This is a genomic window from Rhodanobacter thiooxydans (assembly GCF_021545845.1).
Classification (GTDB): domain Bacteria; phylum Pseudomonadota; class Gammaproteobacteria; order Xanthomonadales; family Rhodanobacteraceae; genus Rhodanobacter.
Genome location: NZ_CP088923.1, coordinates 798,094 through 854,317, shown reverse-complemented (window position 1 = coordinate 854,317; position 56,224 = coordinate 798,094). Strand labels below are relative to the sequence as shown.

51 protein-coding genes (2 of these 51 running past the window's edge) are annotated in these 56,224 nt (G+C 68.9%); 32 read left to right on the top strand and 19 right to left on the bottom strand.

Annotated features, from left to right (window positions below; all coding sequences use genetic code 11):
• From LRK53_RS03620 to LRK53_RS03600, 5 genes are all read left to right on the top strand, one after another.
• Window positions 1-474 carry the 3' portion of an ABC transporter permease gene (locus LRK53_RS03620; protein ID WP_027494069.1) on the top strand. It extends 297 nt beyond the left edge of the window, so the window shows 474 of its 771 coding nt (coding positions 298-771); its start codon lies off the left edge, out of view; its stop codon occupies window positions 472-474.
• Window positions 474-1,829 carry a GldG family protein gene (locus tag LRK53_RS03615; protein ID WP_027494068.1) on the top strand — a complete coding sequence of 452 codons (1,356 nt, stop codon included), beginning with the start codon at window positions 474-476 and terminating at the stop codon, window positions 1,827-1,829. The genes LRK53_RS03620 and LRK53_RS03615 overlap by 1 nt, the downstream gene beginning before the upstream one ends.
• Window positions 1,830-1,832: 3 nt before the next feature.
• On the top strand, window positions 1,833-2,324 hold the full coding sequence (locus tag LRK53_RS03610) for a hypothetical protein (protein WP_027494067.1): 492 nt from the start codon (window positions 1,833-1,835) through the stop codon (window positions 2,322-2,324).
• Window positions 2,325-2,340: 16 nt separating this feature from the next.
• On the top strand, window positions 2,341-3,168 hold the full coding sequence (gene mutM / locus LRK53_RS03605; protein ID WP_027494066.1) for a bifunctional DNA-formamidopyrimidine glycosylase/DNA-(apurinic or apyrimidinic site) lyase: 828 nt from the start codon (window positions 2,341-2,343) through the stop codon (window positions 3,166-3,168).
• A 250-nt stretch (window positions 3,169-3,418) separates the two neighbouring features.
• A complete protein-coding gene (locus tag LRK53_RS03600; protein ID WP_027494065.1) occupies window positions 3,419-4,018 on the top strand; it encodes a nitroreductase family protein in 600 nt (199 codons plus the stop codon).
• Between the two features lie 110 nt (window positions 4,019-4,128).
• Here the strand turns inward: LRK53_RS03600 and LRK53_RS03595 are convergent, their stop codons facing one another.
• From LRK53_RS03595 to LRK53_RS03585, 3 genes are all read right to left on the bottom strand, one after another.
• Complete coding sequence (locus LRK53_RS03595) at window positions 4,129-4,896, bottom strand: hypothetical protein (RefSeq protein WP_027494064.1); 768 nt, start codon at window positions 4,894-4,896, stop codon at window positions 4,129-4,131.
• A gap of 22 nt (window positions 4,897-4,918) precedes the next feature.
• Window positions 4,919-5,551, bottom strand: coding sequence for a thymidine kinase (locus LRK53_RS03590; RefSeq protein ID WP_027494063.1), 633 nt, complete (start codon window positions 5,549-5,551; stop codon window positions 4,919-4,921).
• Window positions 5,552-5,676: 125 nt separating this feature from the next.
• On the bottom strand, window positions 5,677-6,987 hold the full coding sequence (locus LRK53_RS03585) for an NAD(P)/FAD-dependent oxidoreductase (RefSeq protein ID WP_027494062.1): 1,311 nt from the start codon (window positions 6,985-6,987) through the stop codon (window positions 5,677-5,679).
• A 103-nt stretch (window positions 6,988-7,090) separates the two neighbouring features.
• On the opposite strand from LRK53_RS03585, the gene LRK53_RS03580 reads away from it, so the two are divergent.
• Window positions 7,091-9,073, top strand: a complete 1,983-nt coding sequence (locus LRK53_RS03580) for a UvrD-helicase domain-containing protein (protein WP_235642505.1) — start codon at window positions 7,091-7,093, stop codon at window positions 9,071-9,073.
• A 132-nt stretch (window positions 9,074-9,205) separates the two neighbouring features.
• Here LRK53_RS03580 and LRK53_RS03575 read toward each other — a convergent pair whose 3' ends face one another.
• The gene (locus LRK53_RS03575; RefSeq protein WP_027494060.1) at window positions 9,206-10,237 is read right to left on the bottom strand and encodes an AI-2E family transporter; all 1,032 of its coding nucleotides are present in this window, start codon (window positions 10,235-10,237) and stop codon (window positions 9,206-9,208) included.
• Window positions 10,238-10,365: 128 nt separating this feature from the next.
• Between LRK53_RS03575 and LRK53_RS03570 the strand changes: the two genes are divergently transcribed.
• The 7 genes from LRK53_RS03570 (at window position 10,366) to LRK53_RS03540 (ending at window position 18,652) form a co-directional block, all read left to right on the top strand.
• Complete coding sequence (locus tag LRK53_RS03570; RefSeq protein WP_027494059.1) at window positions 10,366-11,265, top strand: 5'-nucleotidase, lipoprotein e(P4) family; 900 nt, start codon at window positions 10,366-10,368, stop codon at window positions 11,263-11,265.
• Window positions 11,266-11,560: 295 nt separating this feature from the next.
• Window positions 11,561-12,469 (top strand): hypothetical protein, encoded by a 909-nt coding sequence (locus tag LRK53_RS03565; protein ID WP_027494058.1) that lies wholly within the window; start codon window positions 11,561-11,563, stop codon window positions 12,467-12,469.
• Window positions 12,470-12,500: 31 nt separating this feature from the next.
• The gene (gene plsB / locus LRK53_RS03560; RefSeq protein ID WP_027494057.1) at window positions 12,501-15,167 is read left to right on the top strand and encodes a glycerol-3-phosphate 1-O-acyltransferase PlsB; all 2,667 of its coding nucleotides are present in this window, start codon (window positions 12,501-12,503) and stop codon (window positions 15,165-15,167) included.
• A gap of 31 nt (window positions 15,168-15,198) precedes the next feature.
• Window positions 15,199-16,554 (top strand): metal-dependent hydrolase family protein, encoded by a 1,356-nt coding sequence (locus tag LRK53_RS03555; protein WP_027494056.1) that lies wholly within the window; start codon window positions 15,199-15,201, stop codon window positions 16,552-16,554.
• Window positions 16,555-16,672: 118 nt separating this feature from the next.
• Window positions 16,673-17,440, top strand: coding sequence for a bifunctional demethylmenaquinone methyltransferase/2-methoxy-6-polyprenyl-1,4-benzoquinol methylase UbiE (gene ubiE, locus LRK53_RS03550; protein ID WP_027494055.1), 768 nt, complete (start codon window positions 16,673-16,675; stop codon window positions 17,438-17,440).
• A 323-nt stretch (window positions 17,441-17,763) separates the two neighbouring features.
• Window positions 17,764-18,030, top strand: coding sequence for a DUF2249 domain-containing protein (locus LRK53_RS03545; protein WP_008438470.1), 267 nt, complete (start codon window positions 17,764-17,766; stop codon window positions 18,028-18,030).
• Between the two features lie 7 nt (window positions 18,031-18,037).
• The gene (locus LRK53_RS03540) at window positions 18,038-18,652 is read left to right on the top strand and encodes an FmdE family protein (protein ID WP_027494054.1); all 615 of its coding nucleotides are present in this window, start codon (window positions 18,038-18,040) and stop codon (window positions 18,650-18,652) included.
• A 222-nt stretch (window positions 18,653-18,874) separates the two neighbouring features.
• Here the strand turns inward: LRK53_RS03540 and LRK53_RS03535 are convergent, their stop codons facing one another.
• Window positions 18,875-19,807: a DMT family transporter gene (locus tag LRK53_RS03535; RefSeq protein WP_027494053.1), complete on the bottom strand. Its 933-nt coding sequence runs from the start codon at window positions 19,805-19,807 to the stop codon at window positions 18,875-18,877.
• Window positions 19,808-19,947: 140 nt separating this feature from the next.
• Between LRK53_RS03535 and LRK53_RS03530 the strand changes: the two genes are divergently transcribed.
• The 5 genes from LRK53_RS03530 to LRK53_RS03510 all read left to right on the top strand — a co-directional run bounded on the left by LRK53_RS03530 (window position 19,948) and on the right by LRK53_RS03510 (window position 25,063).
• Window positions 19,948-20,442, top strand: coding sequence for an Lrp/AsnC family transcriptional regulator (locus LRK53_RS03530; protein WP_027494052.1), 495 nt, complete (start codon window positions 19,948-19,950; stop codon window positions 20,440-20,442).
• 26 nt (window positions 20,443-20,468) lie between these two features.
• Complete coding sequence (gene acpA, locus LRK53_RS03525) at window positions 20,469-22,163, top strand: acid phosphatase (RefSeq protein ID WP_235642504.1); 1,695 nt, start codon at window positions 20,469-20,471, stop codon at window positions 22,161-22,163.
• Between the two features lie 154 nt (window positions 22,164-22,317).
• Window positions 22,318-23,271, top strand: coding sequence for a prolyl aminopeptidase (gene pip, locus LRK53_RS03520; RefSeq protein WP_027494051.1), 954 nt, complete (start codon window positions 22,318-22,320; stop codon window positions 23,269-23,271).
• Window positions 23,272-23,297: 26 nt separating this feature from the next.
• A complete protein-coding gene (locus tag LRK53_RS03515; RefSeq protein ID WP_235642503.1) occupies window positions 23,298-24,590 on the top strand; it encodes an SDR family oxidoreductase in 1,293 nt (430 codons plus the stop codon).
• On the top strand, window positions 24,587-25,063 hold the full coding sequence (locus tag LRK53_RS03510) for a DUF2269 family protein (RefSeq protein WP_027494049.1): 477 nt from the start codon (window positions 24,587-24,589) through the stop codon (window positions 25,061-25,063). The genes LRK53_RS03515 and LRK53_RS03510 overlap by 4 nt, the downstream gene beginning before the upstream one ends.
• A 58-nt stretch (window positions 25,064-25,121) precedes the next feature.
• Here LRK53_RS03510 and LRK53_RS03505 read toward each other — a convergent pair whose 3' ends face one another.
• Window positions 25,122-27,302, bottom strand: a complete 2,181-nt coding sequence (locus LRK53_RS03505; protein ID WP_027494048.1) for a putative bifunctional diguanylate cyclase/phosphodiesterase — start codon at window positions 27,300-27,302, stop codon at window positions 25,122-25,124.
• A 151-nt stretch (window positions 27,303-27,453) separates the two neighbouring features.
• Between LRK53_RS03505 and LRK53_RS03500 the strand changes: the two genes are divergently transcribed.
• The 3 genes from LRK53_RS03500 to LRK53_RS03490 all read left to right on the top strand — a co-directional run bounded on the left by LRK53_RS03500 (window position 27,454) and on the right by LRK53_RS03490 (window position 31,177).
• On the top strand, window positions 27,454-29,307 hold the full coding sequence (locus tag LRK53_RS03500; protein WP_027494047.1) for a M1 family metallopeptidase: 1,854 nt from the start codon (window positions 27,454-27,456) through the stop codon (window positions 29,305-29,307).
• A gap of 185 nt (window positions 29,308-29,492) precedes the next feature.
• Complete coding sequence (locus LRK53_RS03495; protein WP_027491322.1) at window positions 29,493-30,437, top strand: alpha/beta fold hydrolase; 945 nt, start codon at window positions 29,493-29,495, stop codon at window positions 30,435-30,437.
• Window positions 30,438-30,589: 152 nt separating this feature from the next.
• A complete protein-coding gene (locus LRK53_RS03490) occupies window positions 30,590-31,177 on the top strand; it encodes a sterol desaturase family protein (RefSeq protein WP_027491323.1) in 588 nt (195 codons plus the stop codon).
• 18 nt (window positions 31,178-31,195) lie between these two features.
• Here the strand turns inward: LRK53_RS03490 and LRK53_RS03485 are convergent, their stop codons facing one another.
• The 4 genes from LRK53_RS03485 to ttcA form a co-directional block, all read right to left on the bottom strand.
• On the bottom strand, window positions 31,196-31,966 hold the full coding sequence (locus LRK53_RS03485) for a M48 family metallopeptidase (protein ID WP_027491324.1): 771 nt from the start codon (window positions 31,964-31,966) through the stop codon (window positions 31,196-31,198).
• Window positions 31,967-32,081: 115 nt separating this feature from the next.
• Window positions 32,082-32,999, bottom strand: a complete 918-nt coding sequence (locus LRK53_RS03480) for a recombination-associated protein RdgC (RefSeq protein WP_027491325.1) — start codon at window positions 32,997-32,999, stop codon at window positions 32,082-32,084.
• 199 nt (window positions 33,000-33,198) lie between these two features.
• Window positions 33,199-34,401: an amino acid aminotransferase gene (locus tag LRK53_RS03475; protein WP_027491326.1), complete on the bottom strand. Its 1,203-nt coding sequence runs from the start codon at window positions 34,399-34,401 to the stop codon at window positions 33,199-33,201.
• A gap of 5 nt (window positions 34,402-34,406) precedes the next feature.
• Window positions 34,407-35,279, bottom strand: coding sequence for a tRNA 2-thiocytidine(32) synthetase TtcA (gene ttcA / locus LRK53_RS03470; RefSeq protein WP_027491327.1), 873 nt, complete (start codon window positions 35,277-35,279; stop codon window positions 34,407-34,409).
• Between the two features lie 109 nt (window positions 35,280-35,388).
• Between ttcA and LRK53_RS03465 the strand changes: the two genes are divergently transcribed.
• Both LRK53_RS03465 and LRK53_RS03460 read left to right on the top strand, forming a co-directional pair.
• Window positions 35,389-35,595 carry a YdcH family protein gene (locus LRK53_RS03465; protein ID WP_027491328.1) on the top strand — a complete coding sequence of 69 codons (207 nt, stop codon included), beginning with the start codon at window positions 35,389-35,391 and terminating at the stop codon, window positions 35,593-35,595.
• Window positions 35,596-35,609: 14 nt separating this feature from the next.
• Window positions 35,610-36,209 (top strand): GNAT family N-acetyltransferase, encoded by a 600-nt coding sequence (locus LRK53_RS03460; RefSeq protein ID WP_027491329.1) that lies wholly within the window; start codon window positions 35,610-35,612, stop codon window positions 36,207-36,209.
• A gap of 117 nt (window positions 36,210-36,326) precedes the next feature.
• Here the strand turns inward: LRK53_RS03460 and pssA are convergent, their stop codons facing one another.
• The 7 genes from pssA to LRK53_RS03425 form a co-directional block, all read right to left on the bottom strand.
• Window positions 36,327-37,718, bottom strand: coding sequence for a CDP-diacylglycerol--serine O-phosphatidyltransferase (gene pssA, locus LRK53_RS03455; protein WP_027491330.1), 1,392 nt, complete (start codon window positions 37,716-37,718; stop codon window positions 36,327-36,329).
• Window positions 37,719-37,770: 52 nt separating this feature from the next.
• On the bottom strand, window positions 37,771-38,787 hold the full coding sequence (locus tag LRK53_RS03450) for an HlyD family secretion protein (protein ID WP_027491331.1): 1,017 nt from the start codon (window positions 38,785-38,787) through the stop codon (window positions 37,771-37,773).
• A gap of 10 nt (window positions 38,788-38,797) precedes the next feature.
• On the bottom strand, window positions 38,798-38,998 hold the full coding sequence (locus LRK53_RS03445; RefSeq protein ID WP_027491332.1) for a DUF1656 domain-containing protein: 201 nt from the start codon (window positions 38,996-38,998) through the stop codon (window positions 38,798-38,800).
• Window positions 38,988-41,117 carry an FUSC family protein gene (locus LRK53_RS03440; RefSeq protein WP_235642501.1) on the bottom strand — a complete coding sequence of 710 codons (2,130 nt, stop codon included), beginning with the start codon at window positions 41,115-41,117 and terminating at the stop codon, window positions 38,988-38,990. The genes LRK53_RS03445 and LRK53_RS03440 overlap by 11 nt, the downstream gene beginning before the upstream one ends.
• Window positions 41,118-41,120: 3 nt before the next feature.
• Complete coding sequence (locus LRK53_RS03435) at window positions 41,121-41,615, bottom strand: MarR family transcriptional regulator (RefSeq protein ID WP_027491334.1); 495 nt, start codon at window positions 41,613-41,615, stop codon at window positions 41,121-41,123.
• Window positions 41,616-41,768: 153 nt separating this feature from the next.
• A complete protein-coding gene (locus LRK53_RS03430; protein WP_027491335.1) occupies window positions 41,769-42,167 on the bottom strand; it encodes a DUF4156 domain-containing protein in 399 nt (132 codons plus the stop codon).
• A gap of 142 nt (window positions 42,168-42,309) precedes the next feature.
• Entirely contained in the window at window positions 42,310-45,171 is a 2,862-nt protein-coding gene (locus LRK53_RS03425; RefSeq protein WP_235642500.1) for a M16 family metallopeptidase, read from the bottom strand.
• A gap of 262 nt (window positions 45,172-45,433) precedes the next feature.
• Here LRK53_RS03425 and LRK53_RS03420 point away from each other — a divergent pair, with 262 nt between their 5' ends.
• The 7 genes from LRK53_RS03420 (at window position 45,434) to LRK53_RS03390 (ending at window position 50,597) form a co-directional block, all read left to right on the top strand.
• Window positions 45,434-45,637: a hypothetical protein gene (locus LRK53_RS03420; protein WP_027491337.1), complete on the top strand. Its 204-nt coding sequence runs from the start codon at window positions 45,434-45,436 to the stop codon at window positions 45,635-45,637.
• A 40-nt stretch (window positions 45,638-45,677) separates the two neighbouring features.
• Window positions 45,678-46,163 (top strand): tRNA (cytidine(34)-2'-O)-methyltransferase, encoded by a 486-nt coding sequence (locus LRK53_RS03415; protein WP_027491338.1) that lies wholly within the window; start codon window positions 45,678-45,680, stop codon window positions 46,161-46,163.
• A 121-nt stretch (window positions 46,164-46,284) separates the two neighbouring features.
• Window positions 46,285-46,935, top strand: coding sequence for a ubiquinone biosynthesis accessory factor UbiJ (locus LRK53_RS03410; protein WP_027491339.1), 651 nt, complete (start codon window positions 46,285-46,287; stop codon window positions 46,933-46,935).
• Entirely contained in the window at window positions 46,932-48,581 is a 1,650-nt protein-coding gene (ubiB, locus tag LRK53_RS03405) for a ubiquinone biosynthesis regulatory protein kinase UbiB (protein ID WP_037088790.1), read from the top strand. The genes LRK53_RS03410 and ubiB overlap by 4 nt, the downstream gene beginning before the upstream one ends.
• A gap of 127 nt (window positions 48,582-48,708) precedes the next feature.
• Complete coding sequence (locus LRK53_RS03400; RefSeq protein WP_027491341.1) at window positions 48,709-49,416, top strand: pseudouridine synthase; 708 nt, start codon at window positions 48,709-48,711, stop codon at window positions 49,414-49,416.
• 165 nt (window positions 49,417-49,581) lie between these two features.
• A complete protein-coding gene (gene arfB / locus LRK53_RS03395) occupies window positions 49,582-50,004 on the top strand; it encodes an alternative ribosome rescue aminoacyl-tRNA hydrolase ArfB (protein WP_027491342.1) in 423 nt (140 codons plus the stop codon).
• On the top strand, window positions 50,001-50,597 hold the full coding sequence (locus LRK53_RS03390) for a 1-acyl-sn-glycerol-3-phosphate acyltransferase (RefSeq protein WP_027491343.1): 597 nt from the start codon (window positions 50,001-50,003) through the stop codon (window positions 50,595-50,597). The genes arfB and LRK53_RS03390 overlap by 4 nt, the downstream gene beginning before the upstream one ends.
• Before the next feature lie 63 nt (window positions 50,598-50,660).
• On the opposite strand, the gene LRK53_RS03385 is transcribed toward LRK53_RS03390, so the two are convergent.
• A complete protein-coding gene (locus tag LRK53_RS03385) occupies window positions 50,661-51,695 on the bottom strand; it encodes a LysR family transcriptional regulator (RefSeq protein ID WP_027491344.1) in 1,035 nt (344 codons plus the stop codon).
• Window positions 51,696-51,818: 123 nt separating this feature from the next.
• Between LRK53_RS03385 and aceB the strand changes: the two genes are divergently transcribed.
• The gene (gene aceB / locus LRK53_RS03380; protein WP_235642499.1) at window positions 51,819-53,411 is read left to right on the top strand and encodes a malate synthase A; all 1,593 of its coding nucleotides are present in this window, start codon (window positions 51,819-51,821) and stop codon (window positions 53,409-53,411) included.
• Between the two features lie 212 nt (window positions 53,412-53,623).
• Window positions 53,624-54,922: an isocitrate lyase gene (gene aceA, locus LRK53_RS03375; RefSeq protein WP_027491346.1), complete on the top strand. Its 1,299-nt coding sequence runs from the start codon at window positions 53,624-53,626 to the stop codon at window positions 54,920-54,922.
• A 279-nt stretch (window positions 54,923-55,201) separates the two neighbouring features.
• On the opposite strand, the gene LRK53_RS03370 is transcribed toward aceA, so the two are convergent.
• Window positions 55,202-56,224, bottom strand: partial view of a YifB family Mg chelatase-like AAA ATPase gene (locus tag LRK53_RS03370; protein ID WP_027491347.1) — the 3' portion only. Its footprint extends 471 nt past the window's final position; the window shows 1,023 of its 1,494 coding nt (coding positions 472-1,494); its start codon lies off the right edge, out of view; its stop codon occupies window positions 55,202-55,204.

Sequence of the window (56,224 nt, the reverse complement as noted above, 5' to 3'; positions counted from 1 at the left end):
CTGCCGCTGCTGTTCGCCGCGGGCGTGCCGGCCTGGCGCATCGTGCTGGGCAAGTACCTCGCAGTGCTGGCCTGGCTGCTGCTGTGGCTGGTACTGACCCTGGCGATGCCGCTGGCGCTGATGCACGCCACCCACTTCGACTGGGGCAAGCTGGCCGCCGCCACGCTGGGCCTGGCGCTGATGCTGGCGGCGCTGGCCGCGGTCGGCGTGGCCTGTTCGAGTTTCGCCTCGCATCCGGCGCTGGCCGCCGCCGCCGCGCTGGTGATCGCGCTGGCGCTGTGGAGCGTGAACCTGGGCGCGCAGATGGCCGGCGTCAACGGCGGCGCGATCAACTGGCTGGCAATGAGCACGCACCTGCAGCCGTTGCTGCGCGGGCTGGTCTCGAGCACCGACATCGCCTGGTTCGCGCTGCTGATCGTGCTGGCGCTGGCGCTGGCCACGCGCCGGCTCGACGCCGAACGGGAGCGCGGCTGATGCACCATCTATTCAGACGTCTGGACGGCTGGCTGTTCGCGCTGCTGCTGGTGCTTGCCGTCGCGGCGGTCGGCTACCTCAGCACGCGCTACGCGCATCAGGCCGACTGGACCGCGAACGGTCGCACCAGCCTGTCGCCGGAAAGCCGCGCGGTGCTGGCCCGCCTCGACGGCCCGGTGGAGATCACCAGCTACGCCAACCCGCAGGGCAACCTGCGCCAGACCGTGGCCGGCTTCCTGCAGCGCTACCAGACGGTAAAACCCGACCTCACGCTGCGCTTCGTCGATCCGCAGCTGGACCCGGCGAAGATGCGCGAGCTGGGCATCACCGTCGACGGCGCGCTGATCCTGCACTACAAGGATCGCGAGCAGCGGCTGGACGAGCTGTCCGAGCGCAGCCTCACCAACGCGCTGGAACGGCTGCTGCGCGGCAGCGACCGCATCGTGGCCTTCGTCACCGGCGACGGCGAACGGCGCGCCGACGGCCAGGCCAACGCCGACCTCGGCACTTTCATCACGCAGCTGGAAGCGCGCGGCATGCGCGCGGTGCCGCTGAACTTCGCCCAGGTCAGTGCGGTGCCCGAGCACACCGACCTAGTGGTGCTGGCCAGCCCAAGCCTGGCGCTGCCGCCGGGCGCGGTGCAGGCGCTGGTCGCCTACGTGCAGAACGGCGGCAACCTGCTGTGGCTGAGCGAGCCGACGAACGATGATCTCGGCCTCGCTCCGCTGGCCGCCGCGCTCGGCGTCCGTGTGCTGCCGGGCGTGCTGGTCGACGGTTCCGGCGCCGCGCTGGGCCTGCACGACCCGCGCCTGATCGCGCTGGGCAGCTACCCGCCGCAAGCGATCACGCGCGGCTTCACCCTGACCACGCTGTTCCCGCAGGCCTCCGCGCTGGCGCAGCTGGCGCAGGGCGACTGGGCGGTCAAACCATTCCTGCGCTCCGGCGCGCAGAGCTGGACCGAGTTCCAGCCGATCGACAACGCCAAGCCCTCGGACATCCGCTACGACGCCGACGCCGGCGAACTGAAGGGCCCGCTGGACTTCGGCTTCGCGCTGAGCCGGTTGTCGCCCAGCCCGGGCAAGAGCGAGCAGCGCGCGGTGGTGATCGGCGACGGCGACTTCCTCTCCAACAGCTTCCTCGGCAATGGCGGCAACCGCGCGCTGGGCGAGCGCGTGTTCGACTGGCTGCTCGGCGACGACAAGCTGATCCAGATGCCGCCGCGCGGCGCGCCAGATCGCCTGCTGAAGATCTCGCAAGCCGAACTGAACGCGCTCAGCATCGGCTTCCTGGTCGTGCTGCCGCTGTTGCTGCTGCTCGCCGGCGGCCTGATCGCATGGCGCCGGCGGCGGCGCTGAGCGATGAAGCGCGCCACCCGCCAGCGCCTGTGGCTGTTGCTCGCCGTGTTTGCGCTGCTGCTGCTCGCCGGCTGGCAGTGGCAGCGTGACGCACGCACCGCCACCGGCAACCTCACCGCGCTCGATCCCACCGCCATCACGCACATGGCGCTCACCCTGCCCGGCGCACCCGCCGAACACTACGAGAAGCGCGACGGCCACTGGTGGCGCGTTGACGGCACGCCCGCGCGGGCCGTCGATGCCCGGCTCAACGATCTCGCCGACACTGCCGCCGCGCCCGTGCTGAGCTGGCGCCCAGCCAGCGACTTCGAGCCGGCGAAGATCGGGCTGGCGCCGCCGCGCGCCGTGTTGCAACTGGACGGCCAAATGCTGGAATTCGGCGAGGCGTCAGTCACCGGCCCGCAGCACTACGTGCAGGTGGGTCAGCGCGTTGCGCTGGTATCGTCGCGCTACATGCCGCGCTCGCCGGCGACGGCGACCACCGAACTGCATTGAATCGCGGGATCACACCTTGCCCGAACTGCCCGAAGTCGAAACCACCCGCCGCGGCATCGCGCCGTATGTGGTCGGCCGCCGCGTCACTGGCGTGACCCTGCGCCGGCCCGACCTGCGCTGGCCGATTCCGCCGGAGATCACTGCACTGCTGCCCGGCCAGCGCATCGACGCAGTGGAGCGCCGCGCGAAGTATCTGCTGCTGCAAACGCAAGCCGGCAGTGCGCTGCTGCACCTGGGCATGACCGGCGTGCTGCGCGTGCTGCCGCCGGACGCGCCGGTGGGCAAGCACGACCATGTCGACATCGCGCTGGAGCGCACGAGCGCGCAGGCGCCGCGCATCCTGCGCTTCACCGACCCGCGCCGCTTCGGCTGCCTGCTGTGGCAGCCGCCCGGCACCATCCACGAGCTGCTCGCCGGGCTTGGCCCCGAGCCGCTCACCGACGCCTTCGACGGCGACCTGCTGTGGCGGCGCTCGCGTGGCCGCACGGCGGCGGTGAAACTGTTCCTGATGGACAACGCCGTGGTCGTCGGCGTGGGCAACATCTACGCCAGCGAGGCGCTGTTCCGCGCCGGCATCGACCCGCGCAAGCCGGCCGGCAGCGTCTCGCGGGTGCGCTACGCACGGCTGGCCGCCGAGGTGAAACGCCTGCTGGCCTGGGCCATCGAACGCGGCGGCACCACCCTGCGCGACTTCCTCGCCCCCGACGGCGCGCCCGGCTACTTCTTCCGGGAGTTGATGGTCTACGGCCGCACGGGCGAACCGTGCCGTACCTGCGCCACGCCGATCAGGCAGGTCACGCTGGGGCAACGCTCGACGTTCTGGTGCCCCCGCTGCCAGCGGTGACGCGCGCGGCGCCCCGTTCATTCATCGTTCCCCTGCGGAAACGGACTAGCCACAAATCGCCAGCTACCCAGGCCGCGCGACGAACCTAACATAGCGGTCGTGGATCGCGATGTTGCGCGGACGGGCAGCAAACCGGAAACCCGGTCCGGCCCGGCAACGCAAAGCGGCTGAAAGCCGACTTTTTCCCGAAAGCCCGCTTGTTGCGCGCCGCGATTCCCATGCATCGAACCCACATGCCCGAGGAATCACCATGAACAGCCCCCTGATCGAAAAGCTCAAGCAGCGCCGCACCCAGTACGCGCTGGGCAGGAACGTATCGCTGGACAAGGAAGCCCTCACCAGCCTGATCAAGGAAGCGATCCGGCACACGCCTTCGCCGTTCAACTCGCAAAGTTCGCGCGCGGTGATCCTGTTCGGCAAGCAGAGCGAGCAGTTCTGGGAACTGACCAAGCAGGAGCTGAGCAAGATCGTGCCGCCCGAGGCGTTCGCCAACACCGTCGCCAAGCTGGACGGCTTCGCTGCAGGCATCGGCACCGTGCTGTTCTACGAGGACCAGTCGGTGGTGAAGGGCATGCAGGATCAGTTCGCGTTGTACGCGGACAACTTCCCGATCTGGTCCGAGCAGAGCAGCGGCATGGCCCAGTTCGCCGTGTGGCTGGCGCTGACCGAGGCCGGCGCGGGCGCCAGCCTGCAACATTACAACCCGGTGACGGACGAGGCGGCCCGCAAGGAATGGAACGTGCCGGCGTCGTGGAAGCTGCGCGCGCAGATGCCGTTCGGTTCGAACGAAGGCGGCTTCGGCGAGAAGGCCTTCATGGACGACGCGCAGCGCTTCATCATCAAGAGCTGAGCCGGTACCCCACGCGCACGCTCGAAGGGGGCGACACCCGTGTCGCCCCCTTCGTCGTCATGGCGGCCGGCTCTTTCCGGCAAGCACGGCGGCGCTGCCGTCGCGGGCCTTCATTCCGCCCAGCGGAACTCAACGTGAGTGTTGTTGAACTCGGGGTCGTCGAGGCTGCCGCCCGGCTGCGCCACCAGGCCGCCGGGGATGCCGTCGACGTCGAGTTGCTGGCCGGCGCTGAAGTGCGCGCCCAGCGACAGCAGTTCCACCAGCTTCTCGCACAGCACGCCGGCGCGGTCGAGGTCGCGTTCGGGCACGTGGCGCAGGCTGAGGTCGGGGCGGCCGAACTTGCGCATGCCGCGGGTGTGCACCCAGGAGCGGTCGCCGCCCTCGTCGCTGCGCAGAATCAGCACGTGGTTGCGCGGCGGCGCGCCGTCCTTGATCAGGTAGTGGCGACGCCAGTGCTCGGCGTCGAACAGGGTGAGGATCTGCGGGTCGAGGATCGCGCTGCCGCCCACGTCGAGCATGCCGGCCAGCACGCCCAGCGTGTCGCGCAGGTAGTCGAGGCTGGCGCCGTCCTTGAGCACGCCGCGCACCACCAGCACCTCGGGCGCGATGCGCGCTTGCTCGTACGCCTCGGGCGTATCCTCCCTGATCAGCCGGCCCAGCGCGCCGTGCAGCGGATAGCCCTCCCACTGGCGCAGCACCGCGTTCTGGAAGCGCTGGATCTCCACGCCCGCGGGCAAGCCGGGACTGCCGTAGCGCGGCGACGGGATCTGCAGCTCCGGCGCGAACTTGCCGAACACGTAGAACTGCAGCACCACCTCGTTTTCGCCGGGCTGCCAGTACGGCCGCGGCCAGCTGACGTGGGGAGTGGCTTCGCTCATGCGGATTCCTTGATGGCTCGGTTCATTCGCGCTCACCCAGCGGCAGCACGGTCTGCTGCAGCTCGATGCGGCCGGTGCCCTCGCTGATCTTCTTGAACTCGGCGCGGCTCACCGAGACATAGCGTTCGTTGCCGCCGATCTCAACCTGCGGCCCGTCGGTGACGGCACGCCCATGCTCGTCCACACGCACCACCATGGTCGCCTTGCGCCCGGTGTGGCAGATCGTCTTGATCTCCTGCAGCTCGTCGGCCCAGGCCAGCAGGTAGCGGCTGCCCTCGAACAGCTCGCCGCGGAAGTCGGTGCGCAGGCCGTAGGCCAGCACCGGGATGCCGAGCCGATCGACCACGTCGCTGAGCTGCCACACCTGCGCCTTGCCGAGGAACTGCGCCTCGTCGACGAACACGCAGTGCAGCGGGCCGTGCGCGGCGATGTCGGCCTCCACCAGCGTCAGCAGGTCCTCGTCGCCAGGGAAGCGCCGCGCGGCCGCCTTCAGGCCGATGCGCGAGGCCACCACGCCATCACCGAAGCGGTCATCCAGCGCCGGGGTGAGGATCAGCGTGCGCATGCCGCGCTCGTGGTAGTTGTACGCGCTCTGCAGCAGCGTGGTGGTCTTGCCGGCGTTCATTGCCGAGTAATAGAAGTAGAGCTTGGCCATTGGGAGCCGGGAATAGGGAGTAGGGAATAGGGAATGGCAAGAGCTGCGCCGTGGCCCAGCTGTGCTCCCCAGTTTCTCACGGACGTCCGCCCGCGAGAGCGGCGGCTTTTCCTATTCCCTACTCCCTATTCCCGGCCCACAGGCGCGCGAGCCTGGGCCAGCCGATAACGGCGTTCGGCGCGGCTGCGGCGCCAGTCGTGCAGGCACAGGATCGCGTAGACCAGCTTGAACAGCTGCAGCCGCCACAGCACCTTCGGCGTGTCGAACAGGTCGCCGGCTAGCATCGAGATCACCGCCTGCTCCAGCTGCCAGGTGTTGCGCGGCGAGCGCAGCATCTGCCGCATCACCGGCCCGTTGAAGCGGTGGATGAAGAACGCGAAGCGTGCCATGCCCTTGCGCTGGCGCCGCTCCAGCCGGCGCAGCAGGGCCCGCTCGCACCGCGGTTCGCGCAAGGCCGCATCGACCAGCTCGGCGACCCGCTCCGCGCCATCCATCGCCAGGTACACGCCGGAGGAAAACACCGGATCGAGGAAGGCGAATGCATCGCCCACCAGCACCCAGCCCGGGCCGCCCATGCGGGTCGCGTCGTAGGAATAGTTGCCGGTGACATGCACCTCGTTGCCGATCAGCCCGGCGCGCTCGACACGCTGCCACAGCGCCGGGTTGAGTCTCAGTGTATCGAGCAGGAACTCCACCGTGCGGCCCTTGCGCTGCTTCAGGTAATCCGGCCGGCACACCGCGCCCACGCTCATCACCTCGTCGGGCAGCGGGATCATCCACATCCAGCCATGCGCGAAGCGGTAGATGCTGACGTTGCCGGCATCTTCGCCGTCGCGCCGGTCGGCGCCGCGGAAGTGGCCGAAGATTGCCGCACTCTGGTGCCGGGCGCTCTTGCGCCGCAGCTTCATCTTCGTCGCCAGCAGCGCATCGCGGCCGCTGGCGTCCACCACGTAGCGCGCCCGGATCGCGTAGTCGCGGCCGTCGTCGGTGCGCACCTCCAGCCGGCTCTCACGCGGGCCGCGCTGCTCCACCCGCAGCACCTCGTGCCCTTCGCGCGCGTCGGCGCCGCAGCCGCGCGCATGCTGGTACAGCATCCGGTCCAAATCCTGCCGCCACACCTGGTACGCATGTGGCGGGCTGTGTCCGATCGCACGGGCGAACGCGTAGACGTTGTAGCCGCACGCGTCGTCCGTCTCGAAATCCGCGCCGCGCTTGAACACGCCCAGCTCGCGCACCTTGCCCAGCACGCCCAGCCGCTCGAACACCGGCAGGTTCATCGGCAGCAGCGATTCGCCGATGTGGAAGCGCGGGTGGCGCGCCTTCTCCAGCGCAATCACCTTGTAGCCGCGGCGCGCCAGCAGGGTGGCGGCGGTACTGCCGCCGGGGCCGCCGCCGATCACCGCCACGTCGCACTGCTCGACTTCCAGTTCCGCCATGCCATTCCCCGGACTGTGCGCGCACCCGATTATGGCCGAAGCTGGCAGGTGCGCCAGCGGCGCTCTGCTACCATCGACCGCCGCCTCACGCCTCGCCCGATCCATGCTCAATCCGCAACAACTGGCCGCCGTCGAACACTGCGATACCCCGCTGCTGGTGCTGGCAGGCGCGGGTTCCGGCAAGACCAGCGTGATCACGCAGAAGATTGCCTACCTGATCCAGCGTCGCAAGCTGGCCGCCTCGAAAATCGCCGCGATCACCTTCACCAACAAGGCCGCGCGCGAGATGCGCGAGCGCGTGGCGAAGCTGATCAGCAGCGAGGATGCCGCCGCGCTCACGGTGAGCACGTTCCATGCGCTGGGGCTGAAGTTCCTGCAGATCGAGCACGCGCGCGCAGGCCTGCGCCGCGGCTTCTCGGTGCTGGACGCGGACGACAGCGAGGGCATCGTGAAGGAGTTGGCGCCGAAGGGCGCCAAGCCCGACGTGCTGTTCGGCCTGCGCAACCTGCTCAGCCGTGCGAAGAACGGCGGGCTGTCGCCGGAAGAGGCGCTGGCCGCCGCGCGCAGCCCGCGCGAGCTGGAGGCGGCGACGATCTACGAGCTGTACCAGGCGCGCCTGGCCACGTTCAACGCGGTGGATTTCGACGATCTGATCCGGCTGCCGCTGCGCATCCTTGAAAGCGACGACGAATGCCGCGACGCCTGGCGCGAGCGCCTGCGCTACCTGCTGGTGGACGAGTACCAGGACACCAACGACGCGCAGTACCGCCTGCTCAAGGTGCTGGCCGGCGAACGCGGCCACATCACCTGCGTGGGCGACGACGACCAGTCGATCTACGCCTGGCGCGGCGCCAACCCGGAGAACATCGACCAGCTCGGCCGCGACTGGCCGAACCTGCGCGTGATCAAGCTGGAACAGAACTATCGCTGCGGCCGGCGCATCCTGCGCGCAGCGAACGCGCTGATCGCGCACAACCCGCACAGCCACGAGAAGAAGCTGTGGAGCGAGCACCCGGAAGGCGCGCCGATCCGCGTGCTGGAGTGCAAGGAAGCCGAGCACGAGGCCGAGAAGATCGCCTCGATCGCCACCACCCTGGCCGAGAAGCACAAGGCGCGCTGGGACGACATGGCGATCCTCTACCGCGGCAACTTCCAGGCGCGGGTTCTTGAAAAAGCTTTACGTCTGGCGCGCATTCCGTACCACCTCACCGGCGCCTTGAGCTTCCTCGACCGCGCCGAGGTGAAGGACCTGCTGTGCTACCTGCGCCTGCTGACCAACCCCAGCGACGACGCCGCGTTCCTGCGCGTGGTCAACGTGCCGAAGCGCGAGATCGGCGCGACCACGCTGGAGAAGCTGGGCCAGCTCGCGCAGTCGCGCCACTCGTCGCTGCTCGACGCCACCCGCAGCGACGGTGTGCTGCGCCAGCTCACCCCGCGCCCGGCCGCGGCGCTGGCTTCGTTCGCGAACCTGCTGGACGAACTACGCAGCGCCTCGCTGCACCAGAGCGCGGCCGACCTGGTCGAACTGATCCTGAAACGCACGGGTTACGCGGCGCAGATCGCCGCCGGCACCACCGACGCGACGGTGCGCGAACGCAAGCTGGGCAACCTGAAGGAACTGGCCGACTGGTTCCGCGCGATGCAGAAGGGCGGCAACAGCGCCGGCGACCTCGCCGCGCAGCTCGCCCTGCTCAGCCACGCCGACCGCGACGAACCCGGCAACGCGGTGCGCATGATGACCCTGCACGCGGCGAAGGGGCTGGAGTTCCGCTTCGTCTTCATCGCCGGCTGCGAGGACGGCACGCTGCCGCACGAGGGCGCGCTGGACGAAGGTCGCGTCGACGAGGAGCGCCGGCTGATGTACGTCGGCATCACCCGCGCCAAGGAACTGCTGACGCTGTCGTGGTCGGCCAAGACCAAACGCTACGGCGAGGTCCACAACAACCAGCCCAGCCGCTTCCTGCACGAGTTGCCGCAGGCCGACCTGCACTGGCAGGGCAAGGACCCGGAAGCGGACAAGGAAGTGACCCGCGAGACCGCCGAGTCGCACATGGCGCGGATCAAGGCGATGCTGGCCGGCGGCTGATTGGCGCGGGATCCGGGAGACATCGCCCGCAAGCGGACACCTGCCGCCGATGCGCGCTTTTGTAGGAGCGCACCCTGTGCGCGATGCTCTGATGTCGAACGGAGCCAAGAGCATCGCGCACAGGATGCGCTCCTACAGCAGGCCCTCGGCTTCCAGCTCGCTCTTCAGGTACGCATAGTAGATCGGCGCGGCGATCACCCCGGGCAGGCCGAACGCAGCCTCCATCAGCAGCATGGCCACCAGCAGCTCCCACGCGCGGGCACGGATCTGGGTGCCGACGATGCGCGCGTTGAGGAAGTACTCCAGCTTGTGGATCAGCACCAGGAAGACCAGTGCGGCGATGCCCACGCCCAGCGACACCGACAGCCCGACCACGGTGATCGCGGTGTTGGAGATCAGGTTGCCGAGCACCGGCAGCAGGCCAACCACGAAGGTCACCACCACCAGCGTCTTGGCCAGCGGCACGTGGATGCCCATCAGCGGCAGCAGGGCGAGCAGGAAGACCGCGGTGAACAAGGTGTTGATCAGCGAGATCTTGATCTGCGCGAACACGATGTTGTGGAACGCCTCGGCCAGTCGCTGGCAGCGCAGGCTCAGCGTCGCCGCCAGCGGGCCCATCTGGTGCGCCGGACGGGTGCGGCTCAACGCCACGATCGCGCCCAGCACCAGGCCGATCAGGATGTGCAGCAGCACGCGCACCACGCCCTTGCCCGCCAGCTGCAACGTGGCCGCGTGCTTGTGCGCCAGCTCGATCGCGCCCACGCGCAGGTCGTCGACGCTGTCCGGCAGGTTGTTCACCAGGATCGGCGGCAGCTGCTGGCGCGCCTTTTCCACCAGCGGCATCAGCTGCTGCTGCCACAGCAACTGCGGGTTGCCGATCTCGCGCTGGAACACGCTGATCGCGCCAAGGATCAGCAGGATCAACAGGCCCACCACCACCGCGCCGAGCAGCGCGACCACCACCACCCGCGCGCGGTCGCCGGGAATGCGCCGGCCCAGCAGCGGCACCATCGTCTGCACCAGCTCGAACACCAGCAGGCCGGCCAGCAGCGCCGGCAACAGGTGGATCTCCACGATCAGCAACAGCGCCGTGGCCGCCAGCAGGTAACTTGCGTAGCGGACGACCGTCGAAGGCGGGCGCAGGGCGGGCAAGCTGGAGTCCATGCGAAATGAAACCGTGGGAAGCGGGAGCGCCAGTCTGTCAGCAGCCCGCCGTGGCTGCCAGCCCTGCCATGGGGCTGTCGTAAACTGCGTTCATTGTTTCGCTTCGATTATTTCCAGGGAACGCCTTCATGCCGTTGCGTCTTTCCACGTCGCTGCTCGCGCTGGCCCTGCTGGCCGGCTGCGCCAGCGCTCCCCGCCATCCTGCGGCCGTGGCGACGCCCGCTGCGCCGGCCCCGGCGGCAACCACGGTCAGCGTCGCCGCCAACGACAACCTCAACGCGGTGGCGTGGAGCCAGACCGCGATCGAACACGACCTGATCTACCTGCAAACCTACCGCGACGCCCAGACGCGCCTGCTCGCCGCCATGAAGGACCGCCAGTGGGACGCGCTGGCCAAGGACGACCGCGTGGCGCCGGCCGGCGGCCTCAGGCCGGCGGTGGTGCTGGACATCGACGAGACCGTGTTGGACAACTCGCCGTACCAGGCGCGCCTGGTGCGCAGCGGCGGCGAATACAACGAGGCGGACTGGGCCGAATGGTGCAAGCAGGAAAGCGCGGGAGCGCTTCCCGGCGTGGTCGAGTTCACCCGGTTCGCCGCCAAACACGGCATCGCCGTGCTCTACGTGTCCAACCGCGCCAAGGACCTGGACCAGGTCACCCTGGCCAACCTGCGCAAGGCCGGCCTGCCGGTCTCCGGCCCGGAGGCGTTCCTCGGCCTGGGCACCTTCGTCGAAGGCTGCGAGCAGGTCGGCACCGAGAAGGGCTGCCGGCGCCAGCTGATCAGCCGCAAGTACCGCGTGCTGATGCAGTTCGGCGACCAGATCGGCGACTTCGTAACGGTGCTGGCGAACAATGCCGCCGGTCGCCAGCGGGCGATGGCGCCGTATATGGGCTGGATCGGCTCGCGCTGGTTCGTGTTGCCGAATGCGACCTACGGTTCGTGGGAGCCAGCGCTGTTCAACAACGACTGGTCCGCGCCGCTGGAGCAGCGGCGTCGGCAGAAGATCGACGCGCTACGCTACGAGTAGAGAAAACATCTTTCAGAAACAGCGGATTATGAGGTAATGCAAAAGCATTGCCTCAACTTTAACGAGCGGGTAATATTTGACCCGCCAACACCTGCTGACCAAGATCTTTGCAGGCAAGGCCATTTCCCTTCCGGCTCCGCCGGATTTCCCCGCGAGGCCAACGCCCGCGGGGTTTTCTTTTCCGGCCCCGCGAAAACTCGCGCCGCGCCCTTGTTTCGCGACCGCCGTGGCCCTTACCCTGCGCGCTCACCCGCCCCGTGGCGCCTGCTCCGCCACCATCCACCGCGAGACGCCAATGCGACTTCGCCATGCGATGCCGATGCTGCTTGCCGCGCTGCTGCTGGGCGCCTGCCACGGCAGGGACGAGGCGGCACAAGCCGGCGGCAGCACGCCGCAGGCGGCGCTGCAGGCCTCGATCGACCTGCTCAAGGCCGGCGACTTCGACCGGTTGTGGAAGCACGCGCTGCCGCCGGCCGACTATGCCAACCTGCGCGCCGACTGGCGCCTGCAGCAGCGCGATGCGCAGCCGACCAGCGCCGAGGACCGCGCCCGCCTCGACCAGTCCATGCGCAAGCTCACCGGCCCGGACGCCGAGAACCAGCTGTACGCCGAGCTGCAACCGAAGCTGGCCGCGATGGAGCTGCAGTACCACGACCAGCTGCCGGTACTGATCAGCATGGGCGAGGCCACGCTGAAAAGCGCCATCGCGCAGAGCCGCACGCTCAGCGACGCGCAGAAAACCCAGCTCGACGGCGCGCTCGACGCGCTGCTGCCGTGGGCGCAGCAGACGCCGTGGTTCGACCAGGCCCGGGCGAAGCAGGCGGTCGGCGTGGCCGTGGCGACGGCGCGCCAGCTGGACCTGAAGGACCCCGACCAGCTGCACGCGATGGATTTTGACGCCAGCATGGCCAAGTACGCCGTCGCCTGGAGCGGCCTCAAGCGGTTGCTGGTGATCTACGGCCTGTCGGTGGACGACACGCTCGACTCCGTGCGGCTCACCCCGCTCACCAACACGGCCGGCCGCGCGGTGGTCAGGGTCGACTACACCCTGCTCGGCAAGCCGCTGTCGGCCGAAACGGCGCTGGTGCAGGAGAACAGCCGCTGGTACAGCGAGGACCTGTTGCACAATGCGCGCCGCTCGCACCGCCAGCTGCAGCAACAGGCGGCACCAGCCACCGCCGCCAGCGCCGTTGCGAAAGACTGAACGACGCAGCCGTTAGAATGGACGGATGCAAATGACTACCGCCGCGGACTCCCCCGCCCGCCCTCGCGCCCCCTGGTGGTTCAACCTGGCCGGCCAGCTGCTGCAGCCATGGGTGCGCATCCGCCGCGACCCGGCCGAGCCTGCCGCCCTGCTGCAGGCCGGCGTGCCGGTCTGCTATGTGATCGAGCGCGATGGTTTTTCCGACGCGCTGATCCTGCAGCGCGCCTGCCGCGAGGCCGGCCTGCCCAACCCGATGCAGCCACTGGCCGGGACCCGCCGGCGGCGCTCGGTGTTCGCGCTGGCGCGGCGCGACGGCAGCCTGCTCGGCCGCAACCGCAAGCGCAATCCGAACGAGGCGCTGCGGCAGCTGGTCCACTCGCTGGAGGGTCTGCCCGAAAGCGACATCCAGATCATGCCGGTATCCATCTATGTGGGCCGCGCGCCCAGCCGCGACAGTGGCTGGTTCCGCGTGCTGTTCTCGGAAAACTGGGTGATGGTGGGCCGCTTCCGCCGCATGCTGGCGCTGCTGCTGAACGGACGCGACACGGTGGTGCATTTCTCCACGCCGGTGTCGCTGCGCCAGACCCTGGAAGAATCGGGCGGGATCACCCCCGAGCGCTTCGCCCGCAAGGTCTCGCGGGTGCTGCGCACCCACTTCCACCGCATCCGCGCCGCGGTGATCGGGCCGGACCTGTCGCACAAGCGCACGGTGGTCGACGCGGTGCTGAACGCCGAGCCGGTGCGTGCGGCGATCGCCGCCACCGCGGCGAAGGAGAAGATCAGCCACGCCAAGGCCTGGCGCAAGGCGCATCAGCTGGTGCTGGAGATTGCCGCCGACTACTCGCACCCGGTGGTGCGCTCGGCCTCGTTCCTGCTGTCCAACTTCTGGAACAAGCTGTACGACGGCATCGCCATGCACCACTTCGACAAGGCGCGCGCCGCCGCGCCCGGCCACGAGGTGATCTACGTGCCCTGCCACCGCAGCCACGCCGACTACCTGCTGATGAGCTACCAGCTGCACGTGTCCGGCGTGGTAGTGCCGCACATCGCGGCAGGCGTGAACCTCGACCTGCCGTTGATCGGACCGATCCTGCGCCGCGGCGGCGCGTTCTTCCTGCGCCGCAGCTTCCGCGGCAACGCGCTGTACTCGGTGGTGTTCAACGAATACGTGGCGCAACTGATCGACCGCGGCGTGCCGATGGAATACTTCATCGAAGGCGGCCGCTCGCGCACCGGGCGGCTGCTGGCGCCGCGCGCCGGCATGCTGGCGATGACCATCCGCGCGTTCCTGCGCGCGCCGCGCCGGCCGGTGCTGTTCCAGCCGGTCTACATCGGCTACGAGAAGCTGATGGAGGGCAAGAGCTACATCGGCGAGCTCAGCGGCCAGCCGAAGGAGAAGGAGTCGCTGCTCGGCCTGCTCAAGGGACTCAAGGTGCTGCGCCAGCGCTACGGCCACGTGGCGCTGAATTTCGGCGAACCGATCGAGCTGACCCCACTGCTGGACGCGGCCAGCGACCATTGGCGCAGCGCCGGCACCGATCCCGAGGCGAAGCCGGAATGGCTGGGCGCGGTGACCGACCGCCTCGCCAAGCAGATCCAGGTCAACATCAACCGCGCCGCCGACGTCAACCCGATCAACCTGCTGGCGCTGGCCCTGCTGGCCACGCCGAAGCACGCGATGGCCGAGAGCGACCTGCTGACCCAGCTCGACCTGGGCAAGGCGATGCTGGAGGAACTGCCGTACTCGGACCGCATCACGCTGACCCCGATGAACCCGGCGGCGATCATCGCCTACGGCGAGCAGATGGGCTGGATCCAGCGCGTGCAGCACCCGCTCGGCGACGTGCTCACCGCCACCGGCGAGCGCGCGGTGCTGCTCAGCTACTTCCGCAACAACGTGCTGCACCTCACCGCCACCGCCGCGTGGGTGGCGTGCTGCTTCCTCAACAACCGGCGCATGTCGCGCTCCTCGATCCTGCGGCTGGGCCGGATCATCTACCCGTTCATCCAGGGCGAGCTGTTCCTGCCGTGGGACGAGGACGGCTTCGTCGCACAGTTGCAGGCCACCATCGACTTCTTCGTGCGCCGCGGCCTGCTCGAAGCGGTCGCCGACGGCCGCGTGCTGGAACGCAGCCCCGGCCAGGACGACGGCGCGTTCCAGCTCAGGGTGATCGCGCGCAGCCTGATCCAGGCCTTCGAACGCTACTACATCACCATCGCCGCGCTGGTCAAGAACGGTCCGCACACGCTGACCGGCGCCGAGCTGGAGAACGCCTGCTCGCTCACCGCGCAGCGACTGTCCCTGCTCAACGAGCTGACCGCGCCGGAGTTCTTCGACAAGGCGTTGTTCCGCGGCTTCATCCAGAAGCTGCGCGAGCGGCGCATCGTGTGGACCGACGACGCCGGCAAGCTCGACTACGACGCCTCGCTGGAAGGCATGGTGCGCGACGCGCGGGTGATCCTTTCGCGCGAGGTGCGCCACTCGATCCTGAAGATCACCCCCGGCGGCGACAAGGAGCCGGCGGCGGGCGATCCGGCCGTCGCCCCCGACGCACTGCCCGCCGACGCCGCGGCGACGGACCTGCATCGACGCCACGTCGACACCGAACAGCACGAGCACGAGCGGCGCAGCGGCAGCGATCGCCGCCTGCCCGACGCCACCGAGCCGCCGCCCACGCACCGCGATGCCGCCGAGTAGGATGGCCGCACTGCCACCAGGGGATCCACCGATGTCCATGCCTCGCCTGCTGCTCGCCGTCGCCGTCTCGTGCCTTCCGCTCGCGGCCGGCGCCGATGCGCCGGCCCGCGACGATGCCGGCAGCCAGCGGATCAACCTGATCGAATGCGCGCGCCTGCTCGATCCCGCCGCCGGCAGGATGCTGGGCCAGACCACCCTGGTCGTCGAGGATGGCCGGATCAAGGAGATCCACCCCGGCGCCATCGACATCGAACCGTACCGCAAGGCGGCCAGCAGCTTGAGCGTCGCCCGGCTGCCGGACGCCACCTGCATGCCGGGACTGATCGACTCGCATACGCACCTGACCATGCAGTTCAGCAGGGACTCCTACAGCGACAAGTTCCGCCTCAATCCGGCCGACCACGCGATCCGCGGCACCGTCTACGCGAAGCGCACCCTGCTGGCCGGCTTCACCACGGTGCGCAACCTCGGCGACGACGACAATGCGTCATTCGCATTGCGCAATGCGATCAACGCCGGCCTGGTACCCGGCCCGCACGTCTTCAGCGCCGGCAAGCCCGTCGGCAGCACCGGCGGCCACGCCGATCCGAGCAACGGCTTCCGCTGGGACCTGCAGGGCGATCCCGGCCCGAAGGACGGCATCATCGACTCGCCCGCCGAGGCGTGGAAAGCCGTGCGCCAGCACTACAAGGACGGCGCCGACCTGATCAAGATCATGCCCTCCGGCGGCGTGCTGGACGAAAGCTCCAGCTCCGGCAACCCGCAGATGACGCTGGAGGAGATCAAGGCCGTGGTCGCCGCCGCGCACGACGACGGCTTCACCGTGGCTGCCCACGCGCATGGCGCCGAGGCAATCCGCCGCGCCGTGCTCGGCGGGGTCGACTCGGTCGAGCACGGCACCTTCATGGACGCGCCGGACATGAAGTTGATGAAGGAACACGGCACCTGGTACGTGCCCACCATCGTCGCCGGCCAGTACGTGATGGAGAAGGCGAAGCAGGGCTGGTATCCGCCGCAGGTCGCGCGCAAGGCGGAGGAAGTCGGCCCGCTGATCCTGGCCACCGCCGGCAAGGCGTACAAGGCCGGCGTGAAGATCGCCTTCGGCACCGACGCCGGCGTCTATCCGCACGGCGACAACGCCAGGGAATTCGTCTACATGGTGCAGGCCGGCATGCCGCCGATGTTCGTGCTGCAAGCCGCCACCACCCACGCCGCCGAACTGCTGCACAAGTCCGACCAGCTCGGCCGCATCGCGGTGGGCCGCGGCGCCGACGTGATCGCCGTACCGGGCAATCCGCTGGACGACATCAGCGTCATGCAGCACGTCAGCTTCGTGATGAAGGACGGCGTGGTCTACAAGCAGGACGGCAGGCCGACGGTCCAATGAGATAGCTGCGCTGGTTGCGTTTGCGCCCCCCTGAAAGAGTGTTGGGGGGCGCCCTTGCTGCATGCCCGGCTCTCCCGAATCCCGAATTCCGAATCCCGTCTCCAGTAACATCGCCCCGATGAACAATCAGCCCAATACCCCGCCCGAATCCACCACCCACTTCGGCTTCCGCGACGTGCCGGTCGGCGACAAGCAGAAGCTGGTCGGCCAGGTGTTCACCTCGGTCGCGAAGAGCTACGACCTGATGAACGACCTGATGTCGTTCGGCATTCACCGGCTGTGGAAACGCCATTTCGTCGCGGTCAGCGGCGTGCGCCGCGGCGACCGCGTACTGGACCTGGCCGGCGGCACCGGCGACATCGCCGCGCTGCTCAAGCCGGTGGTGGGCGACGAGGGCGAGGTGGTCGTCGGCGATATCAACGCGGCGATGCTCGGCGTGGGCCGCGACCGCCTTACCGACCGCGGCCTGGTCGCCGGCCTGCGCTGGGCCCAGCTCAACGCCGAACGGCTGCCGTTCCCCGACAACTCCTTCGATGCGGTGACCATGGCCTTCGGCCTGCGCAACGTCACCGACAAGGACCGGGCGCTCGCCGATATCTGCCGCGTGCTGAAGCCCGGTGGCCGCGCGCTGGTGCTGGAGTTCTCGCGCGTACAGAGCGAGCTGTTCGGCAAGCTGTACGACTTCCACTCGTTCAAGGTGCTGCCGAAGCTGGGCCAGCTGTTCGCCGGCGATGCCGACAGCTACCGGTACCTGGCCGAGTCGATCCGCAAGCATCCCGATCAGGAAACCCTGAAAGGCATGATGGAGCGCGCCGGCTTCGGCCGCGTCGAGGTGCGCAACCTCACCAACGGCATCGTGGCGATCCATCGCGCGTACAAGTTCTGAGAGGTTGTGATTTTTTCAACCTCTCAGGTCGGCCAGGGCGAGGGCATGGCGAGGGCATGGATGCCCGAGTTGAGGCAACGCAGGGAGCGGTTGCCCGATGCCCGAGTTGAGGCGACGCAGGAGCGGTTGCCCGATGGCCGAACATGAAACAGTCACGCCAGTGACTGTTTCATGGGAGCAAGTCCGGGCGCGTACCGGACTCGCGACTGAAGCAAACCACGGGAAGTGGTTTTCTTCACGAGCCCTGGGCGTCTGATCCAGATCAGTGGCCGCCGGCAGGGCGCGGCGTATGTTGGGTGCTCCCTTACTGCGAGCACCCACCCATGTCCATCGACGCCGTTGCCGAACAGAACGTCCACCTCTTCGACGCCCGTGGCGTGGCGCGGCGCTTCCGCCACTCGGCGATCTTCGGCGCGATCGGCGCCCTGCGCTCGGGCGAGACGATGCGCTTCGTCAACGACCACGACCCGATCCCGCTGATCGCCCAGCTGCGCGAGCGCCTGGGCGACAACCTCACCGTGACTTATCGCCAGCGCGACGCCGACGCCGTGGTGATCGACTTCGGCATCACCGGCCTGCCGACCGAGTGAGCGGCGCATGAACTACCCCGCGTTCTACGAACAGGCGCCGCGCATCCGCATGCGCGACCCGTTGGCGGCCTTCCTCGGCGCCGCCGATGACGGCCTGCTGGAATATGCCTACGTCGATGCCGTGCGACTGGCCGGCCATTCCTGCCCCACCGTGGCCGGTGCCTGGCTGATGGCGCGCACCGCGCTGCGCGCGCTGTATCCGGACGAAACGGCCGAGCGCGGCGGCGTTGCGGTGCATATGCCAGCCGCCGAGGGCGACGGCGTCACCGGCGTCATCGCGCAGGTGCTGACTCTGGTCACCGGCGCCGCCGCGGGCAACGGCTTCCACGGCATTGGCGGCCGTTTCGTGCGGCAGTCGCTGCTGGGCTACGCGACCACCCCGGGCGCCGCCGCGGTGCAGTTCAGGCGCCGCGACAACGGCGCCACCGTGGCGGTGGAGCTGGACCTGTCCACCGTGCCGGCGGCCCCGAACCTGCGCGAGCTGATGGTTGGCGCACTGCAGCCCGGTGCCGGCGCGGAGCAGCGCGCTGCCTTCGCGCAGGCTTGGCAGGGCCGCGTGCAGCGCCTGCTGCTGGAACACGCGGACGACCCGCAGGTGCTGCGCCTGACCCGGCTGAACTGATCGGCCGCGCTCAGAGCTTGTGAAGAAAACCACATTCTGTGGTTTTCTTCGATCGCGAGTCCGGTACACGCCCAGACTCGCTCACATGAAACAGTCACTGGCGTGACTGTTTCATGTTCGGCCATCGGGCAACCGCTCCCTGCGTTGCCTCAACTCGGGCATCCATGCCCTCGCCATGCCCTCGCCCTGGCCGACCTGAGAGGTTGAAAAAATCACAACCTCTCAGGCCTGTTCGCAGGTCCGCGCGCACGCCGGTGCCGCTGCAGCCACCGGTGGCGCCGGGCGACGGCGCGCATTGGCCAGCACCACGCCGCCGATGGTCACCGCGCCACCGACCAGGATCAGCGCGTTCGGCACCTCGTGCAGCCACAGCCAGCCGATCAGCAGTGCGATCGGCGGCGACAGGTAGATGAAGCTGCTGACCCGCGACGCCGAGGCGCGGTTCACTGCCATGTTCCACGCCAGATAGCCGACGAAGGTCGGCGCGATGCCCAGCCACAGCAGTGCGCCGATGTGCGCCCACGATGCTACCCGCAGCGCCTGCGGCAGGTGCCAGCCGAACGGCAGCGCGGCGAGCGTGCCGGCGAAGAACGCGAACGCGGTGACGCCCAGCATGCTGTTGCGTGCGAACAGCGCTTTCTGGCCGACGAAGAAGATCGCCGAGACAGCCACGCAAACCAGCACCAACAAGGCATGCGGATCCATCTCCACGCGCTGCCCGCTGGCCAGCACCACCAGCACCGTGCCGAGCAGCGCCACCGCCAGGCCGATCCAGGTGCGCAGCGTCAGCCGTTCGCGCAGCCACAGCGCCGACACCGCCGCGGTCGCGGCCGGCACCAGCGAGATCAGGATCGAGGCGGTGCCGCTGGCGATCCGTGTCTCGGCGTAGTTCAGGCACAGGTGGTAGACGGTGAGGCCGAGCACGCCAAGCAGGGCCAGCAGCGGCCAGTCGCGCCGCGCCGGCAACGGCACGCGCTTCACCCACAGCAGCGCAGCAAAGCACAGCGAGCCGATCAGCAAGCGCGCGAACGCCACCTCGCCCGGGGTGAACGCGGGCAAAGCATAGGCGATCGCGGCGTACGCCGACGACCAGGTCAACAGGGCAATCGCGATGGCGGTCAGGGCGCGGCCATCGAGACGTTCAACGGTATCCATGGGGACGGATTCCTGGGTGGGGGAAGTGCGCATCCTAGTCTTGGCGCTCGGGTCGGGGAATAATGCGCCGAATCGCTTTCCCGCTATTTCGCCAGCGATCGGCATCATTTTTTCGGGGTCCCGCCTTGGAATCGAAAGTCATCGAAGCGAAGCCGGAACTAGACGGCAAGGACTGGCAACTGCTGGAGGCGCTGCAGCAGGACGCGCGCCTGGGCTACGCCGAACTGGGCCGCAAGGTGCGCCTCTCCGCGCCGGCGGTGGCCGAGCGGGTGAAGCGGCTGGAGGAGGCCAGGGTGATCAGCGGCTACCGCGCCAGCGTCGATCCCAAGCGGCTCGGCTACGGCATCAGCGCGATGATCCGCCTGCGCTGCGACGGCGCCGCCTGCGCGCGCATCGGCGCGCTGGTGGAGGACATTCCCGAAGTGCTCGAATGCCGCCGCCTGGCCGGCGAGGATTCGGCCCTGCTGCACGTGGTGGCCATGTCGATCGGCCACCTCGAAGCCGTGCTCGACCGCCTGCTGAAGACCGGCGCCAGCACCAGCACCACCACCCTGATCGTGCTGCAGACGCCGCACGAACACCGCCCGCTGACCCGCGCGATGTGGAATGCGGCACGGGCCATGTCCGACGACTGATCCGCACCCCGCCAGCGACCGACCCCATGACCGACCCGACCAAGCCGACCGACGACAGGCGCCCACTTTCGCCCGACGAGGCGCCCGTCGACCCCGAACGCCGCCGCCTGCTCGGCGGCATCGCGCTGGCCGGCGCGGCATTCGCCGTCGGCGGCTGCACGCCGTTCGGCGGGCGCACGCCGGCGCCGACCGCCGCCGAGGCGGCACTCGATGTGCAGCTGCGCCGGCACATCCGCCACGTGGTGGTGCTGTACGCCGAGAACCGCAGCTTCAACAACCTGTTCGCGGGCTTCCCCGGCCTGGCCCGGCCGCTGCAGGCACTCGACTCGCCGGCCTACCGCCAGCGCGACCGCGACGGCCGCCTGCTCGATACGCTGCCGCCGATCTGGGGCGGCATGGTGCCGCGCGCGCAGACTGTCGATGGCCGCCATTACCAGATCGGCGAACACGCGCTCGGCAGCCTGCCGAACCGCCCGTTCGCCCTGGCCACGCCGGACGGTGCGCCGCTGCCGCAGAGCGTAATCACCCGCGACCTGGTGCACCGCTTCTACGAGAACCAGCTGCAGATCAACGGCGGCCGCAACGACGGCTTCGTCGCCTGGGGCAACACCGGCGCGATGACCATGGGCCACTACGCCGATGGCGCGGCCCACCTGCGGCTATGGCGGCTGGCCCGCCAGTACACCCTGTGCGACAACTTCTTCATGGGCACCTTCGGCGGCTCGTTCCTCAACCACCAGTACCTCGCCGCGGCACAGCCGCCCTACTACCCGCACGCCGACCGCAGCCCGGCGAAGTTCCAGATCGCCACGCTGGAAGACGGCCCCACCGGCATCCGTCCGAAGCTGGCCGAGGACTCGCCGGCCAACGCGATGCAGGGTCGCGCGAAATTCGCTACGGGCGACGCGCTCACCCCCGACTTCTGGGCAGTCAACACCCTGGGGCCGGCCTACGCGCCGGCGTTCGGCCACGACAAGCGCGACCCGCGTTTCGCCGACGCGGACAGCCCGAACACCCTGCCCGCGCAAAGCCACCTCACCATCGGCGACGCGCTGTCCGCGGCCGGGGTCGACTGGGCCTGGTACGCCGGCGGCTGGCAACTGGCGCTGGACGGCCATGGCGACGGCGACCACCAGGCGTTTCCGGAAGTGCCCAACTTCCAGCCGCACCACCAGCCGTTCAATTACTTCCGCCAGTTCGCGCCGGGCACGGCGGCGCGTGCGCAGCACCTGCGCGACGCCGGCAGCGGCAGCGAAGCGGCCAGCAACCACTTCATCGCCGCAGCCGCCGCCGGCACGCTGCCGCCGGTGGCGTTCTACAAGCCGCAGGGCGATCTCAACATGCATGCCGGCTACGCCAGCGTGGACGCCGGCGACCGCCACCTGGCGCAGGTGGTCGAGGCGCTGCAGGCCAGCCCGCTGTGGCCGAACATGCTGGTGCTGATCACCGTCGACGAGAATGGCGGCTGGTGGGACCACGTGCCGCCGCCGAAGGGCGACCGCTGGGGGCCGGGCTCGCGCATTCCCACGCTGGTGGTGTCACCGTTCGCGAAGCAGGGTTTCGTCGACCACGCCGTCTACGACACCGGCTCGATCCTGCGCTTCATCACCCGCCGCTTCGGCCTCAGGAAACTGCCCGGCCTCACGCTACGCGAGGAAGCGATGATCGCCGCCGGCGGCCCGCCGCCGGGCGACCTCACCGCCGCCCTGCAATTCGCCTGACACAACGAGCTCCCTCCCCTGCAAAGCAGGGGAGGGTTGGGGAGGGGTGCTCTTGCTCTTGAGTCAAAAGCTCCACCCCTCCAGCCTCCCCTGCGACCGAAGGAAGTCCCTTTGGGGCACGCAAGGGGGAGGAAAATCCACAAGAGGCCCCGCCATGCGCGAGATGTACCCCGAGATCGAGCCGTACCGCAGCCAGCGCATCGCCGTCGATGCGATCCACCGCCTGCACGTGGAGGAATGCGGCAACCCCGCCGGCCTGCCGGTGGTGTTCCTACACGGCGGCCCGGGCGCGGGGTTATCGGCCTACCACCGGCGCTTCTTCAACCCGGCGTACTACCGCATCGTGCTGTTCGACCAGCGCGGCGCCGGGCAATCCGCGCCGTTCGCCGAACTCACCGACAACACTACCTGGCACCTGGTCGCCGACATCGAGGCGATCCGCGAGCAGCTGGAGATCGAGCGCTGGGTGGTGTTCGGCGGCTCGTGGGGCTCGACGCTCGCGCTGGCCTACGCACAGGCGCACGCCGAGCGCGTGCTGGGGCTGGTGCTGCGCGGCATCTTCCTGGGCCGGCCGCAGGAGCTGCGCTGGTTCAACGAACTCGACGGTGGCGCCGCGCAGATCTTCCCCGAGCGCTGGGCGCACTTCCTCGATTTCATCCCCGAGGCCGAGCGCGGCTCGATGCTGGACGCCTACTGGAGCCGCCTCACCAGCGACGACGAAGCCACCCGGCTCGCCGCGGCGCGGGCGTGGAGCGCGTGGGAGGGCGGCAGCACCACGTTGCTGCACGACCCCGATGCCGGCGGCGACTTCGAGGACCCGCACAAGGCGGTCAGCCTGGCCGTGATGGAAGCGCACTACTTCCGCCACAATATCTTCCTCGAACCCGACCAGCTGCTGCGCGACATCGGGCGCATCCGCCACCTCCCCGCCGCCATCGTGCACGGCCGCTACGACATCATCTGCCCGATGAAGAGCGCCTACGACCTCAGCCAGGCCTGGCCCGAAGCGCAGCTGCACGTCGTGCTGGCCGGCCACAGCGCCACCGACCCGGCGATCGTCGACCAGCTGGTGCAGGCCACCGACCGCCTGGCGGACCGCTATTGCTGAAGCCATCCGCAGCCAGGGAGGGAAGCATGCGCGTACTGGTCACCGGCGCCTACGGTTTCATCGGCGCACACATCGTCGCGGCGCTCACTGCGGGCGGCCATGAAGTCGTCTGCGCGGTGCGCGGTGCGCGCGTCGACACACGCTTTCCCGGACTGCGCGCGATCGCCTGCGACATGGCGCGTGACCTGCGCTGCGAGGACTGGCTGCCGCGGCTGGACGGCATCGATACGGTGGTGAACTGCGTGGGCATCCTGCGCGAGCGCGGTGCCGACACCTACGCCGCCGTGCACGAGCAGGCACCACTGGCGCTGTTCCAGGCCTGCGTGCGGCGCGGCGTGCGCCGGGCGATCCAGATCTCCGCGCTGGGTGACCCTGCCGACGGCGACTTCGTCGCCTCCAAGCACCGCGGTGACGCGGCACTCGCCGCGCTGAAACTGGATTGGCTGGTGCTGCGCCCCTCGCTGGTCTACAGCGCGCGCGGCTCCTACGGCGGCAGCTCGCTGCTGCGCGCGCTGGCGGCCCTGCCCGGCGCGCTGCCGCTGCCGGCGGGTGGCACCCAGCGCGTGCAACCCATCGCGGCGGAGGACGTCGGCGTCGCCGTGGTCGCCGCACTGGCGCGCCCCGATGTCGCGCACCGCATCATCGAGTTGGTCGGCCCCGAGGCGATGCCCCTGCGCGACTACCTGCTGGCGTGGCGCCGCTGGCTGGGTTTCGGCCGCGTGCGCATCCTGTCCGTGCCACTGCCGCTGGCGCGCGGCGTCGCCGCGCTGGGCGAATGGCTGGGCCACGGCCCGCTGGGCCGGACCATGCTGCGCATGCTCGAACGCGGCAACGTGGGCGCCGCCGACGCCGTGACGCGCCTGCGCGACACGCTGGGCCTGTCGCCACGGTCGCTGCAACGCGCGCTCAACGAGGCGCCCAGCCAGGTGCAGGATCGCTGGCACGCGCGGCTGTACTGCTGGCTGCCGCTGCTGCGCGTGCTGCTGGCCCTGCTGTGGCTGGGCTCCGGCGTGGTGGGCTGGACGACCTCCGCGCACGAGATGCAGGCGTTGGCCGCCGGCAGCCCGCTGGGCGGCGAGGCGGCGCTATGGCTGACGCGCCTGACCGCCAGCGTCGACCTCTCGCTGGGCGCGCTGTGCCTGCTGCGCTGGCGGCCGCGGCCGGTGCTGGGCGCGATGCTGGCGATGCTGCTGGGCTACACGCTGGGTGTCGGCCTGCTGTGGCCTGCGCAGTGGCTGGCGCCATTCGGCGGCCTGCTGAAGAACCTGCCGCTGATCGCGGCACTGGCGATCCTGCTGGCCACGGACGAGCGCCGATGAACACCTATGTTCTGCTGAAGACCCTGCACATCCTCTCCTCCACCGTGCTGTTCGGCACCGGGCTCGGCACCGCCTTCTTCATGTGGTTCACCCATCGCAGCGGCCAGCTCGCCGCCATCACGGTGGCGGCAAGGCTGACGGTGCGTGCGGACTTCCTGTTCACCACACCGGCGGTGATCGCGCAGCCGGTCACCGGCGTGCTGCTGATGCGCGAGCTGGGTTTCGGCTTCGCCACGCCCTGGTTGCAGGCGGCCATCGCGCTGTACCTGCTGGCCGGTGCCTGCTGGCTGCCGGTGGTGTGGCTGCAGTGGCGGACGCACCAACTCGCCGATGCCGCGCTGCGCGACGGCACGGCGCTGCCGCCGGCCTACCATCGCTGCATGCGCGCCTGGTTCGCGCTGGGCTGGCCCGCGTTCCTCGCGGTGATCGCCACCTTCTGGCTGATGGTGGCCAAGCCACCGCTATGGGGCTGAGCCTCATCCGCCACGACTCCCGGATGCGACGGCGGCGGCACGCCTTCCCGTGCGCGCGTCAAGGCACCAGCGCCTGCCGGTGGGCGGCGGCCCAGCGGCGGAAGCCGGCGTCGTCGAGCGGGCGGCTGATCAGGTAGCCCTGCAGCCCGTCGCAGCCCATCTGTTCCAGCGCCTGGCGCTGGAACGCGGTCTCCACGCCCTCGGCCATCGCCACCATACCCAGCCGGTGCGCCATGTCGATGATGAAGCCGGCCAGCGGAGTGCCGGCATCGGCCTGCAGCTCGCCGACAAAGGCGCGGTCGATCTTGATGACGTCCAGCGGCAGGCGTTGCAGGTAGCTCAGCGAGGAGTAACCGACGCCGAAGTCGTCCAGCGCCAGCTTGAAACCGGCGCCGGCAAGCTGGCGCAGCGTGGCCTGCGCGCCGTCGAAATCCTGCAGCAGGGCACTCTCGGTCAACTCCAGGGTCAGCCGCTCCGGCGCGACGCCGGCTTCGCGCACCTGCGTGACGAGCCGGGCGGCGTAGTGCGGATGGGCGAGCTGCCAGGCGCTCACGTTGACCGCCAGGGTCCTGCCGCAGGGGGCGCCGTCGCGATCCCAGGCGCGCAGGTGGGCGCAGGCCTCGTCGACGACCCAGGCGCCGAGCGCGTGGATCAGTCCGGTTTCCTCGGCCAGCGGAATGAACTTCTCCGGCGTCACCTCGCCCAGTTGCGGGTGCCGCCAGCGCAGCAGCGCCTCGGCGCCCAGCAGTTCGTCATCGACACTGATTTGCGGCTGGAAATGCAGGGCAAACTGCGTGCCCATGCAATCCTGCTCCAGCGCCGCGCGCAGGCCACGCTCCAGGCTCAGGCGGCGGTCGGCCTCCTGCTGCATCGGCGGCAGGAACACCCGCACCGTGTTGCGCCCGGCCGCCTTGGCCCGGTACAGCGCAATGTCGGCGCGGCGCAGCAGGTCGGCCACGTCCGCCTCGCCGTCGGGATACACCGCCACGCCCACGCTGGCGCCCACGCCGAGTACGCGCCGCTCCTCCATCACCGGCTCGGACACCAGCGCGATCATGTCCTGCGCGACCCGTTCGGCGCGTGCCTGCATCTCGGGCGGCGTGCGCTCGCGCAGGCCCAGCATCAGCACGAATTCGTCGCCGCCCAGGCGCGCCAGCATCGCATCGGGCGGTGTCGCGGCGAGCAGGCGCCCGGCCATGGCCTGCAGCAGGCGGTCGCCGACGTGATGGCCGAGGCCGTCGTTGATGGTCTTGAAGTTGTCCAGGTCGATCAGCAGCAAGGCACCGCAACCGCCGTACGCCAACGCGTCGGCATGCCACTCGGCCAGACGCTTCAGCGCGCTGGCGCGGTTGGGCAGGCCGGTGAGGCTGTCGTGGTAGGCAAGGTGGCGCAGGCTCTGCTCGGCGGCACGGCGGGTATGTTCCTCGACCTCCAGCCGTCGCCGGGTATGTTCGAGCTGTGCCGTGCGCTGGCGCATCTGCGCCGCCAGCGACAGGCTCACCAGCAGCACGAAGGGCAGGAAGGCGAAGGCGTCCAGGTACGGAGCCCGGTACCTGAGCAGGTCGACCGCGATATCGCCCCACAGCAGGGCGATGAACTGCACCAGCAGGCAGCCGCCCAGCAGCACGGCACGCAGCGCATCGCCCCCGCGATACTGCGCCCACGCGCGGCCGAGTGCCCACAGGAAAACCGCGTAGCTGGCCGCATGGAACGCGACGCCCCAGGCCGACCCCGCGCCGGTGACGCGGTACAGCCGCTCGCCCCAGGGCAGCACGATGGGCTGGGCGGCTTGCAGCTGCGAGAAGAACAAGGTGGTCGGCGCCGTCTGGTTGGCCCACAGGAAAACCGCCGTCAGCAGGCTCATCCCGACCAGCGCGCGCCAGCGGGTGCCCGCACCGGTGTAGGCGCGGATGAACACCACCATCGGGACAAAACTGGCGATGGCTGCCGCGATCATCCAGCGCAAGGCGGCGGTGGCCTGCGCCAGGTCGTGGGCGCCGAGCAGCAACACGTTGCACAGCGCCAGCACGGCGATGCACAGGCACAGCACCGCGTAGGAAAGATAGATGCCCTCGCCCCGCCGCCACAGGCCGATGACCATGAACTGCACGCCGGAGGCGAACGCGATGCCGGTGGTGGCGATCAAGGCCGCGATGAAGTAGCCGGTCGCCGGTGCATCCGCGCCAATCAGCATGCTTCCTCCCCAGGTCCAGGCCACCGACGCGCAGCCGTCGGTCATGCGCCGCTCGCTCGGCAAGCTTGCACCTTTCGCCGGCAAGAAAAAAGTTCGTGCAGCTCACCCTCCGCCACCGGGCCCGGGGCTTCCGTCGCGGGCCAGCCAAGGCGCCGCGATGGCATACTCACCTTTCCCCCGCACCCGGAGCCGCTGCATGCGCCTGCTTTCCGTCCTCGCCCTCGGCACCCTCGTGCTGCCGTTGGCGGCCCGCGCCAACGACCCGAACTCCTATGCCCAGCCCGAGCAGGTGCGGGTGACTCATCTGGACCTGGACCTGACGATCGACTTCCCACGCAGGCAGCTCGACGGCCAGGCCACGCTGAAACTGGACTGGAAGAACCCCAAGGCGCAGTCGCTGGTGCTGGACACGCGCGACCTGAAGATCAGCAGGGTCGAGGCGCTGGCCGCCGACGGCAAGGCCACCCCGCTGACCTACGCGCTGGCCCCGCGCGACAAGGTGCTGGGCAGCAAGCTGACCATCGCCACGCCGAAGCATCCGGCGCAGGTGCGCATCGTCTACACCAGCTCGCCCGAGGCGTCCGGCCTGCAGTGGCTGACGCCGGCGCAGACGGCCGACAAGAAGCTGCCCTTCATGTTCTCGCAGTCCGAGTCGATCCATGCCCGCTCGTGGGTGCCGCTGCAGGACTCGCCGGCGATCCGCTTCACCTACGACGCCCGCATCACCGCGCCGAAGGACGTGCGCGTGGTGATGAGCGCGATCAACGACGCCAAGCATCCGCTGGACGGCGCGTTCGCGTTCGAGCAGCCGCATCCGATCCCCTCCTACCTGCTGGCGATCGCCGCCGGCGACCTCGCGGTGAAGGAAACCGGGCCGCGCTCAGCGGTCTACGCGGAGCCGTCGGTGGTCAACCAGGCCGCGCACGAGTTCGAGGACACCGAGCAGCTGATCGCCGCCACCGAGCAGCTGTACGGCCCGTATGCGTGGGGCCGCTACGACATCCTGGTGCTGCCGCCGTCGTTCCCGTTCGGCGGCATGGAAAATCCCAACATGACGTTCGCCACGCCGACCGTGCTGGTCGGCGACAAGAGCCTGGTCTCGCTGGTCTCGCACGAACTGGCCCACTCGTGGTCGGGCAACCTGGTGACCAGCGCCGCGTGGCGCGACATCTGGCTCAACGAGGGTTTCACCACCTACGTGCAGGGCCGCATCACCGAGGCGGTGTACGGCAAGGCGCTGGCCGACGAGGAGGCGCTGTTGTCCGCCCGCGCGCTGCAGAAGGGCATCGGCGCGATGGCTGCCAACGCGCAGAAGCTGGCGCCCGACCCGCGCGGCATCGGCGCCGACGATGCGCTCTCCGACGTGGCCTACGACAAGGGCTCGTGGTTCCTGCGCACGCTGGAGCAGCGCTTCGGCCGCGAGCACTTCGACGCCTACCTGAAGGGCTACTTCCACCACTTCGCGTTCCAGAGCATCACCACCGAGCAGATGCTCGACTACCTGAAGCCGAACCTGATCGAGAAGTACCCCGGCAGGATGGGCTGGGACGAGGTGAAGGTCTGGGTCTACGACGAAGGCATCCCGAAGGATGCGCCGCTGCCGGATTCCCCACGCTTCAACGCGATCGACCGCGAACGCAGCGATTTCCTGGCCGGCTCGCTGGCCGCCGACAAGCTCGACGCGAAAGGCTGGAACACGCAGGAATGGATGTACTTCCTCGACCGCCTGCCCGACGCGCCGCCGCTGGCGAAGATGCAGGAACTCGACGCCGCCTGGCACCTCACCGGCACGCCGAACGCGGAGATCGGCATGCGCTGGTATAGCCACGCCATTGCCGCCGGCGACAAGGCGGTGTGGGACGCCGCCGCCGAGCACATGACACGGATCGGCCGCATCTACCTCTCCACGCCGCTGTACAAGGCCTTCGTGAAGACGCCGGAAGGCCTGGCTTTCGCCGAGCAGGTCTACGCCAGGGCCAAGAGCGGCTACCACCCGCTGACCCAGCAGGTGGTCGAGGGCATCATTGCCAAGGCAAAGAAAGCGAAGTAACCCAAGCTCCTCCCCCTGCTCGGCAGGGGGAGGTCGGGAGGGGGTAGCTTTTGATCTTCGATCAAGATCGAGAGCACCCCACCCCAGCCCTCCCCTGCTATGCAGGGGAGGGAGTGAAATCCGCACCTCACCAAGGAGTGCTCATGCCGCCATCGACGAACAGCACCACCCCGCTCTGGAAACGCATGCTGCTGCGCCGGTTGAAATTCCTGGGCTGGCTGGTGGCGCTGCTGGTCATCGTGCTGGGCGGCAGCTACCTGTTTGCGCCGCAGTGGCTGCTGCAGGCGCACGTCACCCGCGAGGTGATGGCGGCGCACCTGGAGAAACATTCGGTGCAGGCCGGCGACACGCACTGGGTCTACTACGAAGGCGGCCAGGGGCCGACCATCGTGCTGCTGCACGGCTTCGACGCGGACAAGACCCTGTGGCTGCAGACGGCGAAGCTGCTGACGCCGCACTTCCACCTGATCATCCCCGACCTGCCCGGCTGGGGCGAGTCCTCGCGGGTGCCTGGCGCCAGCTACAACATCGACGCCCAGGCCGGGCGCCTCGACGCGTTCGCGCAAACCCTGGGCCTGCAGCGCTTCCTGCTGGTCGGTCACTCGATGGGCGGTGCGATCGCCGGCGTGTATGCCAGCGACCATCCCGAGCGTGTGTCCGCGCTGGCGCTGCTCGACGCGTTCGGCCTGAAGGGCAAGGTGAACGCGTTCGACCGCGAGGCGCTAGCCGGCAGGAACCCGTTCGTGTTCGACGACCGCACCGGCTTCGAGCGTGCCACCGCGCTGGCGTTCGACAAGCCGCTCGACCTGTCCGGCCGCTTCGTCGATGTGTTCATCCAGCGCAACCAGCGCGACCGCGCCTTCATCGAGCGCAGCTTCAACGAGCTGCGCGATCCGGGTCAGTACCTTTCGGTGCAGAACCGGCTGGGCCGGCTCAGCATGCCAGTGCTGGGCTTGTGGTGCCACGACGACAAGATCGTGGACATTTCCGCGCTGGACAGCCTGCGCAACGGCCTGACCGCCGCCAGCGCGATCAGCACCAGCACCATCAACGGCTGCAACCACATGCCGATGCTGGAAAAGCCCGAACAGACCGCGCAGATCCTCACCGGCTTCGCGCTGTCGCACTGAGCGGGATGCGGCAGCCACCTGCAGGATGCTGAACGGAGCGCCGCCGCCCTGCCATGACATAATGAAACGCGTGTGACACCGTGGGAGAATGCCGACGTGACGCCGCGGCCTGGCGTTCCCGTGCGCAGGAAGGCAGGACGGTGCAGCAAGCGATGAAACGGAATCCCTGGCGCATCTTCGTCGACGCGGTGGTGCGGATGTCCGCCACCCGCGCCAACTACTGGACCGAGCTGGGGGTGGACGTCGTCCTGTGTCTGGCGCTGCTGGTCGCCGGTTGGCGACTGCACGCGGGCGGCGCGTGGAGCGCACTGCTGGCGCTGCTGCTGGGCCTGTTCGCCTTCAGCTTCATCGAGTACTTCTTCCATCGCTGGATGTTCCACACGCGGATCCCGCTGTTCACGCAGGGTCACGACATGCATCATCAGCGGCCACTGGGCTACGATTCGCTGCCGTTCTTCCTGCCGCCGACAGTACTGCTGGCGCTGGCCGGCGTGTTCGCGCTGGTCATGCCAACCGGCTTCGCCCTGCTGCTGGCCAGCGCGATCACCTTCGGCTACATCGTCTACGGCCTGAGCCACTTCATCATCCACCACGTGCGCTTCAAGCAGCCGCTGCTGCGGCGCTGGGCCGGCGCCCACCACGTGCACCACTATCACCCGGACTGCAACTTCGGCGTCACCACGCTGCTGTGGGATGTGCTGCTGGGCACGAAGTACGTGCGCCGGCCCAGGAACCACTGAGCCAGCCGCACGCGGACGTCAGTCGGCCACGTCGTCGACCAGCCGGTCGAGTTCGGCCTTGAGGATCGCGCCGTGCTGGCGCAGCCAGTCGCGCTGCTCGCGCCAGTCCGGAAACAGGTTCTCGACCTGCGCCCAGAACCGCGGCGAGTGGTTGCGTACCTTGAGATGGCACAGCTCGTGCACCAGCACGTAGCGCAACGCCGTCGGCGGCGCCAGCGCCAGCGCGAGGTCGAGATTGATGCGGTCGCGCGTGTCCAGGCTACCCCACAGGCTTTTCATCGGGCGGATCTTCAGCGCGGTGGGCGCCAGCCCCAGCTGCGGCACGTAGCCGGCCAGCCAGCGCGAGACGTCGCGGCGGATCAGCGCTTCCAGGTGCGAGGCGAGCAGGCCGCGGGCGATCGGCAGCGCGCGGGTGTGCGGACGCGGGATCACCAGCGTCAGCCCCGCCGCATGTGGCTCGACCTTCGGGTAGGCGCCTTCGATCCAGTCGAGCGTCGCCGTCTCGCCGCGCAGCGGGAAGCTGCACGGGTAGCCCACGCGCAGCGGCGGCAGCGGCTTCACGATCAGGTTCAGCTCGTCGAGCTTCTGCTCCAGCCAGTCGGCGTGGCTGCGCAGGAACGCGCTGACCTGGGCCGGGTGGGTGCCTAGCGGATAGGTGACCCTCGCGCCCTGCGGCGTCACCGTGAGGCGCAGCCGACGGGCACGCGGATGGGCGGCCTTCAGCACCCGGATGATGCTGCCGCCCACGGTGGCCAGTTCCAGCCAGTCGCCTTCCAGATGCTGCGCCATGATCCTGCCTGCTTCTTGCCCGGCCCTGTGCTGATCAACGGGGGAATCCGCCGCCCGCAAGCGGCCGGACGCCAAGTATGGCGCGCCGGACGTTCCGGCGATATGGCTTTCTCGTTCAGCTATCGGCCGGGCGCGGCAGCCCGAACCACTCCTCCAGCTTGCCCAGCAGACGCTCCAGCTCCAGCGTCAGCAGGGCGAAGCCGGCATCCAGCTCGGCATGGGCGTCCTGCTGGCTGTCGCCCAGCTCATCCATCACCACGTCGAGGAACTTCAGCTTGCGCACGATGAGGTCTTCGCCCAGCACGAAACTGATCCTCTCATCGAAGGTGAGACCGAGCATGAACACCTGCTTGCCGTTGCGCAGGTGCTCCTTGACCTCCTCGGCGTCCAGGTCCTGCCGGCGGCAGCGTGCGATCGCGCCGGTGGCGGTGGCCGGGTCGCGCAGCTCGCACTCATCGCCCAGGGTGAGCCCGGCCGGCAGGTTGCCGGTGGCCAGCCAGTCGGTCATCAGCACGCGCGGGCCTTCCTCCGGCGCCAGCGGCACCGCCGGGAAGCTGCCCAGCGCCTCGCGGATCTGGGTCAGCGCGTTCTCGGCCGACTTGCGGCTGGAAGTGTCCAACACCAGCCAGCCGTGCTTCCGGTCGACATAGGCAGACATGCGCGAGTTGCGCACGAACGCGCGCGGCAGCAGTTCGGTCAGCAGGTCTTCCTTGATCCGCTTGCGCTCGCGGCCGCCGACCTTGCGGCCTTCCTCCTCGGCGATCTTCTGCACCTTGCGTTGCAGTTCGTCGTTGATCACCGCGGCCGGCAGCAGCTTGTCCTCGCCGCCCACGGTCAGCAGCGTGCACTGCTTCACCGTGTGCGTGAGCGGCTCGCCCTCGCCACGGCCGACCGGCGGCACGAAACCCTTGGTGAACATTTCCAGCGGCCCGCACGGGCGCAGCCGGTGCTCGGCCAGCACTTCGTCGATGCGGTCGAGATCGGCGGCGACGGCGGGGGAAAAACGGAACAGCGTGAGGTTGCGAAAGAACATTCGGTATCCGGTTCAATGCTGCGAGAAGCAGCTGGTTTAGCCGTCATTCCGGCGAAAGCCGGAATCCAGCGCCTCGACATGGTCAAAGGCACTGGATTACTGGCCGCTTCCTGCGGCCAGCCCTTCGGGCCGCCTGTGGCGTTCGCTTCGGCATCCTGCCTTCGCGAGCCGGCTTTCGCCGGGATGACGATCAGGAGTATCAGCGGGAAACGGCAGCGACCGCCGCAGCCACCGTGTCGAGGTTGGCCCGGTTCAGTGCGGCCACGCAGATGCGGCCGCTGTCCAGCGCGTAGATCGCGTGCTCGTCGCGCAGCCGGTGCACCTGCGCCTTGCTCAGGCCGGAGTAGGAGAACATGCCGGCCTGGCGGTTGATGAAGCCGAAATCCGCGGCGCCGAGCGCGGCCAGTTTCTCGACGAAGCCCGCGCGCATGGCGTGGATGCGCCCGCGCATGCCACCCAGCTCCTGCTCCCAGCGCGCATGCAGTTCCGTGCTGCCGAGCACGCCGGCGACCAGCGCGGCGCCGTGCGTGGACGGGCTGGAATAGTTCGCGCGGATGGTCTGCTTGATCTTCGACAGCAGCCGCGCCGCCTCGTCGCGGTCGGCGCCGACCACCGACAGCGCACCGACCCGCTCGCCGTACAGTGAGAACGACTTCGAATACGAGTTGGCCACCACGAACGCCTTGATCCCCGACGCGGCCAGCAGCCGCACGCCGGCGGCATCGGCGTCGGCGCCCTGGGCGAAGCCCTGGTAGGCCATGTCGACGAACGGCAGCAGCCGGCGTTCCTTCAGCAGGTCGATCAGCTGCTGCCACTGCGTCGTGTCCAGATCCACGCCGGTAGGGTTGTGGCAGCATGCGTGCAGCAGCACCACGGTGCCCGCTTCGAGCCGGCCGAGGTCTTCCAGCATGCCGGCGAAGTCCAGCCCGTGGCTGGCCGCGTCGTAGTAGCGGTAGTCGACCAGGGCGAAGCCCGCGGTGCGGAACACCGCGTGGTGGTTGCCCCAGCTGGGGTTGCTGATGGCGATCTTCGCGCCCGCCCCGGCCACCTGCTTGAGCAGGTCCGCCGCCACCCGCAGCGCACCGCTGCCGCCGACGGTCTGTGCGGTGGCCACGCGGCCGGCCGCCAGCAGCGGCGAGTCGACGCCGAACACCAGCCGCTGGGTCGCCAGGTTGTACGCCGGCATGCCGTCGATCGGCAGGTAGCCGCGCGGCTTCGCCGCGGCGGTCAGCGCCTGCTCCACTTCGTGCACGCTCGGCAGCAGCGGGATGCGACCCTGCTCGTCGACGTAGATGCCCACGCCGAGGTTGATCTTGCCCGGACGCGGATCGGCCAGGTAGGTTTCGGTGAGACCCAGGATCGGATCGCCCGGGGCCATTTCAACGGATGCAAAGAAGGACACGGCGGTTACTCGACAGGTGGATGGGAAGAATGTCCAGGCGCGGCCGCGGCGTCCGTCGCGTCGGTCGGCCACACGGCCGCTACGCCCAGCGCGAAATCGAACAGCGTGCGGTCCGTCAGGTGCGAGGGCGACACATGGCCCAGTGCGCGGAAGATATTCTCGCTGCGCCCGGGCTGCTGGCGTTCCCACTCGGCCAGCATGCGCTGCACCGCCTGGCGCTGCAGGTTGTCCTGCGAGCCGCACAGGTTGCATGGGATGATCGGGAACCGCTGCTGCGCCGCATACTCGGCGATGTCGCTTTCGCGGCAATACGCCAGCGGGCGGATCACCACGTGGCGGCCGTCGTCCGAGCGCAGCTTCGGCGGCATCGCCTTCAGCTGCGCCTGGTAGAACAGGTTGAGGAAGAACGTGGCGAGGATGTCATCACGATGGTGGCCGAGCGCGATCTTGGTAATGCCGTTTGCCGCCGCCCAGGTGTACAGCGCACCGCGGCGCAGCCGCGAACACAGGCTGCACAGGGTCTTGCCGGCCGGGATCACCCGCGTCACCGTGCTGTAGGTGTCCTGCTCGATGATGTGGAACGGCACGCCGCACGATTTCAGATATTCCGGCAATACGTGCGCGGGAAAACCCGGCTGCTTCTGGTCCAGGTTCACCGCGATCAGCTCGAAGCGCACCGGCGCCTTTGCCTGCAGCTGCAGCAGCAGATCCAGCAGGGTGTGCGAATCCTTGCCGCCGGACAGGCACACCATCACCTTGTCGCCGTCCTCGATCATGCCGAAATCGCCGATCGCCTGGCCGACCTGGCGACGCAGGCGCCGGGCCAGCTTGCCGCTCTCGGCAGCCGACGGACAGGGGATCTCGAACTGGACGGACATGACGACCCATCGGACGGAGAAGAACGCCTATTGTAGCTGCCCGGGCGCCCCGCTACCGCCCCGCAAACGGCGTTAAACTAGGAAAATCGCCCCAGCAGTCGTCATCGCCATGCAGGTTCAGGATCACGCCGAGATCGTTCATCTGCTGGCCGAGTTGCGGATGGAGCACCGCGACCTCGACGCGGCGATCGAGCGGCTCGACGCGGCGATCGGCCGCGATGAGCTGCAGCTGACCCGGCTGAAGAAGCGCAAGCTGCTGCTGAAGGACAACATCGCCCGGCTCGAGAGCAAGCTGATCCCCGACCTCGACGCCTGAACACCGGACTCCCCATGAACCCGTTCGCCCCGCTCCGCCTGCACGACGAGTACGTCGTGCTGGAACCCCTGAGCCTCGACCACGTGCCCGCACTGGAAGCCGCCGCGGCCGACGGCGAGCTGTGGAACCTCGCGGTCACCAGCGTGCCGCCACCGGGCCAGGCGCACGGCTACGTCGAGAAGGCACTGCAGGGCCAGGCCGAGGGGCACATGCTGCCGTTCGCCGTGCGCGAGGCCGGCAGCGGCGAGATCGTCGGCAGCACCCGCTACTACGAGATCGACGCCGCGCTGCCGCGGCTGGCCATCGGCTACACCTGGTACGCCAGGCGCTGGCAGCGGACCCACCTCAACACCGCCTGCAAGCGCCTGCTGCTGGAGCACGCGTTCGAGGCGCTGGACTGCGTGGCGGTGGCCTTCCATACCGACGAGAACAACGAGGACTCGCTGCGCGCGATCGAGCGCCTCGGCGCGCAGCGCGAAGGCGTGCTGCGCGCCCACAAGCGCCGCACCGATGGCAGCCTGCGCAACACCGTCTGCTTCAGCATCCTCGCCGACGAGTGGCCGAACGTGGGGAACTGGCTGGGCATGCGGCTGAACCGGCTCGCCGCATCGTAGGGCGGACACCGCCCGCCCGGCTGAACCGTAGGAGCCCGCTCGCGAGCGATGCTCTTTCGAATCCCGAATCCCGAATCCCGAATCCCGGCTTTCAAGGCATCGCCCGCGAGCGCGCGCCTACAGCAGGCGGTTGACCAGCCGGTCCAGCCGGACACGGTTCACCCGGCGCAGCAGCCGGCGCACTTCGGCCGGGTAGCGCCGCGGGCTTTCCAGCGCACGGTCATCGCTCAGCCGCGTGGCATGCCGGCGCAGGGCCGCCCACTCCGCCGCGTGTTTCGCCTGCAGCAGATGCGCCGGGTCGCGCAGTACCAGGCCGTTCTCCAGGTCCAGCGACCATGCGCGCGGGTTGAGGTTGTTGCCGGTCAGCACGGCCACGTCGTCGTCGATGAACAGGCCCTTCAGGTGGTAGCTGTTGTCGCCGTCGCGCCACAGATGCAGGTTGAGCTGGCCGCTGTCGATCTGCCGGCGATGCGCCCGCGCGAAGCGGCGCAGGTTGTTCTCGTACAGGTACGGCAGCAGGCCGATGGTCTTGAATGGCTGCCCCGGCGGAATGTAGAAATCGTTGGCGATCTTGTCGCCGACCATGATGTCGATACGGCAGCCACGCCGCAGCAGCTGGCCCAGCAGCACCCGCACCGGCCGCGGCAGGTTGAAGTAAGGCGTCAGCAGCAGCACCCGCTCGCTCGCGCCGCGCAGCAGGTCCAGCAGCGTCGCGTTCAGCGCGTTGTCGGCGCGGCCGAAGCCCAGCAGCGGCGTCACCGCGACCTCGCCGGCGCCCAGGATATCGGGCGGAATTGCGTACGCGGCGCGCTGCAGGTCCTGGCGCAACTCGCGGATGGCCGGCTGCAGCGATCGCGTGGACGGCACCTCGACCACGTCCAGCCGCTGCACGGCTTCGCTGCCGATAAAGTGCTGCTGCACGAACCCGGCCATCGCATCGGCCAGGCCGGCATGCTGCAGCAGGTGGTAGCGGTCGAGCCGGTAGCGCCCGTGCCGGGCCAGGTAGACATCGTTGAGGCTGGCACCGCTGTACAGTACCGCGTCGTCGATCACGAAGCCCTTCAAGTGCAGCACGCCGAATAGCTCGCGGTTCTGCACCGGCACGCCGTAGACCTCGACGCCCGTACCGAACCGCGCGGCGGCCTCGCGGTACATGCCCGCGTTGCCTGCGCTTTTCTGCTTGCCGATCAGGCCGCGCTGCGCGCGATGCCAGTCGACGAACACGGATACCTGCAAGCCCGGCACACGCCGCTTCGCCTCATGCAGCGCATCGAGCACCTCGCGGCCGCCGTCGTCGTCCTGCAGATACAGCGCCACGATCACGACGCGCCGCGTGGCCTGTGCGATCAGCCGCAGCAGCGTCTGCCGGAACGCGGCCGGATCGGGCAGCACGGCGATGGCTTCGGCGGGCACCGCGAAGAACGGCAGATCGGCGTGTGAGCGCGGTTTGCGCCGGAGCGGCAACATGCGGCGCGCGAGACGACCCGGTGCGGTGAGCAACTTGTTCATGGCGGAGTCGGCAGGCAACAGCGCGCATCATCGCAAACCACGCCCGGCATGCCTACCGCCGCTGCCTGTCGGCCGCGCGCGATTGCACCTCGATGGTGGCGGTCATGCCGGCGGCGATCAGGGTGTCGTCCGGCAGGTGGCTGGTGTCGATCGCGATGCGCACCGGCACGCGCTGGGCCAGCCGCACCCAGTTGAAGGTGGGGTTGACGTCGGCCAGCAGGTCGTTGCCGGTGGGGTTGTCGCGGTCGGTGATGCCGCGCGCGATGCCGGTGATGGTGCCCTTCAGCCTCACGCCGCCGGCCATCAGTCGGATGTCGACCGGATCGCCCACGTGCAACTGCGGCAGCTTGGTTTCCTCGAAGTAGCCGTACAGGTAGTAACTGTGGCTGTCGATCAGCGCCAGTCGCGGACTACCGGTGGCAGCATAGTCGCCGACGCGGACATCGAGGTTGGTGACGTAGCCGTCCACCGGCGCGCGTACCTCGGTGCGTTCCAGATCGAGCCGCGCCCGATCCAGCGCGACCTGCGCCTGCTCCACCGCGGCCTGCGCCTGCTCGCGTACCGCCGACGCCTGGCTGCCGCCGGCCCGAGCCTGCGCCCAGGTGGCGCGGGCGGAATTGGCGACGGCCGCGGCGTCGGTGCGTTCCTCCCGGGTGATGACGTCGCCCAGGTGCTGGCGGCGCGCGGCCTCTTCCGCACGCATCTGGTACTCGGCCTTGCGTGCCGCGGCACTGGCCAGCGCTGCGCTGATGTTGGCGCCGGCGGCACGGGCGCTGGCCTCGGCAGCGTCCAGGTTGGCCTGCGCCTGGTCGACCGCGTAGCGGAAACGGGCGGGGTCGATGGCGAACAGCGGGTCGCCCTTGCGCACCAGCTGGTTGTCGCTCACCGCCACGGCGGAAACCAGGCCGGAGACATCCGGCGCGATCCGTACCACTTCGGCGCGCACGCGACCGTCGCGTGTCCACGGCGAATACAGGTAGTGCTTCCACAGGGCGTGGCCAAGCAGGGCGGCGACGATGACGACGACGCTGGTGACGGCAATGCGCAGCAGCAGGGGTTTGTTGTTCATGGGCATGGACTCAGTGGATCAGCAGCAGTCCGGCGGCGCCGAACAGGCAGACGAACAGCGCCAGCCGCACCAGTGACGGATGCAGTACGTAGCGGTACAGGCCGAGCCGGCCGATCACCGCGTCGAGCAGCCACATCAGCAGCAGGCAGCCGCCGAAGACCACGACAAGGCTGGGCATCATGGCTCCGCCGATCACTATTTCAAGAGGCATGGGCAGGCTCCGCCGCCGTGGGCATGTACGGTGCCAACGCCGACTCGTCGTCGCGCAGCACGCTGCGCAGTTGATGCAGGTGCAACAGCATGCGGCGACTGCCGGACTGTGCGCCCGGCTGGTTGCGCAAGATTCCCATGATCGCCGCGGCGACGGCCTGCTCGGCCTGCTGCCAGCGCACGTGGTCCGGCGCCTCGAACAGCCTTGCCACGGCCTGCACCGCCTGCTGCGCAAGTTGCTCCACCGTAGCCGGCAACAGGCTGCCGGCCATGTCCTGGCGCAGTTCGATCAGGCCGCGGCCGCACTCGTGCACGGTCAGCGCCCAGGCCAGCAGGTCGCGCGACTCGCGGCTGTCCGGCCGGGTATACGTCACCACCTGCAGGAACAGGTCGCGATTGACGCTCTCGAAGCGGTACGCCAACCCCGCCAGCGGCGCACTGGCGGCCTGCACCACCTGCCGGCGCAACTGGCGCAGCTGGCGCGCGCGCTGCCAGCCGCTGCCGGTGATCGCGGGAATCACCATGAAGGCCACCGCGCTGAGCGCGAACCCGGCCAGCTGCGCGATCGCCTCGTTGAGGAAGAACGCTGGGTCGTAGCTCATCTGGTTGGTCAGCAGCATGCTGGAGACGAAACCGATGCCATAGCCCACGCCCGTGGTCGAAACCGCCGGCTTCGACTGCACGTAGTAGCCGGGAATCAGCAACGGCAGCGTGGCCATGACGAACATGGCGTAGCCGTCGCAACTCGGCAGCAAGCCGAACGTGACGACGAATGCCGCCGCCATGCCCAGCCCCTGCGCGAACAGGGTGCGGAACGCCGTCGAAACCGGGTTCGGCGCCATCGACAGCAGGCCGGCGAAGATCGTGGCGATCAGCATCGCGCTGGCCCCATGCGGCCAGCCGCTGGCCAGCCAGAACGCGCTCAGCGCGGTCATGGTGAAAAAAGTGCGCAGCACCGCCAGGCCGGCGCCGACATGGTCGTTGCCGCGGCGGAACTGCACCCGCTCCACGTTGCCGCGCAGGCGCTTGGCACGCAGCGAATTCTCGACCAGGGTGAAATCGCGCAGCTCGTCGGCGAAGCGCTGCAGCAAGATCGCGCCGGTGTCGAAATCGGTCTGCGCGACTTGCGGCAGCGTGGCGCGCAGTTGCTGCGCCAGCGCCGGCACGCTCCGCTCGCAGGCCTGCAGCCGCGGCGCCAGCACCGCCGGGTCGTGCTGCTGCGCCGGTTCCGGCGACAGTGCCTGGCCGATCGGCTGGTACAGCGCGACCAATGCATCGGCGACGTCGGCGCGACCGCTGCGCTGCAGCCGGTTGATCAGGTGATGCACCGACTGGAAGGTGGTGGTGGCCGCCATGTAGAGCTGGTTGATCAGGCGGATGCGACTGCTGCGCGCGCGCGCCTCGGGGTCCTCGAAGATCACCGCGGCGCGCAGGTTTTCCAGCTGCACCGCCGCGCGCACGAAGCGCAGGTAGGCTTGCTCCATGTCGGCGCGGGCGATCGCGCCGCCGGTGCTGTTGCGGGCAAAGTCCAGGAAGTGGCCAAACTGTTCGCGCGCACTGCGTCGCAACACCTCGCGCAGGCGACCCGGCAGGACCAGGTCGCTGACCGTGCCGGCTACGATCACGCCCAGCAGCACCTCGCTCACCCGCATCACCGCCGAATCGAACACGTTGAGCGGGTTGGTGATCGCCGGCATGGTCACGATCGCGGCGCTGTAGCCGGCCAGCATGAAGCCGTAGGACATGAAGTTGCGGTACAGCGTGGCGCCGCCGGCGCACAGCGCCACCCATAGCGACAGCGACAGCAGGAACAGCTCGCGCTGCTGCGGGAACAGCGCCATCAGCAGCACGCCGAACACGCTGCCGGCCAGCGTGCCGATCGCCCGGTAGAAGCTCTTGGCCAGCACCATGCCGCTCTGCGGATGCATCAGCAGCAGCACGGTGATCATCGTGGTCGAGGGCTTTTCCAGCTGCAGCCACATCGCCAGCCAGGTCGCCACGTACAGCGCCAGCGCGGCCTTGAGCACGAAGATCCACGACTGGCCCTCGCCGGTGAGGAAGTCGGCCAGCCACGGCTGGCGCGATGGTCGCTGCGCGGATTCGACGGCGGCGGCGGACATGTCTCAGCTCTGTCCGAGGTGATCCAGGAACTTCCTCAGCAGCTTTTCCAGCTGGGCCAATTCGCGCGGCGACAGGCCGGCGCCCTGCCGTTCCAGCAGACTGCAGACCCCGGGCAGGAAACTCTCGACCATCGCCACGCCCGCCTCGGTGAGGGTGAAGGTGACCTTGCGCCGGTCCTCGCTGCTGCCGTCGCGCCCGATCAGCCCCTTGTCGCACAGTGCGTCGCCGAGCCGCGTGATGTTCGCGGATTTTTCGCCCGCCGCCTCGGCCAGCTGCGTGGGGTTCAGCGCGTACCCCTCGGTGCCGTACAGCATCATCAGCAAGTTGTATTCCGGATGGTTGATGCCCCACGGTTTGAGCAGGGCATTGGCGTCGTCATGCAACTGCTTGTAGGCGTGCTTGACCAGCCGCACCAGCACCGCCGGCTCGCGCGGAAATGCGGGGTGGCGGCGGCAGGTGACGGCAAGCCGTTGCTCGGTGGCGAGGAAGCTGTTCATGGGATGGCTCAACTAGCTGCTATGGATTCTATTAATTTATGTAATATCAATATATGTATGTTATGCATGTCCTCGCCGCCGGGCAAGCAGCCGGCGCCGCGGGCATGAAAAAAGGCGCCCCAGGGCGCCTTCCGATGATCGGACGGGAACTGCTCAGCCGCCGTGAATGGGGAATGTCTGGGTCTGTCCCGGCGCCGAGCTGGACCTGGCCGGCACGCCGGTCGGCGCGGGCCGGTTGGCGCCACACTGGTACGCGCCCCACGGCTGCGAGCCGTCGGCCGGTTCGGCCAGCGGCTTGATGGTGTCGGCGTGCATTTTGGCGGCTTCGTTGCGGGCCATCACTTCCAGTTCGTCGCGCACCTTGATGTCGTTGCGGTCGACCGGGCCGACGCGGCTCATCACCGAGACGGTGACCTTGCCCAGCTCGCGGCAGGAGGAGACGTCGCCGCTCCACGCCGTGCGCACGTTCTTGGCGGCGTCGTCCAGGGTGATGCCCCAGCTGCAGGCGCCGAGCAGGAGGACGGGGACGAGCAACAGCAGGGTCTTGCGCATGGGTGGCTCCGCGACGGTGGCTTGGACATGAAGGAGGCCGGGCGTTGCCGGCCCAGCCTCCATCCTAGCGCGGGGACGGCGGCGCGTCCCCCAACCGATGCACAACGCGTGGCGGCGGCGGATACCAGCGCCACGCACGGACTCATTTCACCGGCTTGCCGTCGGCGTCGAGTACCTGCACCTCGCCGAGCTTCAGCGCGCGGATCGGCGCCTCGATCTTGTTGAGGTCGCCGACGATCACCCAGGTCAGCTGGTCGGGGTGGATGACCTGCTTCGCCGCCGCCTCCACCGACGCATCGGTCTGCGCCTCGATGCGCGACTTCAGGGTCTGCACGTAATCGTCCGGCCGCTTGTACAGCGCGATGCCCTGCAGCGCGCCCATCACCGCCGCGGTGGTCTGGTAGCTGCCCGGCATGCTGCGCACGTCGCCGACCTTGATCTTGCCGATCTCCTGCGCGGTCAGCGGCTGGTCGCCGATCACCGCCTTCGCCTCCTTCAGCATCTCGGCCACCGACGGCGCAGTCTTGTCGGTCTGCACCGGCGCATACAGCATGAACGGGCGCTGGCCCTGCGCGTTCTGCAGGAAGCTGAAGGCGCCGTAGGCCCAGTGCTTGTCCTCGCGCAGGTTCATGTTGAGGCGCGAGGTGAAGGTGCCGCCGAAGGCCCCGTTCATGGTCTGGATCTCCAGGTTGTCGGGTGCCTCGGTGGACGGCGCCAGGCTGCCGGCGAGGATCAGGCTCTGCTGCGCGCCGGGGCGGTCGACCAGGTACACGCGCACCTGCTTCGGCGGTGCGACCTTGCCGATGTTCTTCGCCGGCACCTTGCCGACCGGCGCCTTCCAGTTGCCGAACGCGGCGTTCAACGGCGGAATGATCCTGTCCAGCGTGGTGTCGCCGGCGACCAGGATGCGCAGGTTGTCCGGGCGGATGAAGTCACCCATGAACGCGCGCATGTCGGCGGCGGTGATCGACGTGATCGACGCCTCGGTGCCGGTGCCGGTGAACGGGATCGCATAGGCGTGGCCCTTGCCGTACAGCAGCGGCGGCAGGGTGCGCAGCGCGATGCCGGTGGGCTGGCTCTTCTCCTGCGCGATGCGCGCCAGCCACTGGCCGCGCAGGCGGCCGATGTCGGCCTCGCGGAACGCCGGGTTGCGCACGATGTCGGCGAACAGCTCGAGCGACGGCTTCAGCTGGTCGTCCAGGGCGTTCAGCGTGGCGTTGCAGTAGTCCAGCCCGCAGCCGCTGGCGATGATCGCACCAAGCCGCTGCTTGCGCTTCGCGATCTCCACCGAATCGAGCGTTTTGGTGCCTTCGTCCAGCATCGACATGGTAAAGCTGGAGGTGCCGAGCTTGCGGTCCTGGTCGGCGGCGTAGCCGGCGTCGAACAGCAGTTGCAGCTGCACCGCCGGCACCGTGTGGCGCTCGGCCAGGATCACCTCGACGCCGTTGTCCAGCTTGCCGCGCTGCAAGGCGGGGAAGCTGAGGTCCGGGAAGACGCCGACCTCGGGTACGCCCTTGCTGCGGTCGAGATCACTCTTCACCGTGCGGTAGTCGCCCTTCGCCGACAGCACCGGCGCCAGCGCACCGCTGGCTGCGGCGCGGCCGGCCACGGTGGCCATGTCGGTGGCTTCGACCTTGCCCGGCACCACGGTCAGCGTGTAGTCGCCCCTGGCGATCCACTTGTTCGCCACCGCGCTGACCTGCGCCGGCGTAGCCGCCATGTACTCCCTGAAGTCCTTCAGGTACGCGCCCGGGTCGTCGCGATACAGCTGGCCCTGGGCCAGGATCGAGGCCTGCGTGTTGACCTTCTCCAGCCCGCGCACGAACGAGGCGCGGGTTTCCGTCTTGACCCGCGCCAGTTCGTCGGCGCTGGGGCCGTCCTTCAGGAATTTCCGCCACTCGTCGGCAATCGCTGCCTCGACCTTGGCCGGGTCGGCGCCCTTCTTCACGTCCACCTGCAGGTTGAACAGGCTGGCCAGCACGTGCTGCTCGACGTCGACCGAGACGTCGTCGGCCAGCTTGTCCCGGTAGACCAGCCGCTGGTACAGCCGCGAGGTCTTGCTGCCGCCCAGCACGGCGGCGGCCAGTTCCAGCAGGTTCTCGTCGCGACTGCCGCGGCCGGGCACGTTCCACTCGCGATAGATGCGCACCTGCGCCACGTTGTCGGTCATCGAGCCGCGGGTGGACTTGTCGCGGGGTGCGATCCACGGCTGCGGCCGCGGCACCTGCGGGCCGGCGGCGATGTCGCCGAAGTACGTCAGCATCTTCTCCTTCGCCAGCGCCGGCGTGATGTCGCCGGACAGCACCACCACCGTGTTGGCCGCGCCGTAGTAGTCGCGGAACCACTGCTTGACGTCGCCCAGCGAGGCCGCGTTCAAGTCGTCCATCGAGCCGATGGTGTCGTGGTGGTACGGGTGGTTGGCCGGGAATGCCTCGGCCTGGATCAGCTCGCTGGCGCGGCCGTAGGGCTGGTTCTCGCCCTGGCGCTTCTCGTTCTGCACCACGCCGCGCTGCTCGTCGAGCTGCGGCTGGCCGATCGCGCCGAGCAGGTGGCCCATGCGGTCCGATTCCATCCACAGCGCCATGTCCAGCGCGCTGGTGGGCACCGTCTCGAAGTAGTTGGTGCGGTCGAGCCAGGTGGTGCCGTTCTGGTCGGTGGCGCCGGCCAGCTCGAACGGCTTGAAGAATTCGTCCTTGTGGTTCTCCGAGCCCTGGAACATCAGGTGCTCGAACAGGTGCGCGAAACCGGTCTTGCCCTTCGGCTCGTACGACGAACCGACGTGGTACCACACGCTCACCGCCACCACCGGCGCCTTGCGGTCCTCATGCACCACCACGGTCAGGCCGTTCGGCAGGATGAAGCGGGTCCAGGCGAGCTCGGGGATCTGCTGGGTCAGCGCGACCGCGACAGCGCTGTCGGGAGTGGGAGCGGCCAGGGCCAGCGGTACACCGCCAACCAGGGTGAGCAGGCCGGCGACGAGCAGCACAAGGGGCTTCTTTTTCACGGGTGAACCTCCTTTTCACGGACAAGTCCACGCAGGCTAGCGGCACCCCGATGGCATCGCAAATGACTTGCGGCACAGGCCGCTGCCAACCTGTCCGGCTGTCCGCCGGCGGGCGGACGATTGTCCGCGGACAATCCTGCACCCGCGCCACCGGGTTGTTGAACCGCGCCAAATCAACAACTTGTACACGTAACGCGACCTGGCACAGGGATTGCACCAACGGCTTGGCAAGGACTTCCCTTCATTCATCGGAGCCATGACCATGAAATTCGAGACCTTGATGTTGCGCGGCCTGTTCATCGCCTGCCTGGCGGTCTGCGGCCTGATCCTCGGCGCGATGATGACGATCGCCCCGGATGCGGCGCAGCTCACCACCCACGGCAGCGTCGCAGCGATCCTGCTGGCTGCGCCGGCTAGCTGCGCGTTGCCGGCGGACGGCGTGGTCTGCCCGCCGGTCGACGGCTGAGCCTGCGACGAAACGTGCGCGCACACGCGATAATGGCCGGATGCTGCACGTCATCCTGTTCCGCCCCGAGATCCCGCCGAATACCGGCAACGTGATTCGCCTGTGCGCGAATACCGGCGCGGCGCTGCACCTCATCCGCCCGCTCGGTTTCGCGCTCGACGACGCCCGCCTGCGCCGCGCCGGGCTGGACTACCACGAGTACGCCAGCGTCGCGGTGTACGACGACCTGGCCAGCTGCCTCGACGCGATCGGCGCGCCGCGGGTGTTCGCCTTCAGCACCCGCGGCCACGTCGCCCACGTCGACGCCCGCTTCGCCGACGGCGACGCGCTGCTGTTCGGCTGCGAAACCGCCGGCCTGCCGGGTGAGGTGCTGGAATCCATTCCCGCCGAACGGCGCCTGCGCCTGCCGATGTGTCCGGACAGTCGCAGCCTGAATCTGTCAAACACCGTCGCCGTGGCCGTCTACGAAGCGTGGCGCCAACTCGGCTTCGTTGGAGCCGGGAATAGGGAATCGAGAATCGGATAGGCAAGAGCAAAAGCGGTGGCGCCCGCGGTCCCCTTCAAGCTGGCGGAAGAGCGCCCTTCCGATTTCCTATTCCCCATTCCCTATCCCGGCGGCGCCCGCGCCGCCCCGCTACAATCGCCGGATGAACGCCGCCACTCCCAACTCCTGGTTGCCGCAGCCGCTGCGCAAGCTCGCCGGCCGCGCGCTGGAAACCGCGCTGAATCACACCTTGTCGCTGGACCCCGACACACAGCAACGGCTGGCGACGCTGAACGGTCGTAGCGTGCAGCTGCACCTGCGCGGGCCGGAAATCGCGCTGGCCGTCACGGTCGACGACGCACGCCTGAAAGTCGGCCCGCCGCAAGACGACAGCCAGCTGAAGGTGGCCGCCACGCCGGGCAGCCTGCTGGCGATGATGTTCCGCCGCGACGACGGCGGCGTCGCGCCGGGCAAGGTGGAGATCGCCGGCGACGCCGAGCTGGCGCGCCGGCTGGAAAAGCTGGCCGGCAAGTTCGCCCCGGATTTCGAGGAAGCGTTCGCGCGCACGTTCGGCGACGTGCTCGGCGTGCCGCTGGCGGCAGCCGTGCGCAAGGGCCTCACCCACGCCCGCGAGACCGCCAGCCATCTCACCGAGGACAGCGCCGACTGGCTACGCGACGAGGTTCGCGTGGCCATGGCGCCAGGCGAAGTCGAAGGGTTCCTCGACGGTGTGGACGACGTACGCGAACGCAGCGAACGGCTGGAATCGCGCGTGCAGCGCCTCTTGCAGCGCCTGCAGGACCACGCCGCGTGACGCCGCTGAAGGTGGTGCCGCGCCTGCTGCGGGTCGCCTCGGTGCTGCTGGCGTACCGGCTCGACGAACTGGTCGACGCCACCCACCTGTACCGTCCGCTGAAGCTGCTGCGCCCGCTGGTGGCGCGTCCGCGCATCGACATCCGTGGCCTGCCGCGCGGCGCGCGCCTGCGCCACGCGTTGACCGAGCTGGGGCCGATCTTCGTCAAGGCCGGCCAGGTGCTGTCGACCCGCCGCGACCTGGTGCCGTCGGACATCGCCGACGAGCTGGCGCTGCTGCAGGATCAGGTCGCGCCGTTCCCCGGCAGCGAAGCACGGGCCATCGTCGAGGGTGAACTGAAATTGCCGATTGGCCATCTATACGCCCAATTCGACGAAATGCCGCTGGCCTCCGCCTCGATCGCCCAGGTGCACGCCGCCACCCTGCACGACGGCCGCGAGGTAGTGGTGAAGGTACTGCGCCCTGGTATCGACGCGCAGATCGCCCGCGACGTGAAGCTGCTGCGCTCGCTGGGCGAGCTGGCCCAACGCTGGCACCCGAACGCCGACAAGATCCGCCCGCTGGACGTGGTGGCCGAAGTCGAGAAGATGCTGGAGAACGAGCTGGACCTGCAGCGCGAAGGCGCCAGCGCCAGCCTGCTCAAGCGCAATTTCGCCAGCGGCACCGACCTCTACGTGCCCGAGGTGCACTGGGAGCTGACCAGTGCGCGCGTGTTGACGCTGGAGCGCGTGCACGGCATCAGCTCGGACGACATCGCCGCGATCGACGCCGCCGGGCTGGACCGCAAGGCGCTCGCCGCCAAGGGCGTGCGGGTGTTCTACGAGCAGGTGTTCCGCGACAACTTCTTCCACGCCGACGCCCACCCCGGCAACATCTGGGTCGACCCGTCGCGCGTCGGCGAACCGCGCTTCATTGCGCTGGACTTCGGCATCATGGGCTCGCTGCCCGAGGCCGACCAGTACTGGCTGGCACAGAACTTCATCGCGCTGTTCGAACGCGACTACGCGCGCATCGCCAAGCTGCACGTGGACGCCGGCTGGATGCCCGCCGACGTGCGCCTGGACGAGCTCGAAGCGGCGGTGCGCACGGTGTGCGAGCCGTACTTCACCCGCCCGCTGGCACAGATCTCGCTGGCCGAGCTGGTGGTGAAGCTGTTCCAGACCGCGCGCCGCTTCCAGCTGACCCTGCAGCCGCAGCTGATCCTGCTGCAGAAGACCCTGCTCAACATCGAGGGCGTCGGCCGCATGCTCGATCCGGAGATCGACATCTGGGCGGTGGCGCATCCCGTGCTGAAACGCATCCTGCGCGAACGCTACAGCGTGCGACACACCTTGCGCGAGGTGCGCAGGCGGCTGCCGGAATGGCTGCACGAGGCGCCGCAATTCCCCGGACTGGTGCGCGACGCGCTGGGCCGGCTCGCACGCGGCGAGCCACGCGTGGCGAGCGATCCGCTGGCGCTGAAGCTGAGCCTGGACATCGCCCGCCGCCAGCACAAGCTGCTCGCCTGCGGCCTGCTCGGCAGCGCCTTGCTGATCGGCTCGACCCTCTTGTGGACACTGGCGCCGCAACACGGTATCTGGCTCCCGCTGGGCGCCGGCATCGCAGGCCTGCTCGCGTTCGCGATCGGCTGGCCACGCTCGCACTGACCGCTTCCGTAGGAGCCCGCTGGCGGGCGATGCTCTTGCCTTTGCGAATCCCGAATCCCGAATCCCCAATCCCGGCTTTCAAGGCATCGCCCGCCAGCGGGCTCCTACACACAAAAAGCTCAGGCAAATGCTCGACATTCTCTACCAGGACGATGCGCTGATCGCGGTGAACAAGCCCGCGAACCTTGCCGTGCATCGTTCGAAGATGGTCGGCAACGCGGAGGAGTTCCTGATCGACCTGCTGCGCGAACAGGTGGGTGACAGCGTGTACCTGGCGCACCGGCTCGACCGCGCCACCAGCGGCGTGCTGCTGGTGGCGCGCAGCAAAGAAGTCGCCGCCGCGCTGGGCGGGCAGTTCATGGGCCGCCTGATGCACAAGCGGTACCTCGCCGTGGTGCGCGGCTGGCCGGAACCAGCCGAAGGCGTGATCGACTACCCGCTGCCCGGTTCGCGCGAAACCGGCCCGCGCCGCGAGGCGCGCACGCACTACCGGCGGCTGGCCACGGTCGGGGTGCCGATCGCGCTGGGCCGCTACCCGCAACAGCGTTACGCCCTGCTGCTGGCCGAGCCGGAAAGTGGCCGCTTCCGCCAGATCCGCAAGCACCTGGCGCACATCCACCACCCGGTGATCGGCGACTGCCAGCACGGCCGCGGCGACCACAACCGGCTGTACAAGCAACACTTCGGCTGCCACCGGATGCTGCTGCACGCGTGGCGGCTGGACTTCCGCCACCCACAGACGAGCGAGTCGATGTCGCTGCAGGCGCCGCTCGATGGCGAGTACCGCACCTTGCTGGAGCGCTTCGACTGGTCGACTGCGCTGAAAAATCCGTAAGAGCCCGTTGGCGGGCGATGCCTTGAAAGCCGGGATTCGGGATTCGGGATTCGGGATTCGGGATTCGGGATTCGCAAAGGCAACCGCATCGCCCGCCAGCGGGCTCCTGCCGCACCAGCGGCATCCCCGTTTCGGCCCACCGATTCGATCCCCTACACTTCCCGCATGCTGACCATCAGCCGCACCCTCACCCTGCCCGAATCCGAACTGGTCGAGCGCTTCCTGCGCGCGGACGGTCCCGGCGGGCAGCACGTGAACCGCACCGAAAGCGCGGTGGAGTTGCGCTTCGACGTGGCAAGCTCGCCCTCGCTGCCGGACGAAGTGCGCGAGCGGCTGCTGGCCCGGCGCGATCGCCGGCTCACCGCCGACGGCGTGCTGGTGATCCAGGGCCGCCGCTTCCGCGATCAGGGGCGCAACCGCGATGACGTGCGCGAGCGGCTGGCCGAACTGATCCGCGGCGCGCTGCTGCCGCCAAAGAAGCGCGTGGCCACCAAGCCGACCCGCGCCTCCAGGGAGCGCCGCCTGGCCGGCAAGCAGCAGCGCGGCAAGATCAAGCAGACGCGTTCGCGCAAACCGGACCTCGAATGAGGGGACGCCTGTTTACGCCGGACCAGTTGCCGGCGCAAATGCCCAGGTTGCGCGACGGCTGGCAACGCAAGACCTGCCGCGCCGTGCTGCGCCTGCGCGGCTGGAGCCTGGCCGGAGAGTTTCCCGATGTGCCGAAACTGGTGCTGATCGTCGCGCCGCATTCGTCCTGGTGGGACGGCGTGTGGGGCCTGCTGCTCAAGGTGGCGATCGGTGCCGACGTGCACTTCATGGCCAAGCAGGAACTGTTCCGCGGACCGCTCGGCGGCCTGCTGCGCCGGCTCGGCGGCATGGCGATCGACCGTGGCGCCGCCAGAGGCGTGGTCGAGCAGATGATCGACCAGTTCCGCCAGCGCGAAAAACTCTGGCTGGGCATTGCGCCGGAAGGCACGCGCAAGCCGGTGAAGCGCTGGAAGAGCGGCTTCTGGCGCATCGCCCGCGAGGCCGGCGTGCCGATCTTCCCGGTGGCATTCCATTACCCCGACAAGACCATCCAGCTCGGTCCGCTGTTCGACACCAGCGCCGACATGGAAGCGGACCTCGCCCGCCTGCGCGCGTTCTACGCGCCGTTCCGGGGCAAGCACCGCAACATCTGACCACCACGCGGCGACCGGTTCAGGACTGGAACTGGCGTTTCCGCAACGCCGCGGGGTTGTTGCTCAACGCCCCGAATGCCCAGGCTCATCGTAGTCGCGGTGGGTCAGCAGGCCGGGGCGGATCAGGTCGACGAAGGCGCGCGCCTCGGCGCTGAGGAACTTGCCCTTGCGCATCACCACGCCGTAGCCGCGTTGCGGGAAGTACTGCTTCATGTTGCGTACGGCGAGCTGCGCGTGATCGGCGGCGGTGATGCAGATGCCGGTGACGATCGAGATGCCCATGCCCATCGCCACGTACTCCTTGATCACGTCCCAGCCGCCCACCTCGATCGCCACGTGGTAGGGAACCTGGCGCTGCTGGAACACCAGGTCGACCAGGCGGTAGGTGGACAGCCGCTGCGGCGGCAGGATCAGGCCGTACGGCGAGATGTCCTCCAGCGTGATCTTCTCCTTCGCCGCCAGCGGATGGTCCGGCGGCATGATCAGCATCGGGTCGTAGTGCTGCACCGGCGCCCAGGCGATGTCGTTGGGCACGTCCAGCATCGAGCCGACCGCAAAGTCGGCCTCGTCCGCACGCAGCAGCGCCAGGCCGTCCTTGCCGGTGACGTTGGCCAGCTGCAGTTGCACGGCCGGGTACTGCTCGCGGTAGCGGCGTACCAGCTCAGGCAGCAGGTACTGGATGGTCGAGGTGCCGGCAGCGATGGTCAACCGGCCGGCCTGCAACCCCTTGACCCGGGCCTGGAAGTCACGGTCCAGCGTATCCCAGCCCTCGACCAGCGGTCGCGCCAGCTCGTACAGCGCCTCGCCCGCGTCGGTGAGGTTGATGCGCCGCCGACGGCGTTCCAGCAGGCTCACCCCCAGTTCGCGCTCCAGCGCCTGCAACTGCAGGCTGATGGTGGGTTGCGACAGGAACAGCGCCTCGGCGGCCCGGGTCAGCGTGCCCAGCTTCACCACGCTGACGAAGGCGCGCAGCTGCTTGTGGCGGTTGCCCTTGTAGTAGAAGCGGCCCGCGTCGGCGGGCTCGCCGCCAGCGCGCTTTTTTGCTGCGCTGCGGTGTATTTTTTTTGACTTGTTTGGCGTGCCCGCGTGCTTTTTCATCGAATGATTTCAGTCAATTGTGTTACAGATTGAATTTATCAATATTTATGATTGAAACATTCACTTTGTCAAATACATGATTGCTGGCCTAGCTTCGAGTCACCCACGACACGGAGCAAACCCATGGCAGTCCCACAGGAACGGCTTGACCTCGGCACCGTCGAGATCCACGCCGATCCGGCACGTTACGCAGGCATCCTGACCCCCGCGGCGCTGGACTTCCTGGCCCGGTTGCACCGCCGCTTCGAACCCACCCGGCAGCAGTTGCTGCAGGCCCGGCGCGAGCGCCAGGCCGGTTATGACGCCGGCGGCCTGCCGGATTTTCGTGCCGACACGGCGTCGATCCGCGCAGCCGAGTGGACGGTGGCACCGATCCCGGCTGCGCTGCAGGACCGCCGCGTCGAGATTACCGGCCCGGTCGAGCGCAAGATGATCATCAACGCGCTCAACTCTGGCGCGAAGGTGTTCATGGCCGACTTCGAGGATTCCTCGGCGCCCACCTTCGCCAATCAGCTGGACGGCCAGCTCAACCTGCTCGACGCGGTGAACGGCACGATCGATTTCACCTCGCCCGAGGGCAAGAGCTACCGCGTCAACGACAATCCGGCCGTGCTGGTGGTGCGCCCGCGCGGCTGGCACCTGCACGACAAGTTCTTCAGCGTGGCCGGCGAACCGATGGCCGGCGCGCTGGTCGACTTCGGCCTGTTCGCGTTCCACAACGCCCGCGCGCTGCACGGCAGCGACCGCGGCCCGTATTTCTACCTGCCGAAACTCGAAGCGATGGAGGAAGCCGCGCTGTGGGACGCGGTGATGGCCGTCGCCGAGGACGAGCTGCAGCTGCCGGTCGGCACGATGAAGGCCACCGTGCTGATCGAGACCTTGCCGGCGGCGTTCCAGATGCACGAGATCCTGCACGCGCTGCGCCGCCGCGCGGTCGGGCTCAACTGCGGCCGCTGGGATTACATCTTTTCCTACCTGAAGACTTTACGCGGCCACCGCGACCGTCTGCTGCCGGAGCGCGGCCAGGTGCAGATGACGGTGCCATTCCTGAAGGCGTATTCCGATCTGCTGATCCAGACCTGCCACCGCCGCGGCGCGTTCGCGATGGGCGGCATGGCGGCGCAGATCCCGATCAAGGGCGACGAGGCCGCGAACGAGGCCGCGCTGGCCAAGGTACGCGCCGACAAGCTGCGCGAGGTCAAGGCCGGCCACGACGGCACCTGGGTGGCGCATCCCGCGCTGGTGCCGGTGGCGCAAGCGGTGTTCGACGAATACATGCCCGCGCCGAACCAACTCGGCGTGCTGCGCGAGGACGTGCGGGTGAGCCGCGAGCAGTTGCTCGCCGCGCCGGCCGGCACGGTCACCCGCGCCGGCTTCGACAACAACGTCGAGGTCTGCCTGCGCTATACCGCCGCCTGGCTGGATGGCCTGGGCTGCGTGCCGATCCACCACCTGATGGAGGACGCTGCCACTGCCGAGATCGCCCGCGCGCAGCTGTGGCAGTGGCTCCATCACGGAGATCTCGAATTCCCCGACCACGCGCCGATCGACTTCGCCCTGTTCGACCACGCCGTCGCCGCGCACACCCATCGCCTGCGCGACAGCCGGCACCCCGGCGCCGCGCGCGCCGACGCCGCCGCCGCGCTACTCGGCGCGATGACCCATGCCGACCAGCTCGGCGACTTCCTCACCGTGCCCGCCTACGAACAACTCTGACGATTACCCCTTCTCCCTCGGGAGACAAATCGGCAGGACTGCCGATTTGCACGGCGCAAGCCGCCCGAAGGATGAGGCACAGGGATGTGCCGAATGAAGGTGCCCGAAGGGCAGATGAGGGTACGCACGGAGCGAATCAGCACGCTTCGCCCGAACTCTCTCCCAACCCCTCGCCCAGCGGGAGAGGGGCCTAAAACAACCGGAGCCACGCCATGAAGACCACCACCCTGCCCACCGCCGAACAGATCACCCTGGACTGGAACAACAACCCGCGCTGGACCGGCGTGCAGCGCAATTATTCCGCCGAAGACGTGGTGCGCCTGCGCGGCACCGTCGCAGTGGAACACTCGCTGGCCCGCCGCGGCGCGGAGCGGCTGTGGAAATCGCTGCACCAGGAAGATTTCGTCAACGCGCTGGGCGCGCTCACCGGCAACCAGGCGATGCAGCAGGTCAAGGCCGGCCTGCAGGCGATCTACCTCTCCGGCTGGCAGGTCGCCGCCGACGCCAACGTGGCCGGCGAGATGTATCCCGACCAGTCGCTGTACCCGGCCAACTCGGTGCCGCTGGTGGTCAAGCGCATCAACAACACGCTGCTGCGCGCCGACCAGTTGCACCACGCCGAGGGCAAGGACGACTGCGACTGGCTGGTGCCGATCGTGGCCGACGCCGAGGCCGGCTTCGGCGGCGTGCTGAACGCGTTCGAGCTGATGAAGGCGATGATCGAGGCCGGCGCCGCCGGCGTGCATTTCGAGGACCAGCTGGCCTCGGTGAAGAAGTGCGGCCACATGGGCGGCAAGGTGCTGGTGCCGACCCGCGAGGCGGTGGACAAGCTGAACGCCGCGCGCCTGGCCGCCGATGTCGCCGGCGTGCCCACCCTGCTGGTGGCGCGCACCGACGCCGACGCCGCCGACCTGCTCACCTCGGACGTCGACGCCAACGACCGCCCGTTCATCACCGGCGAGCGTACCGTCGAGGGTTTCTTCCGCGTGCGTTCCGGCCTGGACCAGGCGATCAGCCGCGGCCTCGCCTACGCGCCGTACGCCGACCTGATCTGGTGCGAGACCAGCAAGCCGAACCTGGATGACGCGCGCCGCTTCGCCGAGGCGATCCACGCGAAGTTCCCATGCAAGATGCTGGCCTACAACTGCTCGCCCAGCTTCAACTGGAAGAAGAACCTGGACGACGCCACCATCGCGAACTTCCAGAAGGAACTGGGCGCGATGGGCTACAAGTTCCAGTTCATCACCCTGGCCGGCTTCCACAGCCTGAACTACGGCATGTTCGACCTCGCCCACGGCTACGCGCGGCGCCAGATGAGCGCGTTCGTGGAGCTGCAGGAGAAGGAGTTCGCCGCCGCCGAGCGCGGCTTCACCGCGGTGAAGCACCAGCGCGAGGTGGGTACCGGCTACTTCGACCAGGTGACCCAGGCGATCCAGCAGGGCCAGTCCTCGACCACCGCGCTGAAGGGTTCGACCGAAGAGGCACAGTTCAAGCAGGCCTCGGCGGCGTGAAGGGCGCGCGGGAGCGCACTCTGTGCACGATGCTCTTCGTCACGTGGCGGAAAGCTTGCGCACAGGGCGCGCTCCTGCCTGCTGTACCGGCGCGAAAGACCAGGAGCAAGTGGAGAGGAACGAGAAGTGAGAGAAAGGCGTGTACCTGCTTTTGCTCACCGCTAGGTACCGACCGCGTCCAGGGATGCTCTGATCAAGTTCCTGCTCGTCATCCCAGCGAGGCGCCTTTCAACAGCCGGAGGCTGGTCAAGCTGGGATGAGGGCTTGTTCAGGCCTTACCTAGAACCGCCGGTACTGCAGCGCCTCGGCCAGGTGCTCGCGCTCCAGCAAGGCGGCGCCGCCATCGAGGTCGGCGATGGTGCGGGCCACCCGCAGCACGCGATGGTAGGCACGGGCGGACAGGCCCAGTCGTTCCAGCGCCGACTCGAACCAGCGCCGCTCGGCCGGCCCCAGCGCGCAGTCGCGCTCCAGCTCGCGCGTGCTGATCTCGGCGTTCGGCCGGCCCGCGCGCATCAGCGACTGCCGGCGCGCCTTGAGCACGCGCGCACGCACCGTGGCGGAATCCTCGTCGCGTTGGTTGCGCGGCGTGCCCAGTTCGGCCAGCGGTACCGGCGGCACTTCCACGCACAGGTCGATGCGGTCGAGCAATGGCCCGGAAATGCGCGCGCGGTAGCGCTGGATCTGGTCCGGCGTGCACTGGCAGCGCGGGTCGCCGGCGTAGCCGCAGGGGCACGGATTCATCGCCGCCACCAGTTGGAACTGGGCGGGAAACGTCGACTGCCGCGCCGCCCGCGAGATCACGATGTGGCCCGACTCCATCGGCTCGCGCAACACTTCCAGCACGTGCCGGCTGAACTCCGGCAACTCGTCCAGGAACAGCACGCCGTTGTGCGCCAGCGAGATCTCGCCCGGGCGCGGATACGGACCGCCACCAACCAGCGCCACCGCCGACGCGGTGTGGTGCGGCGCGCGGAAGGGCCGCCGCCGCCAGTGCTCCGGATCGGTGACCTGGCCGGCCACCGACAGCACGGCGCAGGTTTCCAGCGCCTCCGATTCGGACAGCGGCGGCAGGATGCCGGGCAGGCGCTCGGCCAGCATGGTCTTGCCGGTGCCGGGCGGCCCCATCAGCAGCAGATGATGGCCGCCCACTGCGGTGATCTCCAGCGCGCGGCGCGCCTGCAGCTGGCCGCGCACGTCGGCCAGGTCCGGGCCGCCGTTGGCGCCGCCGTCGCTGGGAATGCCCACCGGCATCGACAGCTCGTGCGCGCCGCGCAGCCAGCCGCACACCTCGGCCAGCGTGTC

Bases quoted from the DNA above. Each gene is read 5' to 3' on its own strand.
- LRK53_RS03615 (WP_027494068.1), top strand. From the start codon at position 474: ATGCACCATCTATTCAGACGTCTGGACGGCTGGCTGTTCGCGCTGCTG.
- LRK53_RS03610 (WP_027494067.1), top strand. From the start codon at position 1,833: ATGAAGCGCGCCACCCGCCAGCGCCTGTGGCTGTTGCTCGCCGTGTTT.
- LRK53_RS03600 (WP_027494065.1), top strand. From the start codon at position 3,419: ATGAACAGCCCCCTGATCGAAAAGCTCAAGCAGCGCCGCACCCAGTAC.
- LRK53_RS03595 (WP_027494064.1), bottom strand. From the start codon at position 4,896: ATGAGCGAAGCCACTCCCCACGTCAGCTGGCCGCGGCCGTACTGGCAG.
- LRK53_RS03590 (WP_027494063.1), bottom strand. From the start codon at position 5,551: ATGGCCAAGCTCTACTTCTATTACTCGGCAATGAACGCCGGCAAGACC.
- LRK53_RS03585 (WP_027494062.1), bottom strand. From the start codon at position 6,987: ATGGCGGAACTGGAAGTCGAGCAGTGCGACGTGGCGGTGATCGGCGGC.
- LRK53_RS03580 (WP_235642505.1), top strand. From the start codon at position 7,091: ATGCTCAATCCGCAACAACTGGCCGCCGTCGAACACTGCGATACCCCG.
- LRK53_RS03575 (WP_027494060.1), bottom strand. From the start codon at position 10,237: ATGGACTCCAGCTTGCCCGCCCTGCGCCCGCCTTCGACGGTCGTCCGC.
- LRK53_RS03570 (WP_027494059.1), top strand. From the start codon at position 10,366: ATGCCGTTGCGTCTTTCCACGTCGCTGCTCGCGCTGGCCCTGCTGGCC.
- LRK53_RS03565 (WP_027494058.1), top strand. From the start codon at position 11,561: ATGCGACTTCGCCATGCGATGCCGATGCTGCTTGCCGCGCTGCTGCTG.
- plsB (WP_027494057.1), top strand. From the start codon at position 12,501: ATGACTACCGCCGCGGACTCCCCCGCCCGCCCTCGCGCCCCCTGGTGG.
- LRK53_RS03555 (WP_027494056.1), top strand. From the start codon at position 15,199: ATGTCCATGCCTCGCCTGCTGCTCGCCGTCGCCGTCTCGTGCCTTCCG.
- ubiE (WP_027494055.1), top strand. From the start codon at position 16,673: ATGAACAATCAGCCCAATACCCCGCCCGAATCCACCACCCACTTCGGC.
- LRK53_RS03545 (WP_008438470.1), top strand. From the start codon at position 17,764: ATGTCCATCGACGCCGTTGCCGAACAGAACGTCCACCTCTTCGACGCC.
- LRK53_RS03540 (WP_027494054.1), top strand. From the start codon at position 18,038: ATGAACTACCCCGCGTTCTACGAACAGGCGCCGCGCATCCGCATGCGC.
- LRK53_RS03535 (WP_027494053.1), bottom strand. From the start codon at position 19,807: ATGGATACCGTTGAACGTCTCGATGGCCGCGCCCTGACCGCCATCGCG.
- acpA (WP_235642504.1), top strand. From the start codon at position 20,469: ATGACCGACCCGACCAAGCCGACCGACGACAGGCGCCCACTTTCGCCC.
- pip (WP_027494051.1), top strand. From the start codon at position 22,318: ATGCGCGAGATGTACCCCGAGATCGAGCCGTACCGCAGCCAGCGCATC.
- LRK53_RS03515 (WP_235642503.1), top strand. From the start codon at position 23,298: ATGCGCGTACTGGTCACCGGCGCCTACGGTTTCATCGGCGCACACATC.
- LRK53_RS03510 (WP_027494049.1), top strand. From the start codon at position 24,587: ATGAACACCTATGTTCTGCTGAAGACCCTGCACATCCTCTCCTCCACC.
- LRK53_RS03505 (WP_027494048.1), bottom strand. From the start codon at position 27,302: ATGACCGACGGCTGCGCGTCGGTGGCCTGGACCTGGGGAGGAAGCATG.
- LRK53_RS03500 (WP_027494047.1), top strand. From the start codon at position 27,454: ATGCGCCTGCTTTCCGTCCTCGCCCTCGGCACCCTCGTGCTGCCGTTG.
- LRK53_RS03495 (WP_027491322.1), top strand. From the start codon at position 29,493: ATGCTGCTGCGCCGGTTGAAATTCCTGGGCTGGCTGGTGGCGCTGCTG.
- LRK53_RS03490 (WP_027491323.1), top strand. From the start codon at position 30,590: ATGAAACGGAATCCCTGGCGCATCTTCGTCGACGCGGTGGTGCGGATG.
- LRK53_RS03485 (WP_027491324.1), bottom strand. From the start codon at position 31,966: ATGGCGCAGCATCTGGAAGGCGACTGGCTGGAACTGGCCACCGTGGGC.
- LRK53_RS03480 (WP_027491325.1), bottom strand. From the start codon at position 32,999: ATGTTCTTTCGCAACCTCACGCTGTTCCGTTTTTCCCCCGCCGTCGCC.
- ttcA (WP_027491327.1), bottom strand. From the start codon at position 35,279: ATGTCCGTCCAGTTCGAGATCCCCTGTCCGTCGGCTGCCGAGAGCGGC.
- LRK53_RS03465 (WP_027491328.1), top strand. From the start codon at position 35,389: ATGCAGGTTCAGGATCACGCCGAGATCGTTCATCTGCTGGCCGAGTTG.
- LRK53_RS03460 (WP_027491329.1), top strand. From the start codon at position 35,610: ATGAACCCGTTCGCCCCGCTCCGCCTGCACGACGAGTACGTCGTGCTG.
- pssA (WP_027491330.1), bottom strand. From the start codon at position 37,718: ATGAACAAGTTGCTCACCGCACCGGGTCGTCTCGCGCGCCGCATGTTG.
- LRK53_RS03450 (WP_027491331.1), bottom strand. From the start codon at position 38,787: ATGAACAACAAACCCCTGCTGCTGCGCATTGCCGTCACCAGCGTCGTC.
- LRK53_RS03445 (WP_027491332.1), bottom strand. From the start codon at position 38,998: ATGCCTCTTGAAATAGTGATCGGCGGAGCCATGATGCCCAGCCTTGTC.
- LRK53_RS03440 (WP_235642501.1), bottom strand. From the start codon at position 41,117: ATGTCCGCCGCCGCCGTCGAATCCGCGCAGCGACCATCGCGCCAGCCG.
- LRK53_RS03435 (WP_027491334.1), bottom strand. From the start codon at position 41,615: ATGAACAGCTTCCTCGCCACCGAGCAACGGCTTGCCGTCACCTGCCGC.
- LRK53_RS03430 (WP_027491335.1), bottom strand. From the start codon at position 42,167: ATGCGCAAGACCCTGCTGTTGCTCGTCCCCGTCCTCCTGCTCGGCGCC.
- LRK53_RS03420 (WP_027491337.1), top strand. From the start codon at position 45,434: ATGAAATTCGAGACCTTGATGTTGCGCGGCCTGTTCATCGCCTGCCTG.
- LRK53_RS03415 (WP_027491338.1), top strand. From the start codon at position 45,678: ATGCTGCACGTCATCCTGTTCCGCCCCGAGATCCCGCCGAATACCGGC.
- LRK53_RS03410 (WP_027491339.1), top strand. From the start codon at position 46,285: ATGAACGCCGCCACTCCCAACTCCTGGTTGCCGCAGCCGCTGCGCAAG.
- LRK53_RS03400 (WP_027491341.1), top strand. From the start codon at position 48,709: ATGCTCGACATTCTCTACCAGGACGATGCGCTGATCGCGGTGAACAAG.
- arfB (WP_027491342.1), top strand. From the start codon at position 49,582: ATGCTGACCATCAGCCGCACCCTCACCCTGCCCGAATCCGAACTGGTC.
- LRK53_RS03390 (WP_027491343.1), top strand. From the start codon at position 50,001: ATGAGGGGACGCCTGTTTACGCCGGACCAGTTGCCGGCGCAAATGCCC.
- LRK53_RS03385 (WP_027491344.1), bottom strand. From the start codon at position 51,695: ATGAAAAAGCACGCGGGCACGCCAAACAAGTCAAAAAAAATACACCGC.
- aceB (WP_235642499.1), top strand. From the start codon at position 51,819: ATGGCAGTCCCACAGGAACGGCTTGACCTCGGCACCGTCGAGATCCAC.
- aceA (WP_027491346.1), top strand. From the start codon at position 53,624: ATGAAGACCACCACCCTGCCCACCGCCGAACAGATCACCCTGGACTGG.